The 56,480-nt window shown below is 59.9% G+C and carries 48 protein-coding genes, 3 tRNA genes and 2 riboswitches (1 of these 53 running past the window's edge); of the genes, 19 read left to right on the top strand and 32 right to left on the bottom strand.

Annotated elements, in window-relative coordinates; genetic code table 11:
* Both HMPREF2884_RS03045 and ilvD read right to left on the bottom strand, forming a co-directional pair.
* Positions 1–859: the 5' portion of a 2-oxoglutarate dehydrogenase gene (locus HMPREF2884_RS03045; RefSeq protein WP_070615528.1), read on the bottom strand. 176 nt of this gene lie to the left of the window's left edge; 859 of the gene's 1,035 nt are visible here — the first part of the coding sequence; the start codon lies at positions 857–859; the stop codon falls past the left edge of the window.
* A gap of 240 nt (positions 860–1,099) precedes the next feature.
* Positions 1,100–2,944, bottom strand: a complete 1,845-nt coding sequence (gene ilvD / locus HMPREF2884_RS03040) for a dihydroxy-acid dehydratase (RefSeq protein WP_049340243.1) — start codon at positions 2,942–2,944, stop codon at positions 1,100–1,102.
* Positions 2,945–3,346: 402 nt separating this feature from the next.
* On the opposite strand from ilvD, the gene HMPREF2884_RS03035 reads away from it, so the two are divergent.
* Positions 3,347–5,176: an alpha,alpha-phosphotrehalase gene (locus tag HMPREF2884_RS03035; protein ID WP_070615526.1), complete on the top strand. Its 1,830-nt coding sequence runs from the start codon at positions 3,347–3,349 to the stop codon at positions 5,174–5,176.
* A gap of 144 nt (positions 5,177–5,320) precedes the next feature.
* Here HMPREF2884_RS03035 and HMPREF2884_RS03030 read toward each other — a convergent pair whose 3' ends face one another.
* From HMPREF2884_RS03030 to HMPREF2884_RS03000, 7 genes are all read right to left on the bottom strand, one after another.
* Positions 5,321–6,286: an ABC transporter substrate-binding protein gene (locus HMPREF2884_RS03030; protein WP_070615678.1), complete on the bottom strand. Its 966-nt coding sequence runs from the start codon at positions 6,284–6,286 to the stop codon at positions 5,321–5,323.
* A gap of 5 nt (positions 6,287–6,291) precedes the next feature.
* The gene (locus HMPREF2884_RS03025; protein ID WP_070615523.1) at positions 6,292–6,990 is read right to left on the bottom strand and encodes an ABC transporter permease; all 699 of its coding nucleotides are present in this window, start codon (positions 6,988–6,990) and stop codon (positions 6,292–6,294) included.
* A gap of 3 nt (positions 6,991–6,993) precedes the next feature.
* Positions 6,994–7,743: an ABC transporter permease gene (locus tag HMPREF2884_RS03020; protein ID WP_070615520.1), complete on the bottom strand. Its 750-nt coding sequence runs from the start codon at positions 7,741–7,743 to the stop codon at positions 6,994–6,996.
* Complete coding sequence (locus HMPREF2884_RS03015) at positions 7,740–8,519, bottom strand: ABC transporter ATP-binding protein (RefSeq protein ID WP_305793935.1); 780 nt, start codon at positions 8,517–8,519, stop codon at positions 7,740–7,742. Before HMPREF2884_RS03015 ends, HMPREF2884_RS03020 begins: the two co-directional genes overlap by 4 nt.
* A 357-nt stretch (positions 8,520–8,876) precedes the next feature.
* A tRNA-Phe gene (locus HMPREF2884_RS03010) sits at positions 8,877–8,949 on the bottom strand.
* 73 nt (positions 8,950–9,022) lie between these two features.
* A tRNA-Asp gene (locus tag HMPREF2884_RS03005) sits at positions 9,023–9,096 on the bottom strand.
* A 68-nt stretch (positions 9,097–9,164) separates the two neighbouring features.
* Positions 9,165–9,237, bottom strand: a tRNA-Glu gene (locus HMPREF2884_RS03000).
* Between the two features lie 1,037 nt (positions 9,238–10,274).
* On the opposite strand from HMPREF2884_RS03000, the gene HMPREF2884_RS02995 reads away from it, so the two are divergent.
* Positions 10,275–10,856, top strand: coding sequence for a hypothetical protein (locus tag HMPREF2884_RS02995; protein WP_070615514.1), 582 nt, complete (start codon positions 10,275–10,277; stop codon positions 10,854–10,856).
* 356 nt (positions 10,857–11,212) lie between these two features.
* Here HMPREF2884_RS02995 and HMPREF2884_RS02990 read toward each other — a convergent pair whose 3' ends face one another.
* On the bottom strand, positions 11,213–12,616 hold the full coding sequence (locus HMPREF2884_RS02990; protein ID WP_070615509.1) for an FAD-dependent oxidoreductase: 1,404 nt from the start codon (positions 12,614–12,616) through the stop codon (positions 11,213–11,215).
* Positions 12,617–12,928: 312 nt separating this feature from the next.
* Positions 12,929–13,294, bottom strand: coding sequence for a DUF2218 domain-containing protein (locus HMPREF2884_RS02985; protein ID WP_070615506.1), 366 nt, complete (start codon positions 13,292–13,294; stop codon positions 12,929–12,931).
* Positions 13,295–13,658: 364 nt separating this feature from the next.
* On the opposite strand from HMPREF2884_RS02985, the gene HMPREF2884_RS02980 reads away from it, so the two are divergent.
* From HMPREF2884_RS02980 to HMPREF2884_RS08995, 3 genes are all read left to right on the top strand, one after another.
* Positions 13,659–15,125: an NCS2 family permease gene (locus HMPREF2884_RS02980; protein ID WP_070615504.1), complete on the top strand. Its 1,467-nt coding sequence runs from the start codon at positions 13,659–13,661 to the stop codon at positions 15,123–15,125.
* A 345-nt stretch (positions 15,126–15,470) separates the two neighbouring features.
* On the top strand, positions 15,471–16,919 hold the full coding sequence (locus tag HMPREF2884_RS02975) for an NCS2 family permease (RefSeq protein ID WP_070615500.1): 1,449 nt from the start codon (positions 15,471–15,473) through the stop codon (positions 16,917–16,919).
* Positions 16,920–17,059: 140 nt separating this feature from the next.
* Positions 17,060–17,743 (top strand): hypothetical protein, encoded by a 684-nt coding sequence (locus HMPREF2884_RS08995; RefSeq protein WP_070818976.1) that lies wholly within the window; start codon positions 17,060–17,062, stop codon positions 17,741–17,743.
* A 213-nt stretch (positions 17,744–17,956) separates the two neighbouring features.
* Here HMPREF2884_RS08995 and HMPREF2884_RS02965 read toward each other — a convergent pair whose 3' ends face one another.
* Positions 17,957–18,385, bottom strand: coding sequence for a YchJ family protein (locus HMPREF2884_RS02965; protein WP_070615495.1), 429 nt, complete (start codon positions 18,383–18,385; stop codon positions 17,957–17,959).
* Positions 18,386–18,522: 137 nt separating this feature from the next.
* Positions 18,523–19,950, bottom strand: coding sequence for an LLM class flavin-dependent oxidoreductase (locus HMPREF2884_RS02960; protein ID WP_070615492.1), 1,428 nt, complete (start codon positions 19,948–19,950; stop codon positions 18,523–18,525).
* Positions 19,951–20,064: 114 nt separating this feature from the next.
* A riboswitch (SAM riboswitch) is annotated at positions 20,065–20,173 on the bottom strand.
* Positions 20,174–20,348: 175 nt separating this feature from the next.
* A riboswitch (SAM riboswitch) is annotated at positions 20,349–20,445 on the top strand.
* A gap of 4 nt (positions 20,446–20,449) precedes the next feature.
* Here HMPREF2884_RS02960 and HMPREF2884_RS02955 point away from each other — a divergent pair.
* The 4 genes from HMPREF2884_RS02955 to HMPREF2884_RS02940 all read left to right on the top strand — a co-directional run bounded on the left by HMPREF2884_RS02955 (position 20,450) and on the right by HMPREF2884_RS02940 (position 25,808).
* On the top strand, positions 20,450–21,286 hold the full coding sequence (locus tag HMPREF2884_RS02955) for an ABC transporter ATP-binding protein (protein WP_049327389.1): 837 nt from the start codon (positions 20,450–20,452) through the stop codon (positions 21,284–21,286).
* 64 nt (positions 21,287–21,350) lie between these two features.
* Positions 21,351–22,415, top strand: a complete 1,065-nt coding sequence (locus tag HMPREF2884_RS02950) for an aliphatic sulfonate ABC transporter substrate-binding protein (protein WP_070615489.1) — start codon at positions 21,351–21,353, stop codon at positions 22,413–22,415.
* Positions 22,415–23,257, top strand: a complete 843-nt coding sequence (locus HMPREF2884_RS02945; protein ID WP_070615486.1) for an ABC transporter permease — start codon at positions 22,415–22,417, stop codon at positions 23,255–23,257. Before HMPREF2884_RS02950 ends, HMPREF2884_RS02945 begins: the two co-directional genes overlap by 1 nt.
* 427 nt (positions 23,258–23,684) lie before the next feature.
* Positions 23,685–25,808: an AMP-binding protein gene (locus tag HMPREF2884_RS02940; protein ID WP_070615484.1), complete on the top strand. Its 2,124-nt coding sequence runs from the start codon at positions 23,685–23,687 to the stop codon at positions 25,806–25,808.
* A gap of 142 nt (positions 25,809–25,950) precedes the next feature.
* Here the strand turns inward: HMPREF2884_RS02940 and HMPREF2884_RS02935 are convergent, their stop codons facing one another.
* Positions 25,951–27,036, bottom strand: coding sequence for a C4-dicarboxylate ABC transporter substrate-binding protein (locus tag HMPREF2884_RS02935; RefSeq protein WP_070615481.1), 1,086 nt, complete (start codon positions 27,034–27,036; stop codon positions 25,951–25,953).
* Positions 27,037–27,268: 232 nt separating this feature from the next.
* Between HMPREF2884_RS02935 and HMPREF2884_RS02930 the strand changes: the two genes are divergently transcribed.
* A complete protein-coding gene (locus tag HMPREF2884_RS02930; RefSeq protein WP_070615478.1) occupies positions 27,269–28,120 on the top strand; it encodes a transcriptional initiation protein Tat in 852 nt (283 codons plus the stop codon).
* A 103-nt stretch (positions 28,121–28,223) separates the two neighbouring features.
* Here the strand turns inward: HMPREF2884_RS02930 and HMPREF2884_RS02925 are convergent, their stop codons facing one another.
* The 3 genes from HMPREF2884_RS02925 to HMPREF2884_RS02915 form a co-directional block, all read right to left on the bottom strand.
* Positions 28,224–29,351, bottom strand: coding sequence for a zinc-dependent metalloprotease family protein (locus tag HMPREF2884_RS02925; protein ID WP_070615475.1), 1,128 nt, complete (start codon positions 29,349–29,351; stop codon positions 28,224–28,226).
* A 550-nt stretch (positions 29,352–29,901) separates the two neighbouring features.
* Positions 29,902–31,026, bottom strand: coding sequence for a zinc metalloprotease (locus HMPREF2884_RS02920; protein ID WP_070615472.1), 1,125 nt, complete (start codon positions 31,024–31,026; stop codon positions 29,902–29,904).
* A gap of 337 nt (positions 31,027–31,363) precedes the next feature.
* Positions 31,364–32,947 (bottom strand): DHA2 family efflux MFS transporter permease subunit, encoded by a 1,584-nt coding sequence (locus HMPREF2884_RS02915; RefSeq protein WP_070615469.1) that lies wholly within the window; start codon positions 32,945–32,947, stop codon positions 31,364–31,366.
* Positions 32,948–33,212: 265 nt separating this feature from the next.
* On the opposite strand from HMPREF2884_RS02915, the gene HMPREF2884_RS02910 reads away from it, so the two are divergent.
* On the top strand, positions 33,213–33,530 hold the full coding sequence (locus HMPREF2884_RS02910; protein ID WP_070615466.1) for an acylphosphatase: 318 nt from the start codon (positions 33,213–33,215) through the stop codon (positions 33,528–33,530).
* 65 nt (positions 33,531–33,595) lie between these two features.
* Here HMPREF2884_RS02910 and HMPREF2884_RS02905 read toward each other — a convergent pair whose 3' ends face one another.
* On the bottom strand, positions 33,596–34,228 hold the full coding sequence (locus HMPREF2884_RS02905) for a GNAT family N-acetyltransferase (protein ID WP_070615463.1): 633 nt from the start codon (positions 34,226–34,228) through the stop codon (positions 33,596–33,598).
* 226 nt (positions 34,229–34,454) lie between these two features.
* Here HMPREF2884_RS02905 and HMPREF2884_RS02900 point away from each other — a divergent pair, with 226 nt between their 5' ends.
* The 3 genes from HMPREF2884_RS02900 to HMPREF2884_RS02890 all read left to right on the top strand — a co-directional run bounded on the left by HMPREF2884_RS02900 (position 34,455) and on the right by HMPREF2884_RS02890 (position 36,170).
* A complete protein-coding gene (locus tag HMPREF2884_RS02900) occupies positions 34,455–35,036 on the top strand; it encodes a peroxiredoxin (protein WP_005509190.1) in 582 nt (193 codons plus the stop codon).
* Positions 35,037–35,039: 3 nt separating this feature from the next.
* On the top strand, positions 35,040–35,570 hold the full coding sequence (locus tag HMPREF2884_RS02895; protein WP_012904260.1) for an alkylhydroperoxidase, AhpD family: 531 nt from the start codon (positions 35,040–35,042) through the stop codon (positions 35,568–35,570).
* Positions 35,571–35,729: 159 nt separating this feature from the next.
* Complete coding sequence (locus HMPREF2884_RS02890; protein ID WP_070615460.1) at positions 35,730–36,170, top strand: GNAT family N-acetyltransferase; 441 nt, start codon at positions 35,730–35,732, stop codon at positions 36,168–36,170.
* A gap of 127 nt (positions 36,171–36,297) precedes the next feature.
* Here the strand turns inward: HMPREF2884_RS02890 and HMPREF2884_RS02885 are convergent, their stop codons facing one another.
* Entirely contained in the window at positions 36,298–36,948 is a 651-nt protein-coding gene (locus HMPREF2884_RS02885; RefSeq protein ID WP_070615457.1) for an L-alanine-DL-glutamate epimerase, read from the bottom strand.
* A 97-nt stretch (positions 36,949–37,045) separates the two neighbouring features.
* Positions 37,046–37,219 (bottom strand): hypothetical protein, encoded by a 174-nt coding sequence (locus HMPREF2884_RS09230; RefSeq protein WP_005509188.1) that lies wholly within the window; start codon positions 37,217–37,219, stop codon positions 37,046–37,048.
* A 268-nt stretch (positions 37,220–37,487) separates the two neighbouring features.
* On the opposite strand from HMPREF2884_RS09230, the gene HMPREF2884_RS02880 reads away from it, so the two are divergent.
* The gene (locus HMPREF2884_RS02880; RefSeq protein ID WP_070615454.1) at positions 37,488–38,279 is read left to right on the top strand and encodes a trimeric intracellular cation channel family protein; all 792 of its coding nucleotides are present in this window, start codon (positions 37,488–37,490) and stop codon (positions 38,277–38,279) included.
* Positions 38,280–38,379: 100 nt separating this feature from the next.
* On the opposite strand, the gene HMPREF2884_RS02875 is transcribed toward HMPREF2884_RS02880, so the two are convergent.
* The 6 genes from HMPREF2884_RS02875 to HMPREF2884_RS02850 all read right to left on the bottom strand — a co-directional run bounded on the left by HMPREF2884_RS02875 (position 38,380) and on the right by HMPREF2884_RS02850 (position 44,414).
* The gene (locus HMPREF2884_RS02875) at positions 38,380–39,129 is read right to left on the bottom strand and encodes an amino acid ABC transporter ATP-binding protein (RefSeq protein ID WP_005507268.1); all 750 of its coding nucleotides are present in this window, start codon (positions 39,127–39,129) and stop codon (positions 38,380–38,382) included.
* The gene (locus HMPREF2884_RS02870; RefSeq protein WP_049346553.1) at positions 39,122–39,796 is read right to left on the bottom strand and encodes an amino acid ABC transporter permease; all 675 of its coding nucleotides are present in this window, start codon (positions 39,794–39,796) and stop codon (positions 39,122–39,124) included. The genes HMPREF2884_RS02875 and HMPREF2884_RS02870 overlap by 8 nt, the downstream gene beginning before the upstream one ends.
* 28 nt (positions 39,797–39,824) lie before the next feature.
* Complete coding sequence (locus HMPREF2884_RS02865; protein ID WP_070615451.1) at positions 39,825–40,643, bottom strand: transporter substrate-binding domain-containing protein; 819 nt, start codon at positions 40,641–40,643, stop codon at positions 39,825–39,827.
* 485 nt (positions 40,644–41,128) lie between these two features.
* Positions 41,129–42,127: an Abi family protein gene (locus tag HMPREF2884_RS02860; RefSeq protein WP_070615447.1), complete on the bottom strand. Its 999-nt coding sequence runs from the start codon at positions 42,125–42,127 to the stop codon at positions 41,129–41,131.
* Between the two features lie 320 nt (positions 42,128–42,447).
* Positions 42,448–42,954: a CoA-binding protein gene (locus HMPREF2884_RS02855; RefSeq protein WP_005509183.1), complete on the bottom strand. Its 507-nt coding sequence runs from the start codon at positions 42,952–42,954 to the stop codon at positions 42,448–42,450.
* Positions 42,954–44,414, bottom strand: coding sequence for an O-acetylhomoserine aminocarboxypropyltransferase/cysteine synthase family protein (locus HMPREF2884_RS02850; RefSeq protein WP_005509182.1), 1,461 nt, complete (start codon positions 44,412–44,414; stop codon positions 42,954–42,956). The genes HMPREF2884_RS02855 and HMPREF2884_RS02850 overlap by 1 nt, the downstream gene beginning before the upstream one ends.
* A gap of 376 nt (positions 44,415–44,790) precedes the next feature.
* Between HMPREF2884_RS02850 and HMPREF2884_RS02845 the strand changes: the two genes are divergently transcribed.
* On the top strand, positions 44,791–46,395 hold the full coding sequence (locus HMPREF2884_RS02845) for an ATP-binding protein (protein WP_070615444.1): 1,605 nt from the start codon (positions 44,791–44,793) through the stop codon (positions 46,393–46,395).
* Between the two features lie 91 nt (positions 46,396–46,486).
* Here HMPREF2884_RS02845 and HMPREF2884_RS02840 read toward each other — a convergent pair whose 3' ends face one another.
* The 3 genes from HMPREF2884_RS02840 to HMPREF2884_RS02830 form a co-directional block, all read right to left on the bottom strand.
* The gene (locus tag HMPREF2884_RS02840; RefSeq protein ID WP_070615440.1) at positions 46,487–47,407 is read right to left on the bottom strand and encodes a YwqG family protein; all 921 of its coding nucleotides are present in this window, start codon (positions 47,405–47,407) and stop codon (positions 46,487–46,489) included.
* Positions 47,408–47,448: 41 nt separating this feature from the next.
* Complete coding sequence (locus tag HMPREF2884_RS02835) at positions 47,449–48,360, bottom strand: YwqG family protein (protein ID WP_070615437.1); 912 nt, start codon at positions 48,358–48,360, stop codon at positions 47,449–47,451.
* 279 nt (positions 48,361–48,639) lie between these two features.
* Entirely contained in the window at positions 48,640–49,662 is a 1,023-nt protein-coding gene (locus tag HMPREF2884_RS02830) for an ABC transporter substrate-binding protein (RefSeq protein WP_065423905.1), read from the bottom strand.
* A 123-nt stretch (positions 49,663–49,785) separates the two neighbouring features.
* Between HMPREF2884_RS02830 and HMPREF2884_RS02825 the strand changes: the two genes are divergently transcribed.
* The 3 genes from HMPREF2884_RS02825 to HMPREF2884_RS02815 all read left to right on the top strand — a co-directional run bounded on the left by HMPREF2884_RS02825 (position 49,786) and on the right by HMPREF2884_RS02815 (position 53,067).
* The gene (locus tag HMPREF2884_RS02825) at positions 49,786–51,057 is read left to right on the top strand and encodes a FecCD family ABC transporter permease (RefSeq protein WP_070593092.1); all 1,272 of its coding nucleotides are present in this window, start codon (positions 49,786–49,788) and stop codon (positions 51,055–51,057) included.
* A gap of 25 nt (positions 51,058–51,082) precedes the next feature.
* The gene (locus HMPREF2884_RS02820; protein WP_083309143.1) at positions 51,083–52,120 is read left to right on the top strand and encodes a FecCD family ABC transporter permease; all 1,038 of its coding nucleotides are present in this window, start codon (positions 51,083–51,085) and stop codon (positions 52,118–52,120) included.
* Positions 52,121–52,383: 263 nt separating this feature from the next.
* Entirely contained in the window at positions 52,384–53,067 is a 684-nt protein-coding gene (locus HMPREF2884_RS02815; protein ID WP_070615434.1) for an integrase, read from the top strand.
* A 37-nt stretch (positions 53,068–53,104) separates the two neighbouring features.
* Here the strand turns inward: HMPREF2884_RS02815 and HMPREF2884_RS02810 are convergent, their stop codons facing one another.
* From HMPREF2884_RS02810 to HMPREF2884_RS02800, 3 genes are all read right to left on the bottom strand, one after another.
* Positions 53,105–54,130, bottom strand: coding sequence for a magnesium and cobalt transport protein CorA (locus tag HMPREF2884_RS02810; RefSeq protein ID WP_070615431.1), 1,026 nt, complete (start codon positions 54,128–54,130; stop codon positions 53,105–53,107).
* Between the two features lie 169 nt (positions 54,131–54,299).
* Positions 54,300–55,592 carry an adenylosuccinate synthase gene (locus tag HMPREF2884_RS02805; RefSeq protein ID WP_049338292.1) on the bottom strand — a complete coding sequence of 431 codons (1,293 nt, stop codon included), beginning with the start codon at positions 55,590–55,592 and terminating at the stop codon, positions 54,300–54,302.
* A 235-nt stretch (positions 55,593–55,827) separates the two neighbouring features.
* Positions 55,828–56,292, bottom strand: coding sequence for a DUF4870 domain-containing protein (locus tag HMPREF2884_RS02800; RefSeq protein ID WP_070615428.1), 465 nt, complete (start codon positions 56,290–56,292; stop codon positions 55,828–55,830).
* Positions 56,293–56,480 lie beyond the last annotated feature (188 nt).

The following is a 56,480-nucleotide window of genomic DNA, read 5'->3' as shown; positions in this document are numbered from 1 at the left end:
GACCGACCAGGCTCACCTCGGGCGCCTGGCCCTGCACCATGTGCACGCGCTGCTGTGCCTTACCGGATGCGGAATCCCAGCCCTCCAGGGTCACGCCCACCAGCGCCTGGCAGTCCACACCTGACGGGGTCACCGAACACGCGACCTTAGAGTCCGGGCTGGTGAAACGCAGCGCCTCAACAGTCTTCGCAGAATCACCCTGACCGAAAGTGCCGCCACCGTACGCTTCAGCGAAAGTCAGCGTACCCGACAGCATGCGGGTCTGTGCCGGAATCAGCGCCAGGCGCGGCTTCTCAACGCTACCACCCTGCGTGAAGCAGGCACCCGTAATGTAGTCGCGGCCCTGCACCTTCGTAGCGCACTGGTACCACTCAACGCTCGCCGAACCGTCCTGGTTCTTGCGGCTGTTGAAGAGGCGCACCGCCTCCTGAGCCTTCGCGCAATCCGAACCGTCATACACGTAAATACCGGCGGAACCACCCAGCAGACTCGTCACGCCACAGCGAGTACCAGGATCGATAGTGCTCACGGAGCCGCTCGCCGTGGCGTATGCTGCCTCGTACTCGGCGTCAGTGCTCGGCTCATTCGTGGGGGTTGCCACCGAATCGTAGGTTGCAGGGGAATCCAAGCCGGCAGCAATCTGCACGGTATTCGGTTTCCAGGAGCCATCCGCCGCGGTGAACAGGGTCTTAGCGTCCACGGGCGCGGAAGAAGTCGCCACCTTCATCGGGGCGGTTTCAGACTCATCAGCCTGCGGCTGGGCAGAGCAAGAGCTCAAAGCGAGCGCACCGATGCAGGCAAGAGCCGCCAGGGTACGGCAAGTAAAGGCACGCTGTGCGCGTGCGGGCAGGGTAACCATGAATACGTCCTCGTGAGGGTTGCGAATTGCGTTGTGTTTGAGTGGTTGTGCTGAGTCGGTGAATCGGGTACCTAAGTACCCTCCTACACCCTACTGCAATAGCCTTGACAAGGCAATACGCCGCACCGGACTCTCAAAAACGTTAAAAAGGTCGGCACCCCGCCCCGCAGAAAAACTGCAGAACAGAGCACCGACCCTTAGGGGCAAGAATATTAAATTCTCACACGATACGTGAGGGGTTTATGCGTCCTCAGGCAGGATGCGCACGCCACCCTTATCAGCCGAAGCAGCCAACATGCCGTACACCTTCAAGGCGTTCGATACGTGACGCTCACGCGGCTTGGTCGGACGCCACGGTGCGGCGCCCTTCGCCTCGCGGCGAGCAGCCAGCTCCTCATCCGAAACGTTCACACGCAGGATGCGGTTGTTCACGTCAATCTCAATCTCGTCGCCGGTCTGCACCAGGCCGATAGCGCCGCCAGCAGCAGCCTCCGGGGAGACGTGACCAATCGAAATACCCGAAGTACCACCGGAGAAACGACCGTCAGTAATCAGTGCACACTTCTTGCCCAGGCCCAGACCCTTCAGGTAGGAGGTCGGGTACAGCATTTCCTGCATGCCGGGGCCGCCCTTCGGGCCCTCGTACTGGATGACGACAACGTCGCCTTCCTTCACGTTCTTCGACAGGATCTCGTACACAGCCTCGTCCTGAGACTCGACCACGAAGGCGCGACCCTTGAAGTGGAACAGCTCCTCATCAATACCAGCGGACTTGATGATTGCGCCGTCCTGAGCGATGTTGCCGTACAGGACCGCCAGGCCGCCGTCCTTGGTGTACGCGTGCTCCACGGCGCGGATACAGCCGTTCTCAGCGTCAGTCTCGTGGGACTCGTACTTGTTCGCGGTGGAGAACGCGTGGGTGGTGCGCACGCCGCCGGGAGCTGCGAGGAACAGATCCTTCGCCTTCTCGCTCGCCTTGCCGCCGCGGATATCCCACTCGTCCAGCCACTCGTCCAGCGAGTCAGCGTGAACAGAATGAACGTTCTTGTGCAGCAGGCCGGCACGGTTCAGCTCACCCAGCAGGGCGGGGATACCACCGGCACGGTGCACGTGCTCAATGTGGTACTTAGTGGAGTTCGGGGCGACCTTCGCCAGGCAGGGAACCTGACGCGAAATACGGTCGATATCCTTCAGGGTGAAGTCAGCACCCGCTTCGTGAGCGATCGCCAGGGTGTGCAGCACGGTGTTGGTCGAACCGCCCATCGCCACATCCAGCGCCATAGCGTTCTCGAACGCCTCCTTGGTCGCAATGGAGCGGGGCAGAACCGACTCGTCATCCTGCTCGTAGTAGCGCTTAGCCAACTCAACGATGCGGCGGCCAGCATCCAGGAACAGCTCCTTACGAGCAACCTGAGTAGCCAGGGTGGTGCCGTTACCGGGCAGCGCCAGACCAATCGCCTCATTCAGGCAGTTCATGGAGTTCGCGGTGAACATACCCGCACACGAACCGCAGGTCGGGCACGCATTCTTCTCAACCTGAGCGAGCGCAGCGTCACTGACGCTATCGTCAACAGCCATCACCATGGCATCAATCAGGTCGAGGCGGTGCTCAACAATGCCCTCAATGCCCTCGCCGGACTCCATGGGGCCGCCAGAGACAAAGATGGTGGGGATGTTCAGGCGCATAGCCGCCAGAAGCATACCGGGGGTGATCTTGTCACAGTTAGAGATGCAGACCAGCGCGTCGGCACGGTGCGCGTTGACCATGTACTCGACCGAATCAGCGATCAGATCGCGGGAAGGCAGCGAGTAGAGCATACCGTCGTGGCCCATCGCAATACCGTCATCAACAGCGATGGTGTTAAATTCCTTGGCGACGCCGCCAGCCTCACGAATCGCGCCGGCGACCAGCTCACCCATGTCCTTCAGGTGCACGTGGCCGGGCACGAACTGGGTGAAAGAGTTCGCGATAGCGATAATAGGCTTGCCGAAGTCGTCATCGCCCATGCCGGTGGCACGCCACAGGGCGCGGGCACCAGCCATGTTACGGCCGTGAGTTGAAGTACGTGAACGCAGTTCTGGCATTGTTTTACCTTCCGTAGTGATGCAAGTACTGATTTTACGCGCGGCGTCCAACGCTCTTCAGCTCAGGGTCACTTTGGTTTCATACATCGAAACGCGCACGAGCCTGCAACCGCCTATCGGTGGGAGTGTTGAGGCCACGGGGTTGTGCCGGATCTGCGGCAGAATTGCCCCCTTTGGGGTAGACGGGGGACATCCCACCATTATGCCCCCTAATCTGGAATGAGCCCAGGTTGCGGGCGTCGATATTCAGTCGGCGAACGCACCGGGAGGCGGCGGGCTGCCGTGCCTGCCGCGTACGGGCCTCGCTGCGCATACGTAGCACCACACGTAGCACCGGTGCGGTTCGTTTCCAACGCACTGATTTATATACGCTGAACCCTGCTTACGTTTCAGAAGGTTTCCATGACACAGGCACCCACCGCATCGCTCACCCTCACGCCGGCAACCAGCCCGGCAACCACCCCGGCAGGCGGCAAGGATTTCGCGTCCTCCGTCATCTACCAGGTGTACCCCAAGTCCTTCTACTCCTCGGCGGGTGGCGCCTACGGCGACCTGCGCGGCGTCATCGAGAAGGTGCCCTACATTGCTTCCCTGGGCGTGGACATGGTGTGGTTCAACCCGTTCTTCGCCTCCCCGCAGAACGACAACGGCTACGACATCTCCGACTACTACGCCATCAACCCCGACCTGGGCACCATGAAGGACGTCGAAGAGATGATTGCCGCCCTCGCCGAGCACGGTGTGGGCGTCATGTTCGACATGGTGCTCAACCATGTTTCGACCGAGCACGAGTGGTTCCAGCGTGCGCTCGCCGGTGAGCGCGAGTACTGGGATTATTTCTATATTCGCCCCGGCAAATACACCGAGGACGGTCAGCTGCGCGAACCGACCAACTGGGAGTCGAAGTTCGGCGGCTCCTGCTGGTCCCGCTTTGGCGAGTACACGGATGAGCACGGCACTCCCCTGTTCTATATGCACCTGTACGACCGCACCCAGGCGGACGTGAACTGGTACAACCCGACTGTGCGCGACGAACTGTTTAAGGTCGTGAATTTCTGGTACGAGAAGGGTGTGCGCGGTTTCCGTTTTGACGTCATTAACGTCATCGGTAAGGACGAAGAGCTGCTCGACGCCCCCGAAGGCACCGTGGACAAGGCACAATACACCGACACCCCGATTGTGCACACCCGCATTCAGCAGCTGAACCGCGCCTCGTTCGGTCAGTATGATGGCACCGTGACCGTGGGCGAAATGTCCTCGACCAGCATCGAAAACTGCGTGGGCTACTCCAACCCGGCAAACCACGAGCTAGACATGGTGTTCAGCTTCCACCATCTGAAGGTGGACTACGAGAACGGCGAGAAGTGGTCGAAGGTGCCGTTCCGTTTTGCCGAGTTGAAGCAGATTCTGAACGATTGGGCACTGGGTATGCAGGCCGGCGGCGGCTGGAACGCGCTGTTCTGGAATAACCACGACCAGCCGCGCGCGCTGAACCGTTTTGGTGACGTTGAGCGTTACCGTGCCGAGTCGGCGACCATGCTGGCGACCGTGATTCACCTGCTGCGCGGCACCCCGTACGTGTACCAGGGCGAGGAAATCGGCATGGTTGACCCGGTCTACTCCTCGATCGAGCAGTACGCGGATGTGGAGGCGCACAACGCCTACGCGATGCTGCGTGAGCGCGGTCTGAGCGAGCAGCAGGCGCTGGAGATTGTGGCGTCGAAGGCTCGCGATAATTCGCGTGTGCCGATGCAGTGGACCGCGGATCCGGCGACTGCCGGTTTCGGTTCGGAGTCGCTGTGGCTGGCTCCCGCCCCGGTGCGTGATGCGGCGACCGGTGCCGGTATTTCGGTGGAGGATGAGGAACGCGACGGCGTGATTCTGCCCTACTACCGCAACCTGATTGCCCTGCGTAAGCAGTACCCGGTCATTTCTGTGGGTTCGTATGCGCCCTACGCGCTGGATCACGAGCGGGTGTTTGCGTACCTGCGTGAGCTGCCCGCTGAGACTAGTGCTGAGAACGGTAGCCCGGCGCAGCGCCTGCTGGTGCTGACGAACTTCTACGGTGAGCCGACCGAGGTTGAGGTTCCGGCTGAGTTTGTTCGTTCCGGTCGCGTGCTGGTGTGTAATTACAAGAATTCTGCGGTCGATTCTGCTGTATCTGATTCGGCTGAGACGGTGACGCTGAGTCTGCGTCCCTACGAGGCTCTGGCGCTGCTGATTGAGGGCTAAAAGCGGTTCCGCGCCTCTCCCCTAGCCTGTGGGGCAGGATGATATAAACCGACCTGGCAATATTCTATTTCTAGAATATTCCCAGGTCGGTCTTGTTTATACCCATTCCTGTAGAGGAATTTATACGGAATTGCAGGCGGATTCTTAGAAGCCGTGCTCGTTCAGCCAGGTAGCAGCCACCTGCGCGGGCTCCTGCTTAGAGGTACCCGAAACACGGTCATTGAGAGTGCGCAAATCAGCGGTAGTGAGCTTCGCCGAGACACGGTTCAGAACCTCCGCCGCAGAGTCGGGAACTCGCGACGTATTGATAATGGGCAGCACCTGCTGAGCCAGAATCATGTTCTTTGGATCCTCCAGCACCACCAGCTGATTCTGCTCAATTGCAGGGGTGGTCGAGTAGAGGTCAACCACCTGCACGGTGTCATCCAGCAGGGCCTTGACGGTCAGCGCGCCACCACCATCCGAGAGGGGCACAAACTCGGCGGGGACGCATCCGTACTTCTCTTTCAGACCCGGGATGCCGTAGGCACGCTCGGCGAACTCCGGGGCGGCACCGAGCTTCAGGTTCGTACAGCGGGAGGCGAGGTCTTCAAGGCTTCGCAGGCCGTACTTCTGGGCGGTCTGGGCGGTAACGACGAGCGAGTCCTTATCCTCCGCCTCGGAGGCGTTCAGGGCGCGGATTTCAGCCCCGGAGCCACCCGTGGTGAGGGTGCCGAGGGCGGCGGGTAGCGCCTGCAGAATCTCCTGCGCAGTGTTAGCTGTAGCCTTCGGGTCCAGGTAGAGCAGTAGGTTTCCGGAGTAGTCCGGGATAACGTCCACCGCACCGGAGGCGAGTGCCCCCAGGTACGCCTCGCGGGCGCCGATGCTCAGCTGGGTGCGGGCATTGAATCCCGCCCGGGCGAGGGCTCCGGCGTAGATTTCGGCGAGGATTTGGGATTCGGCGAAGGCTGCTGAGCCGACGATGATTCCTTCGTGTTCGCCGCTGAAGACTTTGTCGCCGCTGAGCCCGCAGGCGCTGAGAATACCCGCCATGCCGAACGCTCCGGCGGCGGTGAGGGCAGTGCGACGAGATACGGTACGGCGTGCGAAGGTTTGAGGCGTCTGATTCATCGGGTTCATGCCTTCTTCCGGTTGATGGTGAGCCCCGCGGGGGTGAGCGCACGCTGCACAAGGCCCATGAGCGCATCCACCGCGAAGGCGAGAAGCGCCACGAGCAGGGTTGCGACGAGCATACGCGGGTAATCGCGCACGGCGAGCCCGTCGAAAAGATACCTGCCGAGGGTTCCGCCGCTCAGGTAGGCGACGATGGTCGCGGTTGCGATGACCTGCACGAGTGCGGAGCGGAGCCCGCCGAGCATCATGTTGGCGGCGAGCGGGATTTCGAGGCGGGTCAGAATCTGCCATTCGGTCAGGCCTTGGGCGCGGGCTGCGTCCACGAGGTCTTCCGGCACGGCGGCGAGGCCTTCAAGAACTCCGGCGAGCAGGGGTGCCGCCGCAATAATAATGAGCACGATGAGGGCGGGCAGGGTTGAGACGCCCAGCCAGAGCGCCAGGATGGTGAGCAGACCGAGCGCGGGTAGCGCGCGGGTGGCGGCTACAGCGCTCATGAGCAGGTTGCTGTGGCGGCGATTAGCGCCGTCGGAGGGTCGGTGGTGGCCAGCCCAGAGGCCGAGGGGCACGACGATGAGTGCCGCGCAGGCAGTGGCGAGGGCGGTGACGCTCAGGTGTTCGAGCAGGCGCACGAGGATTCCGCCGTTTCCCTGCCAGTTGGCGCCGTCCATGAGGTAGGCGAAGGTTCGTTCTATGATGTTCACGGGTTATGCCTTCCTTTCGGGGCTGCGGCGGTTCGCAACCGTAGCCGCCTGCCAGGGCGTAAGTGCCCTTGTCAGAAGGATAAGGAGCAGGTCGAGGACCAGTGCCAGCAGCAGGCTAAGGATCACGCCAGCCAGGATCTCCGAAGGGATATTGCGCGCGAGGCCGTCGGTGAAGAGCGTGCCGAGCGAGGGCACACCGATGAGGGCACCCACGGACACCATCGCAATATTTGCCACGGTTGCCACGCGGATTCCCGCCATAATGACGGGCGTAGCGAGGGGCAGGTAGAGCTCCATCAGCGCCTGTCGGGGCGTGTATCCGAGGGCGCGTGCAGATTCGTGCACGCTATCGGGTACGGAGTCGAAGGCATCCACACCGGAGCGCACCATGAGCGAGAAGGAGTAGAGGCTCAGGGCGACGAGCACGTTCAGCGGGGAAATAATGGAGGTTCCCAGAATGAGCGGCATCAGCACGAACAGTGCGATCGAGGGGATGGTGTACAGCAGCGAGGAGAGGTGCATGAGGGTTCGCGCACCGATGCGGCGTTCGGAACCGCGGTCACGGCGACGGCTCGCGTAGTAGGCGACCGGCAGCGCGACGAGAGCACCAATCGCGACGGGCACGACGCCCTGGTAGAGGTGGCTGAGGGTCAGCTCGAGGATGCGCTGGCTATTGGTGGCGACCCACTCCCAGTGCATATCGCTTACGGCGAGAGGTGGTGCCGCGAGCACACCATTTCCTAGAAGACTCATTCGCTTTTCTCGCCTTCTGCCGCACCATTCTGCGCTTCTCGGGAGGCGGCAAGTCGGCGTGCACGCGCCTGGCGCACCGTCTGCTCATCCAGCAGGCCGGCAACGGAGCGACTCACGAAGGAGCGCACAAAATCATCGGCGGGGCTGTAGAGAATCTCTTCGGGAGTACCGAACTGTGCGAGGCGACCACCCTCCGCGAAGACGGCAATTGTATCGCCGAGCAGAAGCGCCTCGTCAATGTCGTGGGTGACGAACACAATCGTCTTGGCGAGTTGCCCCTGTAGGCGCAGCAGCTCTTTCTGCAGGTCGGTGCGCACCACCGGATCCACCGCGGAGAACGGCTCGTCCATCAGCAGGACGGGCGCATCGGCGGCGAGAGCACGCGCCACACCAACGCGCTGCACCTGACCGCCCGAAAGCTGGGAGGGGTAGCGCTTGGCGTACGAAGAATCCAGACCGACCACGTTGAGCAGTTCGAGGGCGCGCGCCTGCGCCTCCTTGCGGGAGGCGCCGAGCAGGCGCGGTACGGTGGCAATATTCTGCGCGACGGTGCGGTGCGGCATGAGCCCACCCTGCTGCATCACGTAGCCGATACCGCGGCGCAGCTCGTAGGGGTTCTTCTCGTGCACGTTCACGCCGTCAATGGTGATGGTGCCGCTATTGGGCTCCACCATGCGGTTAATCATGCGTAGACTAGTGGTTTTACCGCAGCCGGAGGGTCCGACGAACACGGTAATCTGCCCGGCGGGAATATGCAGGTTCAGGTTCTGCAGCACTGTGGTGGGTTCACCGGTTCGGCTCGGGTAGCTTTTGGTGATGTTCTCGAAGCGGATTCCGCCCGCCTGCGTGCTACCAGTGGCAGCATTTTTTGCCCACGGAATTTGGGGTGAGTCCTCTAGGCGTTGGTGGGTTGAATTTTGGGCGGCTGAATTTTGGGCAGTCATGGGTGCGTTGGTGCTTTCTGCAGTGGCTATAGGGCAGGTGCCTCTGTATACAATCTATATACAAAAAGGCGGCATCTGAGGGTTTTATTCCCAAGATGCCGCCTTTTCGACGGCTTTGCAGTATCTGCAACCGCAAAGTTTTTTAAAAACAAAACCCGCCCCACTGTAGAAGCCTGGAGGCGGATTTCGTGGCTCCGACCGGCGTCGATCCGGTGACCTTACGATTTTCAGTCGTACGCTCTACCAACTGAGCTACAGAGCCTTGCGTATTTACTTTTAGATACGCAATGACCGCGTCTTCGGATGAATAATCATCTGAACTTACGCGGCCAGAGCGACCCCGACGGGACTTGAACCCGCGACCTCCGCCGTGACAGGGCGGCGCGCTAACCAACTGCGCTACGGGGCCTTGTTGGAATCAACAGAAATAAACTCTATATCATCTAACTTGGCTTTGCAAATCGTGAGATTTGCAAGTACCCCCAACGGGATTTGAACCCGTGCTACCGCCGTGAAAGGGCGGCGTCCTAGGCCGCTAGACGATGGGGGCCTAGTCGATCGAACAGGTTCCGTTTTCTTCATCCCGTCGTTCGAACCTCCACTAGTCTATGACAGATTTGCGGAGGCGTGCAAACCGTTTTGTTCGATTTTACCCGATTTTGACCCCCATTTTCGACCATTTATAGCCTGGCACATATGTGTTTAAGCTTGTCAATGACGATTCAGAAAAACTTCAAAAAATTTTAAAATTTCTTCACAACACCCCATATCAGGAGCTTTTGGAGGGGTTTTAGCGACTTTTGGGTGCCTGCAGAGGCCTCGAGGAAGCCCTATTTTCTACTCTGGCTTCTAGAAATTTTCTTCAGAATCTTCCAAAATTTTGCTCCGAAGAGGGTTGAAGAGAGTCAAATGACCTGTAAACAGCTCTTCACAAGAGTTCCGAAAATCCGTTTTCCGCTCCCTCACTCACCTCACGGCAGCCCCAAAAGCCCCACAATATCTCTAAAAAAATTTCAATACTTTCTGGCGTCCCCCATATCTACCCCCACCCTATATAAGGGGCACAGATATAAGGTGCACAAGCAAGCACAGACCGGGCCACAAAACCGCAAGGGAGTGCGCGGCAAATTCTGTAGTGAATCCTGCGATGGATTCCGCGGTGCATCTTCGGTGAACTTGGCGGCGCATCCCTTCAGCAAGACTCGCCTCAACCTTCAAGCGACCCACAAAAATCTGCCGCGCAAAGCAACTACAGACCAGAATGCACGTAGATGCAAATATTCATTCTTGGGAATACAATAAACCGGCTTGTCAGACGCTTATTTTTCTCTCAGTGCAGATATCTACTCAATTATGACGACATAGAAATATAAAGATTTGATAAACCTCTAGCGATTGACAAGGAGAGATGAAAGCCGGCTGAAAATACCCCCTGAACTGGCTTGAAGCCCCCTCTTTGAGCACCGTACTATAGAGGGCGTGAGGTCACTTCCGGACCTTGCACGGGGCCACTTCCAGAGCCCCAGACGTAAAGTCACCGCACATTACAGCACCGATAAACCGCATAGAGATCCGAAGGGGGATCCAGTGTCCGCAACGATGAATCGCCGCACGGCATTCCGTACACTCGGCGTAGGCACCGCAACCATCGCTCTCGGTTGTGCAGCTGCACCCGCAGCGCAGGCGCAGCAGATGGCGCATCCGCAGAAGGCAATGACTGCCGACCAGCAGCTCAAGCTGATTCTGCGCCGCCTTGAGCAGGTACCTGCCCGTTTGAAGTATGCGAAGCCTGGATCCTCCAACCGCGTTAACAGCGGCATTGAGAGCGCACTGGGCAACCTGACCACCGTCCAGGGCACTGACGCAGGCCGTCAGATTGCAAGCGCTAAGGCCGCTGTTCGTAAGTCTGATGGACGCGCCCACGCAGCTCTCTCCCCCGTTGGTGTTATTGCCTGCGTTGTCAGTATTGCAAAGTTTGTCATTCAGCTGGGCATCGCCATTTACAAGCTTATTAAGGCACTCGTTAACGCCTTCAAGCAGTGGAAGACCTTCAAGAACATCGTGAAGGCCGTCATTTCTGGTGAAGCCCGCAAGAAGCTGGGTACTGAAACTGAAACCGTACTCAAGGCCATTTTGGGCATTGAAGACGTCCTCAAAAAGTGTGCATAGTCTACACACCGTACGGCTATGCGCTTGTTTAGAGAGCTAATCTTGGTGTTTCTTTAGCTTTCTAGACCCCGTTAAGGGATGCGCCGCACGTGGAGTCACTGCATGGGCTCGCTGCGCGTCCGGGTAGCCGGAGGGTATGTCCTCGAGTGTCTTCGGCACCTACCCAACCCACCCCGCATGACCTCATGGTGCGGGGTGGGTTTCTTTAACCGCTCTTTCGATAACTCTTCCGGGCGAGCACTTTCGGGGAGCCCTCCCCGTTACTCCCCCGCCTCTTTATATATAGACAAAAATCGACCCCGCACCGGTTCACGGTACGGGGTCGATTTCTATGCTCTACGTGCTCAACGTACGGATTACTCGCCGCGGGAGATGTTGATCATCGCGTCGCGGTCCACAACCTTCACGCGGGCGCGAGGCTCACCGGCTGCATCCTTGGATGCGGCGCCCAGTGCCTTCTCGTGGTCGTCCAGGCGGTGCCAGCCTTCCCAGGTGGTGTACTTGATGCCCTTGGAGTCCAGGTATGCGCTGAACGCCTCTGCCTCCGGCTCGGGTGCGGTGTAGAGGTTCTCGCGGTCCTCGAGCAGGTGGGTGATGGTTTCGAGTGCGTCAGACTTGGTGGAGCCGATCAGGCCGACGGGGCCGCGCTTAATCCAACCGGATGCGTACAGGCCGGGAACGACCTCGCCGTTCTCGTCCACGACGCGACCCTCAACGTTGGTGATGACGCCGCGCTTGTCGTCGTAACCGATTTCGGGCAGTTCGGAACCGAAGTAGCCGATTGCGCGGTAGACAGCCTGTACGGGGTAGTCCACGTACTCGCCGGTGCCGATGATGCCGCCGTTGCCGTCGAGCTTGTTGCGTTCCATGCGCAGGCCCACGACCTTGCCGTCTTCGCCGAGGATCTCGTGCGGGGACTGCAGGAAGTGCAGGTGCAGGCGGCGGGATGCGGTCTGCTCGTTGGTCTTCTGGTCTTCCAGCCAGCCGCGCAGGGTCTTCATCATGACCTTGGTCTGCGCGTTCTTCTCCATGGCTTCCTCCGAAGCCTCGTCGAACTGGAAGTCCTCTTCGTACAGGACGATGTCCACGTCGCGGGAGTGCGCGAGTTCGCGCAGCTCGAGCGGGGTGAACTTCATCTGTGCGGGGCCGCGGCGACCGAAGACGTGCACATCGGTCACGGGGGAAGCCTTCAGGCCCTCGTAGACGTTGTCGGGGATTTCGGTGACGAGCAGGTCGTCAGCGTGCTTGGAGAGGATGCGGGAGACGTCCAGGGCGACGTTGCCGTTACCGAGCACTGCAACCTGCTCAGCTTCGAGCGGCCAGGTGCGGGGGTAGTCGGGGTGGCCGTCGTACCAGGAGACGAAGTCTGCTGCGCCGTAGGAGCCGTCCAGGTCGATGCCCTTAATGTTCAGGGGTGCATCAAAAATCGCGCCGGTTGCGAAGATGATGGCGTCGTAGTGTTCGCGCAGGTCGGCGAGGGTCAGGTCCTTGCCGTATTCGACGTTGCCGAAGAAACGGATGTCGCCGCGGTCCAGGACCTTGTGCAGCGCGGTGATGATGCCCTTGATGCGGGGGTGATCCGGTGCCACACCGTAGCGGATCAGACCGAAGGGGGCGGGGTAGCGGTCGAAGATGTCGATGGCGACCTCGACGGCGCCGGTGCGGACCTCTTCAGACTTGGTGAGGATGTCGGCGGTGTAAATACCGGCGGGACCTGCACCAATAACGGCGACGCGCAGGGGGCGTGCTGCTTCAGACACGAAAATCTTCCTTTCGAAGTTCACCGTCCGGCGCCCGGTGCGGCGCGAACAGGCGGTGAGCTTAGTGTTCACTTCTTGCCTATTTTACCGGGGATTGACGGGTGTTCGGTGGCTTATATGTCTTCGCCCACTAAATAGGATAATTTTCTGTCACCTAATCCGGGCGGGGTCACCTAATTCAGGAGGGGTCGCCTAATCCGGGCAGGGCGGCGCATCCGACCCCGGGCACCTCCGCACGCAGCGGGCATAGAACTGCCCCGCCCTCCGAGGTGCAGGAGGGCGGGGCAGGGTAACGAAGACTAGGGGTCGGTTTTAGGCGGCGGGTACCGCCTCAAAGGTGACGACCAGTTCCTCGCGTTCACCGAAGCGGACCAGGTGGCGGTCCAGCACATCCGCCAGACCAGCAGCCAACTCGTCGCTTTCGGCGCGTACCTCCATGATGAGTGCACCGTCGGCTTCGCGCAGGTCACCGTAGCCGCGGAAAATGCCGTCCCGGTTGAAGGTGAGGCGCAGCCCGTCAGGCAGTTCTGCAGTGCCGAGCTTGCGGCCCATGTGCGAGCCGAGCTGCTTGATGTATCGGGCGGGGCGGTCGGTTGCTACGACGGCGCGCTGGCGTACCGGCAGGGATTCCGCGGCGGGGTAATTCTCAGCGGTGTTTTCTTGGGGAGTTTCAGTCACGGTGGGCTCCTTCTCATCTATGCCGAATTCTCATCTATGCCGAAAAAGGCTCACCACACGGAACCTGGCATCCGGCGACGCATGTTTCACCTCGAATATAGCAGAAACTTAGGGTCTACTAACCTAACAAACTATCATTGTTCGCGCAGGGGCGAGAGATAGTTACCGCTATTACGCCTCCCACAAAAGATCTCTGAACGAAAGCTGGGAATTTCCTGGATTAACGCTTAGAGAAACTTTAACCGTAGAATATTTCGGTAACAACAGTGTCACCTCCCCAACACACCGGGAAGTGACACTATTTTTATGCGGGCTCGGAACCCCGAGTCACGCCCCGACTATGAGTATCTACGGATTTTCACGAATGTCTTCTGAGAACACCGCGGCTCCCCAGAGCCCCAAGGCAGAGGCCAAGGGCGCACTGGACCGTTACTTCAAGATCACTGAGCGAGGCTCCACCATCGCCGCAGAATTCCGCGGCGGCCTCGCCACCTTCTTCGCGATGAGCTACATCGTCGTGCTGAACCCCCTCATCATCGGCCTCGGCAAGGACGCATCCGGCAACGCGCTCGGCGTACCGCAGGTCGCAGCAATGACCGCACTGGTCGCAGGCGTCATGACCATCCTCATGGGTGTCATCGCCAAGCAGCCTTTCGCCATGGCGGCAGGCCTCGGCGTGAACGCGCTGCTGGCAACCACCATCGCCTCCACCCCCGGACTGACCTGGCCCGCCATCATGGGCCTCGTCGTATGGGCTGGTGTGCTGATGACCATCCTCGTGCTGACCGGTTTCCGCACCGCAGTGTTCAACGCGGTCCCCGAATCGCTCAAGGTCGCAATCGTCGTCGGTATCGGCTTCTTCATTGCCTTCATCGGCCTCGTCAACGCGGGTATCATCCGCCGCATGCCCGACGCAGCAGGCACCACCGTGCCCGTCTCCTTCGGTGTCAGCGGTCACCTGCTCGGCTGGCCCACCCTCGTCTTCCTCTTCGGCCTGTTCCTCACCATTGCGCTGTTCATCCGCAACGTGAAGGGTGCAATCCTCTACGGCGTGCTCGCCTCCACTGCCCTCTCCATCATCCTGGAGAAGGTCGTGCCCTCCGGCAGCTCGCAGGCATCCCCCACCGGCTGGTCCCTGAACGTCCCCGTCTGGGACTCCAACACCAGCAAGCTGCCCAACTTCTCCCTGTTCGGCTCCGCTGACCTGTTCGGTGCCTTCGGCACCCTCGGCGGCATGGCAGCTGTTCTGCTGATCTTCACCATCCTCATCTCCGCGTTCTTCGACGCAATGGGCACCTCCGTCGGTCTCGCAACCGAAGCAGGCACCATCAAGGACGGCCAGATCGAGAACGTCGACAAGGTCCTGCTCGTGGACGCCCTCGGCTCCGTAGCCGGCGGTGGCACCTCCTCCTCCGCAAGCCAGATCTTCGTGGAGTCCGCAACCGGTATCGGCGCGGGCGCACGCACCGGCTTCGCGAACGTCGTCACCGGCGCACTGTTCCTCGTCGCGATCTTCCTGTCCCCGCTGGTCACCATTGTGCCCTTCGAAGCTGTTGCACCCGCAATGGTGTTCGTTGGCTTCCTGATGATTCGCCAGGCAGTGAACATCGACTGGAACGACTGGGGTCTGGGTATCCCCGCGTTCATGACCATCATCTTCATGCCGCTGGCATACTCCATCGCGGACGGTATCGGCGCAGGCTTCCTGTCCTACGTCTTCATCCGCCTGGTGCAGGGTCGCGGCAAGGAAGTTCACTGGCTCATGTACGTGGTTTCCGCAGTGTTCCTCATCTTCTTCGCTAACGGCCTGATTACCGGCTGGATGCACTAAATACATCAGGTGCCTCACCCTCCACATGTGGAGGCGCGGGCGCCATCAGGGCGGGGTATCGGCACCTTCGGGTTGCCGGTACCCCGCCCTGCGCTATTCTTCCCTCTGCCCCAACCACCGATTCTGGGTGCAGGGGTCGGGGAAACACCACAGCACCGACTGAACCGCCGCACACAACGCGTTTCAACGGCACAAGCTAGGAGGCGGCGCCTACAATGGTTGAACCATCGTGGCGCCCAACCCGGGATTTACCCGCGAGCCTAGCCCGTGAAATTTACCCGCGAGCTTCACCCGCGAAACCGGCGGCGCAACAGTACACACCGAACAACATCAACGGATCCTCACATGTCTGAACCCCAGAAGGCGGCAGCGCCCACCAGCGCACTCGACCGCTACTTCAAGATTTCCGAACGCGGCTCCTCCATCGCCGCAGAATTCCGCGGCGGCCTCGCCGCATTCTTCGCCATGAGCTACATCGTGGTGCTGAACCCCCTCGTCATCGGCCTCGGCAAGGACGCATCCGAACGCACCCTCGGTATCGCACCCGTCGCGGCTGTGACCGCGCTGGTTGCCGGCGTGATGACCATCCTCATGGGTGTTATCGCCAAGCAGCCCTTCGCCATGGCGGCTGGCCTGGGCGTGAATGCGCTGCTCGCCTCCACCATTGCCACCACCCCGAACCTGACCTGGGCAGACATCATGGGCCTGGTCGTTCTTGCCGGTCTGATCATGACCGTTCTGGTGCTCACCGGCTTCCGTACCGCGGTGTTTGAGGCGGTCCCCGAGTCGCTCAAGACCGCGATTGTGGTCGGTATCGGCTTCTTTATTTCCTTTATCGGTCTGGTCGACTCCGGCATTATCCGCCGCATGCCTGACGCAGCTGGCACCACCGTTCCGGTGAGCCTCGGCGCGGGCGGTCACCTGCTCGGCTGGCCCACCCTCGTCTTCCTCTTCGGCCTGTTCTTCACCATCGCCCTGTTCATCCGTAACGTGAAGGGTGCGATCCTGTGGGGCGTGCTCGCCTCCACCGCACTGTCCCTGATTCTGGAGGCGGTTGTCCCCTCCGGTTCCGTGAAGGAGTCGGCAACCGGCTGGTCGCTGAACGTGCCTTCCCTGGCGGACATGAAGTTCACCACCCCGAACTTCTCCCTCATCGGTTCCGCTGACCTGTTCGGCGCATTCACCCACATCGGTCCGCTGGCTGCTTCGCTGCTGGTGTTCACCATTCTGCTGTCCGTGTTCTTCGACGCGATGGGCGTTTCGGTTGGTCTTGCCGCTGAGGCTGGCACCATGAAGGACGGCAAGGTTGAGGACATCGACAAGGTCCTGCTCGTGGACGCTTTCGGTTCCGTTATCGGTGGTGGCGCGTCCGGTTCGGCGAACCAGATTTTCGTGGAATCCGCTACCGGTATTGGTGCGGGTGCACGCACCGGCTTTGCGAACATTGTGACCGGTGTGCTGTTCCTGCTGGCGATTTTCATTTCGCCGCTGGTCACCATCGTTCCTTTCGAGGCGGTTGCTCCGGCGCTGGTCGTGGTCGGCTTCCTGATGATTCGCCAGGCCGTGAATATTGACTGGACCGACTGGGGTCTGGGTATTCCGGCGTTCTTGACCATTATTTTCATGCCGCTGTCGTACTCGATTGCGAACGGTATTGGTGCAGGCTTCGTGGCGTACACTTTCATTCGCCTGGTGCAGGGCCGCGGTAAGGACGTGCACTGGCTGATGTACCTGGTCTCCGCGGTGTTCGTGATCTACTTCGGTATGGGCATCATTAACGGCTGGACTAGCTAAGTCCAACAGTCTACATATTTGCTGAGGGCAGGTTCCTGATGCGGCTGAGAATGTAAGTTTTCAAGCTGCCGAGGGGCCTGCCTTTGGCGTATCTGGTTCGCTCGTGTAGGTTCCTTATCGCTTCCGGGTGCGAGAGAATCATGGCAGAATCATTCCGTTTTCGGTATGATTCTGCCATGATGTCCGTTCAAGAGTATGCTCAAGAAGCTAAGGTTTCAGAGCGAAGCGTGCGTGCCCGCTTGGAACGTGGAATGCTCCAAGGTCGTAAATTGGGAAGCCGTTGGGTTGTCGACGCTCTTCCCGCTGCGCACCGCAGTAATGCTGGCCGCCCTATTTCCTTCGATGCATTCAACGCTTTGGCGCGTTACTGCGATGGCCAGTCATCTGTTCTATCTGCTGAGGAACGCCGCAGGGCAAAAGAACGCGCCTCAGCAATTCAGGTGCAAGGACCTGCGTCTGTTGAGCGATACCGAGCCCGCCGCGGTCTGAAAGTACATCATCTGCAGGCTCCTCCCGCTGAGATTCCTGCGATTTTGGAAGACTCTGCATTGTCGCTTACCGGCATTAGTAGCGATATTTCTCAGGTGTACGGCTCAATGGTTGATGCATATGTTTCAAGCCAGGATTTAGAGAACATTATTTTTCTGTACAATCTGCTTCCGGCGTCTGTAGATTCGGCGAACATTATCTTGCGTGAATGCGATGAGCCGCCCCATATTCTGCCCTTGCATGTGGCGGTAGATCTTCTAGATTTGGGGGATCCGCGAAGCTCCGCTGAGGCAGAGCGCATTCTTCAAGATTCTGTTTTCAAGAAAGTGTCTTAGTCATGACCGCATCCCCTATTTTGATTCCTGCTATCGGGGCAGAGCGTGCCTCTTGGCTTGGTCTGGCTGATATCTCAGACTGACTTTGAAAATCTTCTAAAAGACAGAAGCTAACTAAAACAAGGAATGGCAGAATCGTTCCGGTTTCGGAATGATTCTGCCATTTCTTCTATGCCCGCACTCTGCACGAGACAGGGGCGGCGAGAGCTAGAGTTAGCGGACGTCGCCGTCCACGTAGAACCAGGCACCGCCCACCTTCTCAAAGCGCGACAGCTCATGCATGCTGCCCTTCACCCGATCCTCCGCAGGAACGCCCGGCACCGAACGGTAATACGCAACGAACTCCACCGTACCGGACGCATCAAACGGGCCACCCGAAGCACCCAGAATATCCAGGCGATACCAGCGGATATCATCCTCCAACTCCAAGGCGGCCGGGCGAGTACTCGGATGCCAGCTCGCCAGCAGGTACGCCGCATCCCCGGTCGCAAACGCGGTAAAACGCGAGCGCATCAGCTGCTCCGGCGCGGGAGCAGTCAGCGTGCCGGAGGCGGCAAACTCGCCCAGGAACCTGCCGCAGCAGGCGCCGTACACCTCGCCGCTCGAGCAGGGGCAGCGGTCATCATGGTTAAGTTCAGTCATGCCACCCAGTATAGAGAAAGCACAGCGCAAAGAAACGCCCGCTCTGCCGGGGGTACAAATCCTCCAGCAGAACGGGCGTTCTTGTTTTCAATCGTTAAGTTTGAGCGAACCTACACGGCACGCTTCAGCGGCAACGCTTATTCAGCGATTGCGCGAGCCGGGGTGTCAGCAGCCGAAGGCTTGCCCACGTATGCGCCGCGGTACTTAGCAGCCGGGTGGCTGTCAGCAACCTTGGTGTGGCCCTTACCGAAGATGTTCTCACGCAGGGTGTTGCCCTCGTACTCGGTGCGGTAGCGGCCGCGCTTCTGCAGCTCGGGAACAACGTACTCGATGAAGTCCTCGAAGGAACCCGGGGTGACGTGGTACGCCAGGTTGATGCCGTCCAGGCCGCCCTCATCGATCCAACGCTCCAGCTCGTCAGCAACCTGAACCGGGTCACCAACAATGACCTCACCCATGCCGCCGAGGGTGGTGTGCTCAGCGATGTCCTTGCGGGTCCACTTCTTGTCCTTCGCCTGCAGGGTGAAGGGGGTCAGGAAGGACTGAATCGACTCGGTCTGCACGTAGTTCAGGACCTCGTCCTCGTCGAACTGGGACAGGTCAACACCGGACCAGCCGCCGACAATAGCCTGTGCAGAGTCGAGGTTGATGTACTTCTTGTAATCCTCGTACTTTGCCTTTGCCTTCTCTTCGGTCTCATCCACGATGACGGAGAGCATTGCGAGGATCTTGACGTCGTCGCGGCTACGGCCCTGCTCCTCTGCAGCGGCGCGAATACGGTCGGTCACAACGCGGGTCAGGTCCGGGCGCAGGGCGCTGATGAACACAGCCTCAGCGTGCTTGCCGGAGAACTGCTGGCCGCGGCTGGATGCGCCAGCCTGGAAGATCACGGGGGTGCGCTGCGGGCTCGGCTCAGTCAGGGAGATACCGGGCACGGAGAAGTACTTGCCCTTGTGGCCAATCGGGTGGACCTTGGAGGGGTCAGCGTAGATGCCGCGCTCGCGGTCCTTGATGACTGCGCCGTCTTCCCAGGAGCCTTCCCACAGCTTGTAGCAGACGTCCAGGAACTCGTCGGCGATTTCGTAGCGCTCGTCGTGCGGAATCTGGGTGGGCAGGCCCTGGTTCTCAGCAGCCGAAGGCAGGTAAGAGGTCACAACGTTGAAGCCGACGCGGCCCTCGGTGAGGTGGTCGAGGGAGGCGTAGCGGCGAGCCAGAGTGTAGGGCTGCTCGAAAGTAGCGGCAGCAGTCACGCCGAAGCCGAGGTGCTCGGTCACTGCAGCCATTGCAGAAATCTGGGTTGCGGGATCGTTCACGGGAACCTGAGCGGCACCCTCAATGGCGGGAGCGGCAGAGTTCTTGTACACGTCGTAGATGCCGACCACGTCAGCGATGAACACGGCGTCAAACAGGCCGCGCTCAAGGGTCTTAGCCAGGTCAGTCCAGTACTTGATGGTGTTGTACTCGGTTGCACGGGAACTCGGGTGACGCCAGAGGTCGAAGCTCTGGTGACCAATGCAGGTCATTTCGAATGCGTTAACTACGATGCGCTTCTTCTGCTCAGCCATCGATTTTCCTTTCGCGAATAATCGGGGACGATTGGGTTAGTGCCCTGCACCCCGCGCGCCGCCCCCTTCTTGCCTTCTGCGTTCGGTGGTGGCCTTCGTGCAGGTGGCGCGTTCGCGCCGTACTTGCCTCTTTCCGTTGAGGCCAGATCATCATCTGGGGCACCCCGCTACGGGAGAGGGTTGCCGCCCGGCTAGCCAGAGCTTAGCGCCGGGACTCATGATCTCGTGGTTTGAGTGTACGGGGCGCGCGGGAGGGAGGTCACGTTTGTGACGAAAAAATCTTTTTGTGACGTAGAACCGAAATATTTCGTGATAAATGCGAAATATACGGTCATAGAAATTCATACGCGCCCGTCGGGTTGATTGAGGCACGCCACAGCCCATAGGGTGGGAGAAGCAAACCATCCAGAGCGACTGAGAGACCTGGCTCCACGACGTCGCAGCAACCGACACGGATTCTTCCGCCCCCGGTGCTAACGCCAGGAACGATGGAAGTGACATGACACTCAACAGTGCAGTAACTGACGTACCCACCAGTGAAAAGAACGGCCGCCGTGCCGTATCCACCGCCGCCGTCCCCTTGAGCTTTGAAGACGTCGGACAGTCTTTCCCCGTGCCCGGCGGAACCCACGAAGTTCTTCGCGGAGTCTCCTTCACCGCAGCCCCCGGCGAGATTATCTCCGTCATCGGCTCCTCCGGATGCGGCAAATCCACTCTCCTGCGTGCAGCAGCAGGCCTGAACCGCATCACCGCAGGTACCGTGCGTATCGGCGAGAAGGCAGTGACCGGCCTCGACCCCCGCGTAGCTATCGGCTTTCAGGAACCGCGCCTGCTCCCCTGGCGCACCGTCGCCGACAACGTGGCTCTCGGACTACCGCAGGGCACCAAAAAATCTGAAGGCGCAGCATCCGTAGCGCGCCTGCTCGACCTGGTCGGACTGGGCGAATACGCAACCCACCGTCCCAAGGAAATTTCAGGCGGTATGGCTCAGCGCGTGTCCCTGGCGCGAGCGCTCGCACGCAACCCCGGCGTGCTACTGCTCGACGAGCCCTTCGGTGCTCTGGACGCGCTGACCCGCATCAACATGCAGGATTTGCTGTTGGACGTGCACCGTCAAGACCCGACCACGATTCTGCTGGTCACCCACGATGTGGAAGAGGCGCTGTACCTCTCTGACCGGGTGATTGTCCTCGGTAAGGACACCCCGGAGGCGCCCGCCACCATCCAGCGCATTGTGACCGTTGACCGTTCTCACCCGCGTGACCGCGCCGATGCAGAGATCACGGCGCTGCGTAGCGAACTGTTGGCTGAGCTCGGCGTGGAAGATAACGCCTAAAGCCGCCACGAAACGCATTTCTTACACATCACATCATCATCTTCAGAAGCGAAAAGATTTCATCATGACTTACTCCCCGTCTCGTCGTACCGCCCTCAAGTCCCTTGCCGCAGCCGCCGCTTTTGCTACTCTGCTCAGCGCCTGCGCTGGCGAAGGTTCCGGTTCCGCTAACGCCTCCGGTGCTGCCGGTGGTGGCAATCAGAACACCGTGACCATTGACTACGCGACCTACAACCCGCTGTCCCTGATTATCCGCAAGAAGGGTTGGCTTGAGACCGCCCTTGCCGCGGAGGGTAAGAAGGTTGAGTGGGTCAAGTCGGCTGGTTCGAACAAGGCGAATGAGGCGCTGCGTAGCGGCAATATTGATGTTGGCTCGACCGCCGGTTCGGCGGCACTGCTGGCACGCGCTAATGGCTCCCCCATCAAGGTCATTAGCCTCTACTCGCAGCCGGAATGGTCGGCTCTGGTGACCCGCAAGGATTCGGGCATCACCAAGGTTGCGGATCTGAAGGGTAAGACCGTTGCCGTGACCAAGGGTACCGACCCGTACTTCCTGCTGCTGCAGGCACTCAAGCAGGAGGGTATTTCCGCTTCGGATCTGACCATTCAGAACCTGCAGCACGCCGACGGCCGCACCGCCCTGGATAACGGTCAGGTCAACGCGTGGAGCGGCCTGGACCCGATCATGGCTGCCGCCGAGGTGGAAAGCGGCGACGTGCTCTTCTACCGCAACCTGAACTTCAACACCTACGGTTTCCTGAACGCGACCGAGAAGTTCATTCAGTCCAACCCGACCGCCGCACAGGCCATCGTGGACGTGTACGAGTACGCTCGCGCCTGGGCTAAGAAGAACCCCGAAGAGGCTGTGAAGATTGTCGAGGAGGAGTCCGGCATTAAGCACGAGACCGCCCAGGTCGTCATGGAGCGCACCCACCTGGATATCGACCCGGTTCCGGGCGCTAAGCAGGTTGAGGTTCTCAAGGGCGTCGGCCCGATCCTGGTGGAGTCCGGCGACGTTCCCTCCCAGTCCGACGTGGACAAGGCCCTGAACAGCATCGTGGACGACCAGTTCGCGAAGAAGGCTGACAGCGCCGCAGTCGAGAAGATTGCCAAGGCGGTGGAGAAGTAATGACCGCCGCAACGATTACCGCCGCCTCCAGCGCTCACGCTGAGCGTGCCGAGAAGCGTGCCTCTTCCGTGAAGTTGCCGTCGAACCCGTTCGCCGGTAAGCAGTACCTGGGCCTGATTCTTCCCCTGGCGCTGATTGCGCTCTGGTATATTCTGAGCACCAACGGCGTGTTCACGCAGGTCCAGCTGCCCTCCCCCGACCGTGTGGTGGGCGCCGGTATCGAGCTGGCGCAGCGCGGTGAGCTGGCCAAGCACGTCGCGATTTCGACCCAGCGCGTGCTGATTGGCTTCGGCATCGGCGCGGTACTCGGCCTGGTGCTGGGATCGCTGATTGGCTTGTCGGCCCCGGTGCGCGTGTTCGTCGCCCCGACCATCGGCGCTCTGCGCGCAGTCCCCTCACTCGCGTGGGTCCCGCTGCTTCTGCTGTGGATTGGCATCGGCGAGAACTCGAAGGTGACCCTCGTGGCCATCGGCGCGTTCTTCCCCGTGTACACCACGGTTTCCGCAGCCCTCGCCCACGTGGACCCCAAGCTCGTGGAGATGGCCCGCGCCTTCGGCCTGAAGGGTCTGCGCCTGTTCACCACGGTTCAGCTTCCCGCGGTTCTGCCGTCGGTTGTTTCGGGTCTGCGTCTGGCGCTGGCTCAGGCGTGGCTGTTCCTGGTCGCCGCTGAGTTGCTGGGTGCGTCCATGGGTCTGGGTTATCTGCTGACCGACTCGCAGAACAACGGCCGCACCGACCGCCTGCTGCTGGCTATTGTGGCGCTGGCGGTGCTCGGTAAGATTACCGACGCGCTGGTGGGCGTGTTCGAGCGCTGGGTGAAGGCGAAGTACCCCAGCAACTAGCACCACAGCTAAACGTAACACTCAGCACGCGCTGAGTTTTAGGAGAGATGTCCGCCGCGTGGCTGCTCCCCAAAGGTGAGCTAATCATCGCTACGCGCCGGAGAAAGAAGTCGGCGGGGAAACCTGTCGCCTACTGAATGATGATGATGAATCCCGCCCCGCGCCCCACAGCAGTGAGCGCGGGGCGGGGTCTTTAAATATTTCGGAATATTACGAACCGATACACAGCATGCCGAATATGACGGGCTCCTTTGCTTCCTGGCCCCGAGCGCGCTTTACTAAGAAGGCAAACCATCCAGAGCGACCGAGAGACCTGGCTCCGTGACGTCGCAGCAACCCCCTCGCCAACGCACACACAGACCCCACGGTCACACAGACAGCGGCACGGCGAGCAAGGGTGCTAATGCCAGCAACCGATGGGAGAATAATGGGACTGCCCACCCCCTACTCGTTCACCGACCCGCTGAACCCCACCCCGAACCCCGCCCACGAATCCGACGAGGCGCGCGTCGCGTTCTGGGAGAAGCAGGCGCAGCGACTCACCTGGGCTGAGCCCTGGCACACTGCGCACCGCTTCGAGAAGCCGAAGTCCCTCGGCTTCGATGAGGAAGGCATCGAACAGTTCACGATCCCCGAAATTAAGTGGTTCGAGGGCGGCAAGCTGAACGTCGCCTACAACTGCGTAGACCGCCACGTGGAGGCGGGCCGCGGCGACAAGGTAGCCCTCTACTTTGAAGGTGAACCCGGCGACCGTGAAGCCATCACCTACGCCGAACTGCAGCGCCGCATCGCGAAGGCAGCGAACGGCCTGCTGTCCCTGGGCGTGCGCAAGGGTGACCGTGTGGTCATCTACCTGCCCGTCATCCCCGAAACCATTATTTTCACCCTCGCCTGCGCGCGTATTGGCGCGATCCATTCCCTCGTCTTCGGTGGTTTCTCCGCCGAGGCGCTGAAGTTCCGTGTGGAAGACACCGGCGCGAAGGTTCTCATCACCACTGACGGCCAAAACCGCCGCGGCAAAGTCGTTCCCGTCAAGGTGAACGCCGATGAAGCATGCTCCGGTGAGAACAACATTGAGCACGTCATCGTGGTGGACCGCACCAGTGCCTCCGACCCGGTTGCGCACGCCGCTGTGCCGTGGACTGAGGGCCGCGACGTCTGGTACCACGACCTGGTGGACGACCAGCCGGACACCCACGCCTACGAACTGCACGACGCAGAAGATCCGCTGTTCATTATTTACACCTCCGGCACGACCGGTAAGCCCAAGGGTCTGGTGCACACCATGGCTGGATACCTGGTGCAGACCGCGTACACTCACGCGCTGCTCTACGATCTGCTGCCGGATTACGTGGATGAGAACGGCGTGCTGCGCCCCGACGAGCTGTCGGCTGTTAACGACCCGGAAAAGGTTGAGTCCACCGTTCACTGGTGCACCGCCGACCTGGCGTGGGTTACCGCGCACACCTACGAAATCTACGGCCCGCTGGTTAACGGTGTCTCCGAGGTGATTTACGAGGGTACCCCGAACACCCCGCACTTCGGCCGCCACTTTGAGGTCATCGAACGCTACGGCGTGACCAACTACTACACCGCGCCGACCCTGATTCGCTCCCTCATGGGTGCGTTCCCGAACGGCCCGGAGCCCGGCAAGTACGACTTCTCGACCGTGCGCCTGCTCGGTTCGGTGGGTGAATCCATTAACCCGGAGGCGTGGCGTTGGCTGCGTCAGCACGTGGGCGGCGGCACCGCGGCGTTCATCGACACCTGGTGGCAGTCTGAAACCGGTTCGACCGTGTGCTCCCCGCGCCCGCACGACCCCGCATTCGCACCCGAGGGCACCTACCCGGAGGGCACCCCGCACTGCACTCCCCTGCCCGGTTGCGCTACCCGCGCCGTTCCCGGCGTGTCCACCCGCGTGGTGGATGAGCACGGCGACCCGGTCGAACCCGGCAAGCAGGGCTTCATCGTGGTCGATAAGATTGGCCCCTCGATGGCTCGTACCGTGTGGCAGAACCCGCAGCGTTTCCTGGATTCCTACTGGCGTCACTACGGCGAGCGCGGCTGGTTCCTCGCTGGCGACGGCGCGAAGGAAGACGAAGAGGGTAACGTGTACATCCTCGGCCGTATTGATGACGTGATTAACATTTCGGGTCACCGTCTGTCCACGATTGAGATTGAGTCGGCTCTGGTGACTCACCCGGCTGTGGTTGAGGCTGGTGTCTGCCCCGTGGAGGATGACCTGACCGGTCACCAGGCGGTCGCCTACGTGACGCTCACCGATGAGGGTAAGGACCTGACTGAGGATGAGCTGAAGGCGGCGCTGACCGCGCACGTGCGTGAGCACATTGGCCCGATTGCTAAGCCGAAGGATGTTGTGGCGGTTGCCGATATCCCGAAGACCCGTTCGGGTAAGATTACTCGCCGCCTGCTCGGTGAGCTGTACCAGGGTCGTTCGCTGGGCGATGTTTCTTCGCTGCAGAATGAGGAGGCGCTGGGCCACATTGCGCAGGTGCTGGTGGATACCGGCCGCGTGAGCGAGGCTGTCTAGGCTCTGTTGCTGAGCTGAGCACTGTGCTGAGCTAAAAGCCACATAGAGTAAAGGTGCGGATACCGAATGATGATTCGGTATCCGCACCTTTTGCTATGCCATTTTACTGAGCTGACAGGGCTCTTTGTTGGTGTTGCGCCGCTTAAATCAGGCCCAGCGAACGAGCGTGTTCGGCGGTAATGCCGCTCGGCTCAATGTGCTCGGGGCCCTTGTCCTTCTCGGGGTGCTCGGTCGCCTGGAAGCGGATCATCTTCACATCGCTTGCCGCGCCCAGGTTCGTGATCATGCCGTCACCGTTCAGGTCCACGGACACCGGCTCGGTGTCGATCTTGCCGTTGCCGTTGAAGTCAATCGGCTGGTCGGCGGGCTTGCCCTTGTACAGGAAGCCAGCCGCGCGGGGACCGAAGCCGCGCGCCTCGTACAGCTTCGCCTCGTTGAGCATGCGGTACTCGGCGGTGGAGTAGCCGAAGTAGCGGCTACCGTCAGCCATGGGCACACCGGTGAGGGTGTACTGGTAGTTCATGACGCTGTAGTAGTTGGGCTTGTAGTTGATTTCGTCCCAGCCGCCGTGGCTCAGCGCGAGGTTGTGGCCGAGCTCGTGCACGAACACTGCCACGCGGATGTTGCTGCTTGCCTTGCCCCAGAAGTGCGGGCCGACGGTGACCATAAAGTTACGACCGCCAAAGTTAGCGATACCGGAGGAGTAGCTGTTGTCGTAGTAGTCGCCCCAGATCATGTAGTGGAAGGTGCCTTCACGGGCGGGGTTGAACTTACCTTCGGTCGCCTTGATGCGGTGGAGCGCCTTGAATTCGCTGTCAAGTGCCTGGTAGCTGATTTCGTTGCCGCCGCCGAGGTTGTACTTGGCACTGCGGGCGCTACCTGCGTCCAGGTGGATGTTCACGCCGGTGGTGCCATCGGGGTTGCGCATGGGCAGGTCGGCGTAAATCTTGGTGATGCGGTCCAGTTCGTCTTCGCTGGGCAGCAGGCCCGCCATGTAGTCCATCTCGACGAAGATGTCCTTGTGGTTGGGGTTTGCGCCCATTGCGGGGAAGTCGACGTCGATTTTGCCGTCGCCGTCGGCGTCATAGCCCTTCAGCTCCCAGGTGTTGGGGATGCCGTCGCCGTCGATGTCGGGGCTGTAGGCGTTTGCTGCGGGGGCTGCGATAGTGCCCAGGCAGAGCACTGCGAGGGAGGCAAGCGTGACGCGTGCGCTCTTCAGAAATGCCATGTTGTGTTCCTTAGTGTGTGGTGACCGGTGGTGTTTCTGTGGAGTTTTCCGGGAGGACGTTCTCCTCGGTTTCCATGATGCTCCCGTTTCACGTGTTAGGTGAGCTGGGTGCCGTAACATTCATACTTTAAGGTAAAAGTTGAGATAATTTTGAAGATGAGCTGAATTACATTAGAGTATCAGTAATTCAACTCACATGCATCACCACATTCTTAATGACAAGAGAGATCCCATGACTTCTTCCTCGAACACCACTAATGGCCTGAACCGCCGCGCACTCATCAAGGGTGCCGCGTGGAGCACCCCCGTCATCGCAACCGCAGCGGCGGTACCCGCCTACGCGGCGTCCACCGATGCGCTGGAAACCCCGACCTTGAAGTTCGGTGTCTTCACCCAGGCATTCAACTCGAACCCCTCCAACGACTTTAATACCCGCTACGGCCTGGACTCCTACACCGTGCAGGTACCCAACATCACCGCAACCTCCACCACCCCGCAGAGCCTCGGCGGCGGCACCTTCACCCCCGGCGGTAGCGTCGGCGCTGGCCTGTACGGTGGTGCGGGTCTGTGGATTTCCGCACCCGTTAACTCCAAGGGCGAGTTCCAGGGTAGCTCCTGGCTGTACCCTCAGGCGCACCTGCAGGTGACCTTCGAGTTCACTTTCCCCACCGCCGAGGATGTCACCGACCCGCTGCTGTGGGACCCCGAGAACGACGTTGAGATCCCGGCACTCGCTAAGAGCGAGGGCGGCGCGAAGACCAACAACCCCGCTGTGGCGGCATTCAATGGCATCGCATACACCGCGAAGTTCTACGAGCCGGTCATCGAGGACAACGTCTGGACCGGCGTACTGGACATCCGCACCTCCGACTACCTGGAAGCCACCGCGAAGGACGGCGTGAGCTACGCACAGGTGCTGGCTTCGCTGGTTCCGGTGTACTTCACCGAGGTGACCTCCAGCTACACTCTGACCACCACCGCTCAGATCACCAGCGGTAGCGTCGCAATGCAGCTGACCGAGGGCGGCGAGTACACCTTCAAGGATCTGGCTGGTTTGCGCGCTTCGGCAACCATCACCCGCTAAAGTACCGAGCATAAACAAGGGGGCCCGGCATCCATAACGGATGCCGGGCCCCTCGCCGTGTTTAAGGCTTATCCTACTGGGCACCGCCGGTGACTGCTACCGCTTAGTCCTTCGCGGGAACCAGACCCTCGGCACGCGCACGGTCGGCGGTCATCTCGTTCTCTTCAATCTCTCCAGAGAACTTCTGCTCGGAAGAATTCGCACCGTCCTCGTTATAATCCACATCAGTAGCCGGCAGCTTTATATTCTTCATGTCATTCGGTGCGGTCAGGATGGTTTTCTCACCATCACGGTTAAGGTCGACCGACACCGGCTCGTCATCAATCTTGCCGTTGCGATTGAAGTCGATAGCCTCCCAGGCGGGAGCTCCCCTATAGTACAGGCCGTAGGCATTGCGACCAAAGCCGGTCTTCTCGTCCAGCTTGTTCTCGTCCAGGTCCTTGTAGACGCGGGTCGAGTAGCCGAAGTACTTCGTGCCGTCCGGGCGTTCTATGCCCCTAAGCTGGTAACGGTAGTTCATGATGCTCATGTAGTTCGGCTTGTAGTTCACATCCTCGGTACCACCGTGACGCAAGCCGAGGTTGTGGCCAAGCTCGTGCACGAAGGTCGCCACGCGAACATCGGAAGTTGCGGACTTGCCCCAGAAGCGCGGACCCACAGTCACGACGAACCCTAGACCGCCTATGTAACCCAGTCCTGAGGACCCGTATTCATCGTGGGCGTCACCCCAAATCATGTAGTGGAAGGCAGGTCCACGGTCCGGGTCCATATTAGCCCTTCGGATCTCGTACCACTTCTCCATGGTGCTATCCAGTTGCTGGTAGGGGACTTCGTTACCACCGCCGAGGTTGTACTTGGCGCTGCGGGCGTTACCGGCATCCAGGTGAAGGTTGATACCGGTGGTTCCGTTGGGGTTGCGAATCGGCATATTCGCGAAGATTTCGGTGATGCGGTCGAGCTCTTCTTCGCTAGCAAGCAGACCGGGCATGTAGTCCATCTCGACAAAGAGGTCCTTCTTCAAGGGGTTGGCGCCCATGCCTGGGTAGTCAATCTCCAGTTTGCCGTCACGGTTGCCGTCATACCCCCTCATCTCCAAAATATTACCGATTCCGTCGCCATCAATATCGGGGTTATACGCCTGCGCTGCGGGGACAGCAACCAAGCTGAGCACAAGCATCGCCGCCGAGGCGAGCGCGGTACGTGCCGCGCGGGTAGAAAATGAGAAAGCCATTTGTATCTCTTCTCGTATTCGTTCGCATAAATGCGCGCGAAGACCCTTGTGATTATATGTTTGCCGGAGGCAGCGTTGAGTGAATTATTGGATCATTGGGCACAGTCTATGCGGAGAGTGTATATATGTGCGCTGCGGTGAGGCATCCCGAACACATACGGTGGCGCGGGATGCCGCTTAAAGAACAGCGGATCATTGCGCCCTCACGAGGTTTTGACACCTCAGAGCAACAATAATCCGCTTCATCATACACAGAGTGCATCTAGATTTTCCCGGTATAACACCATTTTTCAGGTTTATGCACCAAATATGACGTAAAACCGTTCTGATAAGCCTTCTATTTGGTGCTTTCTGCTTCAGCGTTCTGTGCGGCGCCCTTCGCCTCCGAAGCCTTCCGGGAGGCGTAGAACAGGCACACCACGGCACCCACCACCTCGGCAACCATTAGCCGCTAAAGGAGCGAGCATGAGCAAGGGGCCCGGCATCCGTAATGGATGCCGGGCCCCTCATTGCGTTATAGGCTAAGCCTCTTAGTCACCGCCGCTAGGAACTAGTCCTGCGCGGGAACCAGGCCCTCAGCGCGAGCGTACTCAGCGGTCATCTCATTGTCCTCAATCTCTCCGGAGAGTTCCGCCTCGGACGAGTACGCACCGTTCTGGACTTCCTTACCCTTAGCCTGCAGCTTCAGGGTCTTCAGGTCGTTCGGTGCGGTCAACACGGTCTTCTTACCGTCACCGTTGATGTCGGCTTCAACCGGCTCATCGTCAATCTTGCCGTTGCCGTTGAAATCGATAGCCTCCCACGCGGGCTTACCGTTGTAGTACAGGCCGTAGGCGTTACGACCGAAGCCGGTCTTCTCATCCAGCTTGGTTTCGTCCAGGTCCTTGTAGGCGCGGGTCGAGTAACCGAAGTACTTCGTGCCGTCTGCACGATCCAGGCCACGCAGCTGGTAGCGGTAGTTCATGATGCTCATGTAATTCGGCTTATAGTTCACGCCGTCGGTGCCACCGTGATCCATGCCGAGGTTGTGGCCCAGCTCGTGCACGAAGGTCGCCACGCGAACATCAGGGGTTGCGGACTTGCCCCAGAAGCGCGGACCAACGGTCACGATGAAGCCGCGGCCACCTACCCAACCCTGACCGGAGGAGCCACGGTCACCGTAAGAATCGCCCCAAATCATGTAGTGGAAGACGCTTTCACGGTTGGGGTCCATGTTCTTGGTGCGGATTTCACGCCAGCGCTGTAGGCCACTATCCAGCTGCTCGTGTGCTACCTCGTTGCCACCACCCAGGTTGTACTTGGCGCTGCGGGCGCTACCGGCGTCCAGGTGAATGTTAATACCGGTGGTGCCGTTGGGGTTGCGGATGGGCAGCTTCGCGAAGATTTCGGTGATGCGGTCGAGCTCTTCTTCGCTGGCGAGCAGGCCGGGCATGTAGTCCATCTCCACGAAGAGGTCCTTCTTCAGCGGATTGGCGCCCATTGCGGGGTAGTTGACGTCAATCTTGCCGTCGCCGTCCGCGTCGTAGCCCTTCATTTCCCAGGTGTTGGGGATGCCGTCGCCGTCAATGTCCGGGTTGTATGCGTTAGCGGCAGGTGCGGCTACAGTACCGAGCACCAGCAGAGCCGCCGAGGCGAGCGCAGTGCGTGCCGCACGAGTAGAAAAGGAGAAAGCCATCTGTATCTCTTCTTGTGTTCGTTTGCATGGATGCGCGCGAAGACCCTCGTGATGATGCGAGTAGCCGTGGGTGGCGTTGAGTGAATCGTTGGGTCATCAGGCGTAGCCGATGCGTTGAGTGATTATGTATGCGCTGTGGTGCGGCACCCCGAACAAGTATGGTGGCGCGGGATGCCGCTTAAAAGAACAGCGGGTCATTGTTTTTCGTGAGGTTTTGACACCTCAGAGCAACAATGACCCGCTTCATCATACACAGCGCTTATATGCCTTGTCCCGGTGTACGCACCGTATTCGCGTTGACATGGCGAACATTACGTAAAAGCGCTCTGATAAGCCTCTATTTAGTGTTTTCTGCCTCAGACTCTGCCCCAGCGTTCTGCGCGGCACCCTTCGCCTCGGAGGCCTTCTTGGAGGCGTAGAACAGGCACACGACTGCGCCCACTGCCGCAGCAACCAGCGGAAGCATCATGGAATCCGCCATTGCCGCCGCGTAGGGTTCACGCAGAATCTGCGGAAGTACGCCGCCTCCAGCACCGCCGTGAGAGCTACCGCCCGCTGCAACGGCCGGGCCCAACGCGGACAGGTGCGAGGTAATTGCAGAAGCCATAATCGTGGTAATCGCAGCCGAACCGAGCACCGACGCCATCTGGCGGGTCTCGTTGTACACGCCCGAACCGGCACCGGCACGCTGCGGCGGCAGGTTACGGGTCGCCGACACCGACAGCGGACCCCAAATGCAGGCATTCGCCGCACCCAGAATAATCATCGGGCCAACCATCAGCCACAGGTTGCCGTCCGCAACCATCGTTGGGCGGAGCAGAGCAAAACCAACAACCATCAGCGTAAAACCAATTACCGCAATCCACTTCGGGTCGTTACGGTTCAGACGCGCACCCACCACCGGCGCCAACGCGCCCGAGAACAACGCCATCGGGGCGGTCATCAGCGCAGCCTGGGTCGGGTCCAGGCCCTCCACCTGCTGCAGGTACAGGGTCAGCGGGAACGCCATACTGATAGCAACCACACCCATAGCGGAAATAGCCACATTCGACACGGAGAAGTTACGGTCACTGAACAGGCTCAGCGGAACCAGCGGCTCACGCGGGTTAATGGCCTGCCACCCGATGAACAGGCCCAGCACCAGAATGCCGGCAATAATCAGACCCCACACGCTCACCGCAATACCGGTGCCCATAAACGAGTCAGTGATGGTGCCCCAGTCGTAGGTGGCGCCTTCCTGAATACCGAAAACCAGCAGGAACAGACCGACCGCCGACAGCACCACGCCCAACCAGTCGAAGCTGTGCTTCTTCTGCTCAAACACCGGCACATTACGCCACGCCAAGAACAGGCCGACCAGGCCAACCGGAATATTGATGAAGAAGATCCAGCCCCAGCTGAGGGTATCCACCAGCACGCCGCCCAGAATCGGGCCTACCAGCGAGGCGACACCCGCAGTCGCACCCCAAATGCTCATGGCGACACCGCGCGCATTCGGCGGGAACATGAGCGTAATCAGAGACATGGTCTGCGGGGTCATCAGCGACGCGCCCAGGCCCTGCACCACGCGGGCGGCGATGAGCGATTCAACGTCCGCCGCCAGACCACACCACAGGGAGGCGAGCGTAAAAATACCCATACCAATCATGTATAGGTTCTTCTGACCGAAGCGGTCACCCATACGACCGGTAATGAGCAGCGGCACCGCATACGCCAGCAGGTAGGCGCTCGTCACCCACATACCCGCCGACAGGGACGCTTCCAGATCCTGCAGCATGTGCGGCAGGGCGATGGTGACGATATTGCCATCCACCAGGATCATGAAGAATCCAACAACCAGGGACCAGAGAGCAGGCCAGGGCTTGTAGGGTGTCTTCGCCGGGTTACCGACGAGAGGCGCTTTTTTAGGGCGTGAACTCAATGATCCTCCAGGGGATGGGTTGTATGCGGGTAGATGTCCGTGTGTTCAGCGTTGCCGCTGATAAATATCACCCCATCTTACTCCCCTTATGGGTGCAGCTCCGGTTGCTTTACCCTTATTCAACTCTTCACGGCGCGTACGCGCGGCAACCAAGCAGAAGGCACCCCGCACCCTCTAGACTGAAGCTATAGAAGCTAATCCGGACGCCGCCACCGACGCTCACCCCCATCAGACCACCCTCAACGAGATGACCCCGGGAGGACCCATGGGTTTCTTTGATTTCTTCACCAATCGCACCCCGGCAGAACCCGCCGAAATCCGCCTCGTCGCTTTCGTCAGCGGCAAAGTGCAGGGTGTCGGTTTCCGTTGGTGGTGCGCCGGAACCGCCAAGCCCATGGGCCTAACCGGCTACGCCGAGAACCTCGACGACGGGCGCGTGAAGGTCGTTGCGGAAGGTACTGCCGCCTCCTGCGCACGCCTGGTGGATGTGCTGCGCGGTGACGACACCGCCGGGCGCGTGGATGAGGTTCTCGTCGAGTGGGAGGAGCCGAACGGCTCGTTCCGCGGCTTCGGCATCAGGTAGCTAGATTGCGGGGCTTTCTCATGGGCTCCCGCTCAACCCCGTGCACGTTACGTCCAGAGCGCAGTTTAGTTAGCCCAGAGCGCCGCAAATTGCGCGCGGGTCATATCGGCGCGGCGCACCCGATGCTGCACCGGGTGACCGTTCTCATCGGGGCGACCGGAGTTCGGGTCAATATCGTCGTAGATGCCGGTGAAACCCGCTTTAACCGCCACACGTTCGGAGGCCTCGTTACCCGCCAGGGTGGTCCAGCGGACAGTCTCGAGACCCAGCCCGAGCGGGTCGAAAGCGTAGCCGAGGACGGCTCGCAGCGCCTCGGTCATATAGCCCTTGCCGCGCGCCTTCGGGGCGGTGTAATAGCCCAGTTCGGCGCGGGTTCCGGGGCTTTCGGGGGTGCCGTCAGGTAGGCGCAGCTCGATACTCCCCGCGAACACACCGGAGGCGTCAATCGCCCAGCGCTGGATTTGCCCGGCGGCAATTTGACGGGCGGTGGTGAGTAGGGAGTCCTCAGCGTCGGCGCGCGTGTAGTTTAGCGGTACGCGGGTGTAGCGAATCATTTGCGGGTCGCGGCAGGCTTCTACGATGTCGGGGATATCCGCCTCGCGCAGGTGGCGCAGGGTGAGGCGTTCGGTAATGAGTTCGGGCTGGTTGGGCTCTACGTGTTCGCTGTGCTCAGAAAAGTCGCTGTGTTCGGGGGTCATGGTTCGAGCTTAAACCCTCGGGTTTGTGCGTCGGAAAAGCTTTTGTGAACATCCCAGAATATTCAGTGACGCAAATCACGACTTAATACTCGCATTTTCACCCGTCATCACTTGATTATTATGAATTATTCATAATAAAATAGTCATCGAGCCCGCCCATTGGGCACCACTTAGAACAAGCGCCGCGCAACGAATCCGCGCGGCACGAAGCAGAAAGAAGAACACTATGGCAGTTCTGACCATCGGCGACCAGTTCCCCGCATACGAGCTCACCGGCGTTGTCCCCGGTAAGCTGGCTGACATCGAAGCAACCAAGCCCGAAGACTACTTCACCACCGTCTCCTCCGAGGGTCTGGACGAAGACACCTGGCGCGTCGTCTTCTTCTGGCCGAAGGACTTCACCTTCGTTTGCCCCACCGAGATTGCTGCATTCGGCAAGCTCGCTGACGAGTTCGAGGCACGCGACACCCAGGTGATCGGTGTTTCCGTTGACAACGAGTACACCCACTACGCATGGCGCCGCTCCCACGAAGAGCTCGTGGACCTGCCCATCGTCATGGCATCCGACCTCAAGCGCGAACTGACCGCAGCACTGGGCATCCTGAACAAGGACGGCGTTGCAGACCGCGCAACCTTCATCATCGACCCCCACAACACCATCCAGTCGGTCTCCATTACCGCTGACTCCGTCGGCCGTAACACCGACGAGGTGCTCCGCCAGCTGGACGCACTGCAGTCCGACGAGCTGTGCGCATGCAACTGGAAGAAGGGTGCAGCAACCATCGACGCATTCAAGGAGATGAAGTAATCCATGAGCATCGATAACCTGCGTTCGGCTCTGCCTTCCTACGCGAAGGACATGAGCCTCAACCTGTCCTCCCTGCCCCGCATCACCTCCCTGTCCGAGCAGCAGCTCTGGGGCGCAATCCTCGCAACCGCAGCAGCAACCAAGGTTGACTCTGTTGTTGTTGAGATTGCTGCAGAGGCTAAGGAGCACCTGAGCGACACCGCTTACGAGGCTGCTCTGGGTGCTGCATCCATCATGGGCATGAACAACATCTTCTACCGCACCCGTGGCTTCCTGAACGGTGCATACGATGACCAGCGCGCAAACCTGCGCATGCAGATCATCGGCAAGAACGGTGGCATTGAGAAGCTGGACTTCGAGATGTTCGCTCTGGCAGTGTCCGCAGTCAACGGCTGCTCCCACTGCGTTGAGGCTCACGAGCACACCCTGCGCGAAGAGGGCGCAACCAAGGAGCAGGTCAACGACCTGATCCGTATTGCTGCAACCCTCGGTGGCGTGGCACAGGGCATTCAGCTGGCTGAGGCACTGGGCTAAACCCACTAAGCGTTAGAGCTTACACAGAAGCGGCGCATCCACCCCTTTACGGGTCGGATGCGCCGCTTACTTTATGCCCAGATTATACCCTGCACTAGCTAAAAACGTGTTGGACGGTAGTTCCCTAAATCCCCCGATTTGGCGCTATACAATGCCTGTATGCGGTACTGTATTTTGGACTCCACCAGCCCCCTTCCCAGCGTGGAAGAACTTACTGAGCTTTACGATTCTGTGGGCTGGAGTGCCTATACCAAAACACCCGAACGTCTCATCCCAATGCTGGAAGGATCGCGGTATCTCTACACCGCACGAAAGGCAACCACGGACGGAACGGGACGGCTCGTCGGGCTAGTCCGCGCCGTTGGGGACGGACACTCTATCGCCTACATTCAGGACCTCCTAGTGCATCCACACGCCCAACGACAGGGCATTGGTTCTGCGCTTCTAAAGCGTGTCATTGAGGACTTTGACCGAGAAGACATTCGACAGCGACTCATTACTACCGACACCGCTAGTGAACACGCCGTTGCACTCTACAAACGCTACGGTTACGCCCCCGTAGAGGCAGCAGGATGCATCACCCTTGCATGCTATCGATAAGGCAATATCTCATACGGCTCGACCCGTTCAGACTAGCTGAGGCACTGGGCTAAACCACTAAACGTTAGAGCTTACAAGAAGCGGCGCGTCCACCCCTTTGCGGGTCGGATGCGCCGCTCTGTTTTAACTACTTTTGACTGTCCGCAGAGACAGCGCGCAGGGCGGCATCCCAGCCGCTCGCCAGGCGCGTCGCCGCGGCCACCAGAGCCACCAGATCCTCGGCGTACACCGGGGTCGAGCGCACCCCCGCACACCAGTCAATCATGCCCAAACCCAGCCAGGGCTTACCGGGGAAGAACTCGCGCCGCAGCGCCACACGGCGCTTACCCAGGGCGCGGCGGCCGGGCACGTACCCGCCGCGGCTGATGAACAGCGCCTCGCGACCCTCGGACTCCACCAGCGCCTCCAGGGCCCTCAGCGAAGGAACCCAGCTCGGCTCCCCCACGCTCGCCAGGTCGGCCAGTTCGGGGTACTCGCTCTCGTGCTCCGCCACGCTCACGCCCAGGATGTACTGGTAGCGCACCTGCCCGAGCTCCTGCGGCAGGCCGCGGTCGGCGGTCTGAATCGTGCCGCACAGGTGCCGGGCGACCGGCTCACCCTTGGCGTTCACGCCGGCCAGGGGCTCGCCGTCCCGGTAGATTGCGGGGCCGTCCAGGTAGAGCCCCACCGCGCCGGTACCCGTGATGTTGGGGCGCACCGACCAGCCGGGAAGCGCCTCCTCCAGGCGGGGCACCACGCCCCGCAGGATTTCGAAAACTTCGTCACGCGATACCGTCACGGCGGCTCCTTTCACCTTACGCAGATAACGATTTGCGATGTGGCCCGGTCTATCAAACGACCGGGCCACATGCCTCTAGTATTCGTCTAGCTCCAGCTTAGCGAGCGCTCAGCTTACGGGAGGGTAGCCACACCATGAGCGCCGACAGCGCCGCACCGGCAAACATCATGACCGCCATGGACTCCACCGCATTCAGGGGGCTCAACGCCAACAGTAGCGAAGAAATGATGCCGCTACCGTACTGGAAAGAACCCAGCGCAAAAACAATCATGACAGAGCATTGGGGGTGGAGATTCACTCATTCTACGCCCATCTTTTAGCGCGCCCACAAGCTTCTCCGTTACGTCTCAGAGCTCGTCATGAGCACCTTTCAACTAGGAGCAGAGGCGGCGGCGGGTCTACAATAAATCGGTGCCAATTCAGGTACGCGCACAGGCAAACAGAGCCGGATGCGGTGATAACGTCGTCACCCGACCTCCCCCCCCCGTTGCGCACACTTCCCCTACCGGCACACGCATCACGTACGCAGGAGAACGCCCATGCACGAGCTCTTTGACCCAGATCAGGTATTCCGCATCGTCGACATTGCCGCCGTTGTCGCTAACGGCCTGCTCGGCGGTGCTGTGGCGCGCGCCTTCCGATTCGACATTGTGGGCTTCCTGCTGCTCGCGGTCGCCTGCGGCATGGGCGGCGGTATGATCCGTGACATCCTACTGAACTCCGGACTGCCCGTGGCACTCACTGACGGCGGCTACTGGGTGGGTGCTATCGGCTCCTCGATTCTGGCGTACAGCATCGACTTGAGTGCCCGCTGGGCGACCCGAACCATGCTCATCATTGACTTCATCGGTATGGGTGCGTGGGCGGCAACCGGCACCATTAAGTCCCTGAACTTGGGCCTGCACTGGCTGCCCGCTATTGCACTGGGTGTGACCACCGCGGTCGGTGGCGGCGTTATCCGTGACATTATGGTCAACCGCATTCCGGCGATTTTTGGCGGTAACTCCCTGTATGCGACAGTCGCGTTTGTGGGTGCCACCGAGACCGCCCTCGTGACGGGCCTGCTCCACCGCCCGAACCTTGCGATGGCACTGTCTATTTTCTTGTGTCTGGTGTTTGGTGTGCTCTCCCATATGAAGAATTGGCAGCTGCCGACTACCCCGGCTGAGCTGCGTGTGCCTCGCCCGCGTCTCTTCACTTTTGGTAAGCAGGAGGACCGTGCCGTTGCTAATGAGGGCTGGGCCCCTGGTGCTCCGCTCACTGAACAGCTTGAGGTGATTAATGCTGAGCAACTGGAGGAGTACCGCCGCTCTAAGGGTCTTTCAGAGTAAAAACCAATATATGCTGAATATAGAATATGGGATGGTTTCCGCTCGTCAGATGATTATCTGACCGGCAGAAGCCAGCCCATATTTACTATGTGCAGTACGGCTAAATCGTGTACTCGGTGCTGTCGTACACCGTCAAGAACTTACGGATACGCTCATCATCCGAAGCAAAGAAACCGGTCGGCTCCCCGTTATAACGCAGGGTACCGTTCTCCAGGAACACGATACGATCCGCAACCTTCTTCGCAAACGCCATATTGTGCGTCACGATGACCAGGGAGCGGCCCTCCTTCGCCAGCTGCATGAGCACGCGGATCACCTCCGCCTCCAGCTCGGGATCCAGCGCACTCGTCGGCTCATCAAAGAGCAGGTAGGAGGGTTCCAACGCCAAGGCGCGGGCAATCGCCACACGCTGCTGCTGACCACCAGAGAGAGCGTCCGGGTAGGAATCTACCTTGTCGGCAAGACCCACCTTCGCCAGCAGCTCGCGGGCACGCTCCTGCGCTTGCTGAGCGTTCAGGGTGCCGTTGAGGGTCGGGGCGAGCGCCACGTTCTTCAACGCCGTGTAGTTCGGAAACAGGTTGAACTGCTGGAACACCATCGCCGAACGGGAACGAATATCACGCACCTGCGCGTCGGTGAGCTTCTGACTGTAGTCCACCTGCGCGTCGTCAATGGTGAGCGTGCCGGACTGCGGGGTTTCCAGCAGGTTCAGGCAGCGCAGCAGAGTGGACTTACCGCTACCGGACGGGCCCAGAATAACCGTGGTCTCGCCGTCGGGGATGTCCAGGCTGATGTTCTTGAGCACCTGCGTATCGCCGAAGCTCTTCGACAGGGAATCAACGCTAAGCATTGTTGCTCCTTACGTAACGGTTGCTGTACTTCTCCAGCGCAGACTGCGCGGCGGTCAGCAGAGTGAAAATCACCAGGTAAATGATGGCGACCTCGGAGTACATTGCCAGCGGCTCGAAGGTGCGTGAAGCAATCTGCTTACCGGTCTGGAACAGGTCAACCATTGAAATAACCGACACCAGCGAGGTGCCCTTAATCAGGTCGATGAAGTTGTTACCCAGGTTCGGCAGCGCGATGCGCACCGCCTGCGGAATGACCACGTGGCGCAGGGTCTGCATGCGGGTGAAGTTCAGGGTTGCCGCCGCCTCAAACTGGCCGCGCGGAATGGCCGCCACCGCGGAGCGGAACGTCTCCGCCACGTACGCGCCGGTGTGCAGGCTCATCGTGATGATTGCGGCACTCCACACATCCAGAGCGATACCGACCTTCGGCAGGCCGTAGAAGACGATGAACAGCTGAACCAGCAGCGGGGTGCCGCGGAAGACCCAGATATACAGCCAGGCCAGCCAGTTCACCGGTGCAAAGCGGCTCGTGCGCGCGCCGGCGGAGATGATGCCCACCAGCAGCGCCAGCGCGAAGGAGATGAGCGATAGCGGAATGGTCACTGCCACCGTCGAGGTCAGCAGCTGCGGCAGTGATTCTGCCCAGAGGTTGAGGTAGCGTTCCATGCGCGGAACTCAGCTCCTTATGAGAGTGTTAGTTCTTCGGGGAGAGGTCTTCGCCCACGTACTTCTCGTAAATCGCCTTGATGTCACCGTTCTGCAGGTGCTTCTTCAGCGACTCGTCGATAGCGTTACGCAGGGCGTCCTGGCCCTTAGGCAGCAGGATGGAGGAGTTGCTACCGGTGCCCAGGTCACCGGAGAGCAGGCGCAGGTTGGCGTCCGGGTGCTCCTTGAAGTACTCAGCGAAGGACACGGAGTCGTTCGCGGTCATCTCTGCACGGCCCGAGAGGACCTGCTCGATAGCCTCATCGAAACCGGAAACAACCACGATCGAGGCACCCTTCGCCTCCACCATCTTGCGGAAGTTCGAGGTTTCGGACTGCGCCGAGGAGTGGCCGGAAATCTCGCTCACGTTCTGCAGGGAGGAGTCCTTCTTCACGGCAACCTTCGGCTCGGAGTACAGGTAGGGTACGGAGAAGTCGTACTTCTGCTTGCGCTCGTCGGTTGCGGAAACGTTGTTGATGACGATGTCGTAGCGGTCAGCGTCCACACCGGCGATCAGGGAATCCCAGGGGGTTTCGGTGAACTCTGCAGTCACGCCCAGGTCCTTAGCGACCAGGTCGATGATTTCTTTCTCGAAACCGACCAGGGTGCCGTTCGAGTCGTGGAAGGAGAAGGGGCGGTAGGTGCCCTCCAAGCCCACACGGATCTTGCCGGCAGACTTGATAGCCTCCAGCTTGTTGGTGCTGGATGCGGTGCTGCTGCTGGACGAACCGCACGCTGCGAGCAGTGCAGCCAGGCCGGTGAATGCGGAGCCTGCGAGGACGGTGCGGCGGTTAATCATTGCGGACATAGTGTTCTTCTTTCGTGTGGTGGTTGATGCTCTTGTAGTTGCGGGTTGTCACCCTGCGGTAACCCGGGGGCATCGTGCGGTGTGCCCCTTACTCTGCGGGTACAACGCTGGCTATCGTACAGCTATTCCCGGTGGGAAAGAATTCAACGTAATATTCCGTCACAATCTGCAAGAGAGGAAAACCCGGCGGTCGGTACGCGTGTGTGCTGAGTACCGGCCGCCGGGCTCCACACTAGGATACCGGCTCAGCACCCCAGAACATAAGGGTAGGTTTACCTTAAAGCTGAACTGCCCTCCACTAGGGGCGATGCTGCGCCCTCAATCTCGCCCAAACACGCCGGATGCCCTGCCGGGCACTACACCCGGCACTACACCGGGCATTACACCGGGCATAGAAGGAGGGGCGTACCCGGGAATCACCCCGGGTACGCCCCTCTCTTAGTCCCACGAGAACGCCAGCATCATAATGCAAGGTAGCTGCAGGACTATCGCTGTTTTTCGAAGATTTTCTGCGAACCTACGCCAACGCAGTAGCTTTGATTCTGCTCCACTAGAGCCTTTATCGCGTCCCAAGCTTCCCGCTGACGACGAGCGTTTCCCTGCAGGAGAGCAACGTTAGCGAAGCTGACCAGCATACCCTTCCGGTCCGCCTCGCGGAGGTCCTTCTTAAAAATTTTTGGCTTCGCAGAGGTGTCAGTCGTTGGCATCATCCAGAGACGAGAACCATGAGCTACCCGGTTTCTCAGAGTGGTTAGAGACTTAAGACGGCCCTCAAAGTGCTTATGGTTTATCCCCATATATTCCGCAGTCTTTTTATAGAGCATCATCTTTTCAATGTCTACAGATTCCTCTGCAGCGACTAAGATGCTCTGACTAACTGCACGAGAAAGAACCCCCATAGAGAACGAATCCACAACTGACCATAGAGGGAGTTCTCTCTGCATCTTTTTTCGAAGCTCTTCGATATCTCCCCAGTCTTCCAAATGTTCCAACCGTGTGTGGGGATCTCTAGAGCAAGATTTCCACCATTTTTCAATCCGCTCACGAACATAGGGTTCACGGTATCGCAGGATATGCCGCATCATATCCCTTGTGAGTGTTTCCCCCGTCTTGTTCTGATTCGTAGAGTAATAAGCATCTGGATTGAGATACTCGAAGGGGCTACGTTCATCACAAAAAACATGCACCCATGCGGTACGTAGCGCCTGCTCAGCCTGCCTTAAGTAGTTATAGATTAATGATGAAACTTGTGTATCCATACGGACTATATCCAAGACTTCTGAAAGGGCTGGCTTACCTGGTATAGCCCCTTCTTTCTTGAGTTTATGGTAATTACGGCAGTACCCCAACAAATAGTGGAAATTTGTATATTCCAACATGTCACTGTCGCCGCTAGCCAATACAGGTTCCTCAGAAAAATATCCTTTAGACACCATATATTCCAGCCTTTTCTTAATTGAAGGCAGAAATACTTGCGTTTCCATACGCACAGTCTTGATGCTCCTTGCTTTTAGTTCGCCGTAGAACCAAGTACGTAAAAAAGGACCCCCTCGAGATGCGCTTAGGTAAACCCAGAGGCGGAGGGGGGGCTGTTACTACAACAATAACACTGAGCCGCTCTCTCCTCAAGGAGACTCGGCATTTTATCCTGTTACCTTCTGGTTACTTATGTCACTGTACCACTATCAAAGAAGGAGGGGCGCACCCGGGATGGTCCCCGGGTACGCCCCCTTCCGTTCAAACGCTAACGAGCGCCTGATTTTTTGTAATTACAAGCCGCAGCGGCTTACACAGCACAGGCTGCTTACTTCGACAGCACCTGACGCTTCGAAGAAATCACGCCCGTATTGAAACCAGCCAGGTGCAGGCCACCGTGGAAACGCGCATGCTCAATCTTCACGCACTTATCCATCACCACGTTCAGGCCAGCAGCCTCACCAATCGCGGCAGCCTCCTCACTCCAGGAGCCCAACTGCATCCACACGGTCTTCGCGCCCAGATCCACAGCCTCCTGAACCACGCCCGGCAGGTCCTCGTTACGGCGGAAAATCTCCACCAGATCCGGGACCTCCGGCAGGTCCTGCAGCGACGGGTACACCGGCTGACCCAGCACAAGCTTGCCCTTCGCCGCCAGAATCGGGTTCACAAAATACAGCTTGTACGGCGACGCCGACTGCAGGTACGTTGCCACAAAGTACGAGGCACGCGAAATCTTATCGCTCATACCCACAATCGCGATCGTGCGGGTATTACGCAGAATGTTCAGACGCTCAGGGGCGGAAGGACCCACCCAGGTACGCTTCTCAGTCATTACTTCTCCTCCTGAGTGGTAGTAGGCAGGGAGCAGGATGCGCCAGCAGCAGCCTCAGCGGCGGCAGCGTCCTCGGCGGCCTTAGCGGCGGCAACCGCCTCCTCAGCCTCCACAACCTTGTCTGCGCTGGACTCGCCCACACGTTCACCGGCGTGGTTCAGGCCGGTCGCGTAGGTCAGCGCCTGATCCAGGTCCCAAATGATATCTTCAACGTCTTCCAGACCCACGGAAATGCGGATCAGGTCCTCACCGACACCGCCAGCAGCCAGCTGCTCAGCGGTCAACTGCTGGTGCGTGGTCGAACCCGGGTGCAGCACGAGGGTGCGTGCGTCACCAATGTTCGCCAGGTGGCTTGCCAGCTGCAGGGCGCCGATGAACTCGCCACCGACCAGGCGGCCGGAAGCCTTCTCGGTCGCCTTCACGCCGAAGGAGAACACGGAACCGACACCCAGCGGCAGCAGCTTCTTCGCACGCTCGTGGTGCGGGTGGTCTTCCAGACCGGCGTAGTTCACGTAGGCGATACGCTGATCCTCAACCAGCCAGGCGACAACCTGCTTAGCGTTCGCCAGGTGCGCGTCCATGCGCTGCGGCAGGGTCTCAACACCCTGCAGCAGGTTGAACGCGGACTGCGGGCTCAGCGACGGACCGAAGTCACGCAGCTGCTCAGAACGCAGCTTAGTCAGGAAACCGAACTCACCGAAGTTACCCCACCAGGACACGCCGTTGTAGGAGGGAACCGGCTCGGTCATGGACGGGAAGTTGCCGTTACCCCAGTTGAAACGACCGGACTCGACGACGATACCGCCGAGGGTGGTGCCGTGACCGCCCAGGAACTTGGTGACCGAGTGAATGACGATGTCCGCGCCGTGCTCGATGGGGCGGATCAGGTAGGGGGTGGACAGGGTTGCGTCCACGACCAGGGGAATGCCCGCCTCGTGGGCGACCTCTGCGAGGCCTTCCAGGTCGGCAACCTCACCAGAGGGGTTCGCAACAATCTCGGTGTAGATCGCCTTGGTGTTCTCGGTCAGTGCCGCTTTGTAGTCGGCGGGGTCGGTGCCGGGCACGAAGGTGGTCTCAATGCCGAAGCGGCGCAGGGACACGTCCAGCTGGGTGACGGTGCCGCCGTACAGCTGCGAAGAAGCCACAATGTGGTCGCCCTGCTGGCACAGAGCCGCGAAGGTGATGAACTCGGCAGCCATGCCGGAGGCGGTCGCTACCGCACCGATACCGCCTTCGAGGGAGGCGATGCGCTCCTCCAGCGCGGCTACGGTCGGGTTGGACAGGCGCGAGTAGATGTTGCCGTACTTCTGCAGAGAGAAGAGGTTCGCGGCGTCGTCAGCGTCTTTGAAGACGAAGGAGGAAGTCTGGTAGATGGGGACCGCGCGGGCACCGTGTTCAGCGTCGGGGGTGCCGCCCGCGTGTAGTGCGCGGGTGCGGAAGCCGAAAGTGTGTTCAGCCATTGGTTTGCTCCTGGTGTATCTGCCCGCCTGTGTGCGGGGAGTCGATAGTGGCTCGACTTTATACTGTGCCACCGGCGGCGGGGTGCACCAAGTGCGGGTACCTATATGTCGTTTATTGCGGATTATGACGGGGCATCATATCAGCTGTCATAACAGAAGTTGTTATGACGGCTGTTATGATGCACGCTCAATCAGCGCCGGCAAAATACCCGGTTTTAGCCTGTAATTTCGGGGTTTTCAAGGTTCAAGACGCGAGGAAAATATCCCATCATAACAACATCATCGCAGGATGATAACAACTTCATAACAGAAATTGTTATGATGCTGTTATGACGTTGCTATAACGTTCACCAAGAAGTAGCCATCGGGAGCATGCATGGAAACAAACACCGCCGAACTCATCGAAAACCTACGCCGTAGCCAGGCTGAAAACGGGCGAGTAGAAGTCAAAGCTGCAGCTGGCGGGTTCCCCAAGTCCGTTCTTGAAACCGTTAGCGCCTTCGCTAACGGCGACGGTGGCACCATTCTTCTTGGCCTGACCGACCCGGCAGAAGGTCTGCAACCGGTTGAAGGTTTCAACGCACAGGCAGTCCACGACGCATCCGTTGAGGCAATCCGTTCCAAGATCACGCCTCGACCCCCGGTAGATATTCAAATTGAGGCGGCAGACGAGCAGCACCGTATCGTGCGCATCGACGTACTCCCCGGCGACCCGACGCAGAAGCCCTACTACATCGAAGCACACGGCATGTACAACGGCTCCTACCAGCGTGTTGGTGAGGCGGATATTCGCCTCACCAAGTACGAGATTGACCGCATCCTAGAGAACCGCAGCCAGCCCCGCTACGACGAAGAACTTGTCAGCGAGGCAAGCTTCAAGGACCTCTCCCCCACCCTCGTCAGCGCCTACGTCGCGCGCCTCCGCGAGGAACAGCCTCGCGTTTTTGCCGCGCTTTCTGACCGTGAGGTTCTTCTGCAGGCGCGCATTCTCCGCATCGATTCTGAGGGTCGAGAAGTGCCCACTCTTGGGGCGCTTCTCGCCATGGGCTCATACCCGCAGGCGTTCTTCCCGCAGCTGATGATGAGCGTTGTTGTTCTTCCGGGTGAAGAACTGGGTGAGGTCACCGAGGATGGTCGACGTTTTCTAGACAATCACAGCTGTACCGGGCCTATCCCCTCCATGCTGGATGAAGCGATGGGCGTTTTGGTTCGCAATATGCGCAAAACGTCCACGATGGAGGGTCTCAACAGCAGCGGTATCGGGCGGGTTGAGCGCTACGAGTATCCGCTGGAGGCTATCCGTGAGCTCTTGGTTAACGCCCTCATGCACCGCGATTACTCGCCGGGTGCGCGCGGCTCGCAGGTGCAGGTTGAGCTCTACACCAACCGCTTGGTGGTGCGTAGCCCGGGCGGTATTTACGGTGCCGTGACTATCCGAGATTTTGGTCAGCCCGGTGTTTCTTCAACCCGCAACAGCTACTTGGCGAGCATTCTGACTGACCTACCCGACCCGGGGACGGGGCGCTTGATTGCAGAGAATAGGGCTTCCGGTATTCCCACGGTTCTGCGCGCATTGAAGGAGGCGGGCCTGCCCGCTCCCCAGTTTGCTGACCGTTTGCTTTACGTGCAGGTCACTCTGATGCAGCCTCCGCAGGGTGTGTCTTTCAAGGAGCAGAAGACCGCACCTGAAGATCAGCCCCAGCGAGTTGCCCGCTCCAAGGGCACACATTCAGACGGCACCACCACCAAACCTTCGGGCACCGACGCGTCGCTTGACGGCCTCAGCGAACGCCAGGCCGGTATTGTGCGCGGCCTGCGTGCGCAGGGCGAGGCGGCTTCCATCGCGTACATCCAGGAACATTGGGGTCGGGGCGCTTCACGTACGTCCATTACGAATGACCTGCGCCGTCTTGTGGAGGCAAAGCTGATTGTCGCTACAGCTCCGCCACGTAGCAAAAACCGTAAGTATCGCGCTGCCTAAGCATCGCCGTAGTACGGGCACGCAAAAGGGGAGGGAAATAGAGCGGTTATTCTCTATTTCCCTCCCCTGCGGCTATTCAGCTAAGACCTTCTTAGCCGCAAGCCCATTCAAAGACGACCTGCGAGAAGTCGCGGGCAGCAAGCGCCTCCGGAGTAATCAGCCAGTTTCCAGAACCGGCGTCACCCCACATGATTTCAATCTCCTCGTCTTCGTTCTCCTCATTCTCCGACTCAGAGACGATAGTCAGCAGATTCACCGTGTGGCCGCGCAGCTCCTTAAACTCATCGCGCGGGTCGTTCTGCACGAAGTACGGGTATCCGCCCATGTGGGAGTACTCTTCATCCGATTCGAAAGGCTCCGTCAGCTCGTAGATGGCCTCGCGGCGCGGCTGGTTCCTGTACGGGTTCTCGTGCGCCTCGGGTAGCTTCTCCTCCGGGTAGGTTTCATCCCACTTCGCGCCAAAAACGTCGTAGTAGTCGTAGCCGGAGGCGGTTACACCCTGCTCGCGCACCTCAAAGGTCATGCCGTACTCAATCTCGAGCGGGCCGCTCTCACAGTCGAAACCGCCGATGGGCCAGCCGCCCTCGTCCCAATCCACGTTCGGGAACGGTGCATCCGGGTTCGGCTCACCCAGCGTCTCGTAGTACACAATGCGGTGGTTCTTCTGCGAGAGCGGGTTCTCGTAGTCGTAACCCCACATGCACTCTTCGTCGTTGGGGTTAATCCAGAACTGCAACATACCGGTTGCCGGGTAAATGTCATTCTCGGGCAGGTCAGCGCAGTTAATCTGCGCAATCATGCCCAGCGGTTCGCCCGCCTCATTGGTCGGTGCGGACTCGCCGGCGGGCAGGTACGGGCGGCCGCCAAACTTGGATGCGGTCTGCGGCAGCGGCTCATCGGGTACGAAGGGCTTCAGAGCGATAGCCTTCTTGCGAGCTCCCTCCTGGTTGAGCAGGTCGATAACGTGCTTCACCTGCTTTTCAATGTCCTTGAACGGTTTGTTGTCGAGCATCTTAGAATCTCCTCATTGATGATGTGAAAGTAGCGCAGTCTTTAGCCGCAAGCCCACTCAAAGACGACCTGCGAGAAATCGCGGGCGGCAAGCGCCTCCGGGGTAATCAGCCAGTTCGCCGCACCAGCGTCACCCCACATCACGTACACGCCCTCCTCAGCGTCCTCACCCCACTCCGATTCGATAGTCAGCAGGTTCACGGTGTGGCCGCTCAACTCCTCGAACTCGTCACGCGGGTCCTCCTGCACGAACGAGGGGTAGCCGCCAATATGCGAGTAATCCCTCTCCTCCGATTCGAAGGGCTCCAGCAGATTGTAGGAGGCGTCACCGCGTGCGTTCGGTTCCTCGGGCAGCTTCTGATCCGGGTACATTTCATCCCAGGTGTCAGCGAACTGGTCGTAGATTTCGAAGCCGCCATCCAGGAAGCCCTGCTCCCAGGTCTCGAAGGCAAGTGCGTACTCGGTGGTTGCCTCAGAAACATCCATGCCCTCAAGTCCCAAAGGCCAGCCGTAATCACCCCAGTCGATGATCGGGAATGGAACCGGGAACTGCACATCCGGGTTCGGTTCATCCAGCGTCTCGTAGTAGACAACACGGTGATTCTTCTGCGAAAGCGGGTTCTCGTAGTCGTACCCCCACATGCATTCTTCGTCGTTCGGGTCGATCCAGAACTGCAGCATGCCGGTCGCCGGGTAAATATCGTTTTCGGGCAGGTCGGCGCAGTTAATCTGCGCGATCATGCCCAGCGGTTCGCCCTTCTCATTGGTCGGCGCAGACTCGCCAGCGGGCAAGTACGGGCGGCCACCAAACTTGGAGGCGGTCTGCGGCAGCGGCGCGTCCGGGCTGCTTACCTTCAGTCGAATCGCCTGCTTACGCGCGCCACGCTCGTTGAGCGCGTCAATGACGCTGCGTGCCTGCGCCAGGGTCTCTTCGGAGGGGTTATTCATCGGCATGATGTACTCGTTTCGTCGGTGAATTAATCGGTGTGAAATGTTCCGTGTGAAGGCGTGAGGCAACGGTACCGCGGCGCCTTCTACCCCCATTAGACCCTATTTCCGGCGGGCGCGCACCAATTCCGGTCACGAGTGCATCCGGCGGCGACAATCAGGTGCGAAAGCAGGTGCCAAGCGTGCAGAAAGCCCCGCCTCCTCACCCTCATGCGCAGGCATGAGAGGTAAGAACGCGGGGCTTCCCGGCGAATCTCTACGAATCTCTACGAGAGGCTAGAACCTTTAGAGCGCCTTCTCGATGGTCTCCAGAACACCAAGCGCGGCAGCCGGGCCAGCGTTCAGGAAGAACATGTCAGCATCCACGCTGTGCGCGTGCTTCTCGGTAACAGCCTTGAGGGTGCTCCACAGTGCCTCACCGGTCAGCTTGGACTCGTCGCCGCCCTGCACACCGTAGAACAGGTAGTCGCCATCAGCCTGGTCAAGCTGCTCGGAGCTCAGGTCGATGGAGGTCTTCTCAACCTGCGCAGCTGCGGGACGTGCCAGGGACGCATCCGCGCAGATGGAGCCCACAAACGAGGACTTCGCGAAGATGCGGGTGCGGTCAGCGGAAGCGTACAGGAAGGAGAAAGTCTTCTCGCTGCCGGTCTTCTGACCGACCGACTTCGCCTTGGTGTTGTACTCCTCCATGAGCTTCTCAGCCTTCTCGGTGGTGCCCAGCGCGGCGGCAATCAGCAGGAAGTCCTGCTTCCAGTTGACGCCGGTGCCCTCGGTGACCACGGTCGGCGCGATCTTGGCGAGGGACTCGTACAGCTCGTCCTTCTTGTTGGTGTTGTTGATGAGGATCAGGTCGGGCTTGAGGTTTGCGATGGCCTCAACGTCCGGGTCGGTGCGCTTACCGACCTTGGCAATCTTGTCGAGCTCTGCGGACTTATCGGAGAACTTGGTCTTCAGGTAGGCGGGGACCAGGTCGGCGTCACCGGCAGTTGCCGCGCCGACGGGCACGATGCCCAGGGAAAGCACGCCGTCGAGCTGACCGGTGGAGAGAATCACGACCTTGGAGGGTGCGGATTTGATGGTGGTTTCACCGCGGAAGTGCTTGACGGTGCGGGGGAATTCGCCGTCAACGGTGGTGGTGCCCATGCCGGAGGGCAGGGCGGAGGGTGCAACCTTCTTACCGGTCGCAGAAGCAGACGCGGAGGAGGAAGAGCCGGAAGTGTTGGAGGAACCGCAAGCTGCCAGGGCGAGGGCACCGAAGGAACCGAGTGCGAGTGCACCGAAGGAGCGGCGGGTGATCTTGTTCGTCATATTTGCCATATTATTAGGATAACCTCATATATGCATATGCGATACTTAATACTCATCTATTGATACGTTAAGCATCCTCCGTCCGCACGGGAGCACACCGCTCCCCCACCACCTCCAAAGCCTATGACACCACAGACCTCCCCCTCTTCCGGACCCGCCGTTAGCGCTGCTTCCCTGGCGAAAATTCGTGCCCTCTCCGCTTCTTCGGACGCCGTATCTGGCGCCTCCTCTGGCGGTCAGGGTGGCAAGTCTATCTCGCGTCTGGCGGTTGCGCTCATTATTGGCGGCGTTCTGCTAGTGCTGCTTTGCGCCCTGTCGTTTACGGTGGGTTCGCGCCTGTTCACCCTGGACCGCTCCATTGACGGTTTCCTCCACCCGGAGGCGAACACCATCGAGTCGAAGCTGATTTGGGCGAAGCGTGCCCCGCGTACCGCCGCGGCGTTGCTGGTGGGTGCCGCGTTGGCGGTGTCGGGTGTGCTCATGCAGGCGTTGAGCCGTAACCCGCTGGCTGAGCCGGGTCTGCTGGGTGTGAACTCGGGTGCTGCCGCCTCCGTGGTGGTCGGTGTGGGCGTTTTTGGGGTGTCGTCCCCGTTCGTTCAGCTCTGGCTGGCGCTGGCCGGTTCGGGTCTGGCGGCGGCGCTGGTGTTCGTCATGGGCCTGGTGGATTCTAAACCGAACCTGGATTCGACGGCGCGTCTGGTGCTGACGGGTGTGGCGGTGAATGCCTGCCTGGGCACGATTACCGGCATTATCACGATGTTTAATTCGAAGGCTTTTGATTCGCACCGTTTCTGGGTGGTGGGTTCGCTGGAGAACCGCACCTTTGAGCAGGTGCTGTCTGCGCTGCCCTTTGTGGCGTTGGGTTTGGTGCTGTCGTTCATGCTGATTGGTCCTCTGCGTGCCCTGGCACTTGGAGAGGATGCGGCAGCCGGCCTGGGTGTGCCGGTGACAATGGTGCGTGGCGCGACGATTATTGCGATCATGGCACTGTGTGGTGCGGCGACTGCGGTTGCGGGCCCGATTGGTTTTGTGGGCCTGGTCGTGCCGCATGTGGTGCGTCTGCTGGTGGGTTCCGATATTGCGCGTGTGCTGCCGCTGTCGCTGGTGTACGGCCCGGTGTTGGTACTTGCCTCCGATATTTTGGGTCGCGTTCTGGTGATGCCGAGTGAGCTTGAGGTGGGTATTGTGACCGCCTTTATTGGTGCCCCGGTGCTAATGGTTCTGGTGCTGCGATTGAGTACGGGTGCGCGCGGTGCGAAGAAGGGCCGCATGGGTGCGAAGGCGCAGGCGCACGATGAATCGGGTCCAGCTCATGTGTCGGAGCACGGTCCGCATCGTGCTCAGCGCCCTGTTGCGCGTGGTTCGTCTGGTTCATCTGGCGCGTTTGGTTCGTAGGTCCCGGTTTCTGAGAGGTTTTATTGTGAGCGTTGTGTCTCGTTCTGTAGCCGGGTCTGTGCGTATCCCGGGGCGTTACCGCACCCCTATTCCGCGTACCCTGCTGGTGGTGGCGGTGCTTATGGTGGCGGCGGTCGCCTCCCTGGTGTTTGGTAGTTATCAGATGAGCCCTGATCAGGTGTTTCGCCTAATTTTTCAGGGTGAGGGCACGGAGATTGAGCGCCAGCTGGTGTTGAATCAGCGCCTGCCGCGTATGCTTGCCGCCGTGGTGGTAGGTGCGGCTTTGGGCTTGTCGGGCGCTATTTTTCAGTCGGTTTCCCGTAATGCTCTGGGCTCGCCGGATATTATCGGCTTCACGGTGGGTTCGGCGACCGGTGCCCTGTCTGTGGTGCTGATTGGGTCGTTGAGTTCTACCGGCGTGGGTATGGGCATGGGCGCTATTATTGGCGGTTTTGCGACGGCGGCTGTGGTGATGCTTCTGGCGGGTGCGCGCGGTGGCGCGACGATGGGTCAGAAGATGGTGCTGATTGGTATTGCGGTGAGTGCGATGCTCAGTTCCGTGAATGATTACCTGATTACGCGCGGTGATTTGGAGAAGGCGGAGGCGGCGAAGACCTGGCAGCACGGTTCGCTGAATGCCATCTCGTGGAATCAGATGTCGGTGCAGGCGGTGCTGTTGCTGGTGGCTATTCCGCTGGTGCTGATGCTGACGCGCCGCTTGCGCACCTTGGAGCTCGGCGACGATTTGGCGGCGGGTTTGGGTCTGCCTGTGAAGAAGACCGTGAACCTGCTGGTCGCAGCCGCCGTGTTGCTGGTGGCTGTGGCGATTTCTGTTGCGGGCCCGATTGGTTTCTTGGCGCTGGTTGCCCCGCAGATTGCGCGCCGCCTGTGGAACACTCCGGGTACGGCGATGTGGCATTCGGCGTTGCTGGGTTCGGTGATTTTGGTGCTGGCTGATTTTGTGTCGGCTCGTGCGTTGGCGCCGTTCCAGATTCCGGTGGGCCTGGTGACGGGCGCGTTGGGTGGCATGTATATGCTGTGGTTGCTGTACCGTCAGCGCTAGTTGCGCCGTCTATTCCGTATGAGTGACCGGGTGCTCCCGACTGTGGGGGCACCCGGTTTTCTCTGTTTCACGGGGTTTCACGGGTGGTTTCAGAATTTTTCAGAATTTTCCCAGTTTTACCCCGGGGTAGATTAAAAACTGCTTATCGTGTCAGGGGTCGCTCATAGAGTGTAGGTGTTGGAAGGGACGATCCTTCCGACCGGGCACGCCGTCTCCTGCGGTGTTGCCGCTAGGTTGATTCAGCATCTACGGAAGGAACGGTCATGGAAAACACCACTCACGAGAGCCAGTACGCAAACGCAGAGATTTCCTGCACCGCCGATGAGCAGCTGTGCCGTGATGCAGAGTTCAACCTGCTGATGCAGGCGGGCACCATCGTCCGTATGGAGCGTTTCAACGTGGAGGAGCTCCGCGGCGTTCTGGAGCAGCTGGTGGCTGACGGTTCGTGCTTCCGCACCGCGCCGGCGTCTTCGACGATGGGCCGCGTGATGCGTCACCTGACTCAGGGTGCTTCCGGTTATGAGGCGAACCTGGCTGAGCTGCGTGCGGCGGCGCAGAACGCTCTGCTGTTCGTGTTCCCCCTGGAAAAGGACTTGGAGATGTGCCTGCGCTTTGAGCGTGTGCAGGGTACCGGCCTGGCGTTGACTCGCCTGGGCGTGAGCCCGGTCAATGGTGACCTGTGGACTCAGCACTGGGCAATGCGTGCGCTGGAGTGCACCGGCGGCGTGTTTGCGGTGGAGTCCGCTCCGGGTGCCTGCAATTTTGAGCTGCGCCGCGAGATGTTCTACGCGATGCTGTCGCTGGTTGAGCTGTCGACTTTGGGCCTGTCGGCTGAGCCGGAGGACTTCTACATGTTTGCTGATTCGGAGGCTGTGTGTAAGAAGTTCAAGCGTGAGCGTCGTGATTGCCGCCGCGCGATGCGTGCCCAGTACGACCGCGCCGCATAAGGTATATCGTGTATGCCTTATGCGGCATACACGCATATCAGAGCCATTTGTTCTTCTTGAAGAACCAGTAGAGAAGCAGGCAGGAACCCACCATGAGTAGCAGTGCGGCGGGGTAGCCGAACTCCCACTTGAGCTCGGGCATGACCTCAAAGTTCATGCCGTACACCGAGCCAACAATGGTGGGCACCATGAGTAGCGCCGCATAGGCGGAAATTTTCTTGGTGTCGTCGTTCTGTTGCTGACCGAGCAGGGTGTCGTGCACGCGCAGGGCGTTTTCGAGGGAGCTACGAAGATCCTCAAGGCGTTCCTTCGTGTGCACCACGTGGTCGAGCACATTACGGAACTGGCGGGCAAGTTCCACGGCCTCGTCTTCAACCTCGCCCTGGCTCGCGCCCGGGTAGGGGGACGGGTCGAGCGCGCCGGTGCGTAGGCCTTCAATGATGCGACCCATCATCGGTTCGAGGGGTCGGCAGGCTCGCTGAAAGTCAATCACCTGGTTGAGTAGCTCGTATATGCGCTGCGCCAGGGAGTTGGCGTCTTGGCGGTCGTGCGCGGAGAACAGGATGTCTTCAATCTCGTCGTTGTCGTTCTCGAGTCCCTCGAGCACGGGGGCGTACCTGTCGACGGTGCTGTCGAGGATGCGGTGCAGCAGTCGGGCGGGGGATGCATCGGGGGTGGCGTAGAGCAGGTTGAACTTGTCGTTGATGCGCTGTTCGTCGCGAACGAGTGCGAGGGTGTAGCGGGGGCCGGTGAAGAGGTGCAGTTCGCTGAGGCGCACTTCTTCTTTTTTGTCGAGGTAGATGGCGGGGCGGATGACGGTGAAGAGGGAGTCGCCGTATCGTTCTAGTTTGGCGCGCTGGTGGCCTCGTCCGGCGTCTTCGATGGCGAGTTCGTGCAGGTTGAAGGTTTTTTGCAGGGCGTGTAGTTCGTGGATGTCGGGGTTGGCGTATCCGAGGGCTACGGCGGTGTTCTCGTCCGCGTAGGCGCGGAGGGTTTCTTCCTCGGTGGCACCCAGCTGAGGGCGGTCCGAGCTCGGGTAGATAGCTCCGGTGATATAGGACATCGTTTTTCTCCTCTGAACGCTTTGGCGCCACGTGTGTGGGCGCTCTTTCCAGCATACGGCACACGCCCCGCCTGGTCATGTGCACCGCGTGTGCACCTGGCATGGGAAAGCCCCCGGAAGACACCTGTAAGGTAGCCTCCGGGGGCTTTCACGTATTGAGCTATTGCGCTTAGTCTTCGTTGATGAGGTCGCGAACCACAATGGTCTGGTCGCGGTCCGGGCCCACACCAATCGCGGAGATACGGCAACCGGAAATCTCTTCCAGCTTCAGCACGTACTTGCGGGCGTTCTCGGGCAGCTCATCCAGGCTCTTCGCATCCGAAATGTTCTCGGTCCAGCCGTCGTAGTACTCGAAAATCGGCTTAGCGTGGTGGAACTCAGTCTGAGTCATCGGCATCTCGTCGTGGCGCACACCGTCAACGTCGTAAGCCACGCAGACCGGGATCTTATCCAGGCCGGTCAGCACGTCCAGCTTGGTGATGAACAGGTCGGTGAAACCATTGATGCGCACAGCCTGACGCGCCAGCACGGCGTCGTACCAGCCGCAACGACGCGGGCGGCCAGTGTTCACGCCGAACTCGCCGCCGGTGGTGCGCAGGAACTCGCCCATCTCATCGAACAGCTCAGTCGGGAAGGGGCCAGCACCCACGCGAGTAGTGTACGCCTTCTGAATACCAATCACACGGGAGATGCGGGTCGGGCCCACCCCCGAACCGACGCACGCGCCGCCGGAGGTCGGGTTGGAGGAGGTCACGAACGGGTAGGTGCCGTGGTCAACGTCCAGGAAGGTTGCCTGGCCGCCCTCCATCAGCAGGGTCTTACCCTCGTCCAGTGCCTTGTTCAGCAGCTGGGTGGTGTCCACAATCATCGGCTTCAGACGCTCGGCGTAAGACATGAAGTACTCGACGATCTCGTCAACCTCAACGTGGCGGCGGTTGTAGACCTTCACCAGCAGTTCGTTCTTCTGGCGCAGTGCGCCTTCAACCTTCTGACGCAGGATCGACTCGTCCAGGATGTCCTGAACACGCACGCCGAGGCGGCCAACCTTATCCATGTAGGCGGGGCCGATACCGCGGCCGGTGGTGCCGATAGCGCGCTTGCCGAGGAAACGCTCGGTCACCTTGTCCATGGTCTGGTGGTAGGGTGCGACCAGGTGTGCGTTAGCGGAAATCTTCAGGCGGGAGGTGTCAGCGCCGCGGGCCTCAAGGCCGTCAATCTCAGCGAAAAGAGCCTCGGGGTTAACAACCACGCCGTTACCAATCACGGGGACGGCGTTATCACTCAGAATACCCGCGGGCAGCAGCTTCAGCTCAAACTTCTGGCCGTTCACCACCACGGTGTGACCGGCGTTGTTACCGCCGTTGGGCTTGACCACGTAGTCTACGCGGGGGCCGAGCAGGTCGGTTGCCTTACCCTTACCCTCATCGCCCCACTGGGCGCCCACAATCACGACAGCTGACATTTTGTGCTCCTTGAAAGCCTTGAAGATACGCACCGGATTTCACGGCGCGGCGGCGACCTACCGCCTCATGATCCGGGTAGGCACACCTCTTCTAATGATACCGTGCCCGTCCCTTTAAGTCCCGTGTTACGGGGCGGTAGGCGTTCCGGATCCGGTGCCGGTGAGCCTCACCGGGCACAGTAGCGCCCCCATCCGATATTCGGACGGGGGCGCTACCGGTATGAGCTTATGAAGACTACTTGATGATCTCGATGAAGGTCATCGGGTAGGTGTACTGCTCACCGCGGTTTGCGGCCAGAGCAGCCAGGCTGTGGAAGATAACCATCAGGATAGCCACAACCAGCGGGACAACCCACAGGATGATGCCCAGGATGCCGAAGGTCAGAATAATCAGCAGCCAGGAAGCCATGCTGATGACCCACAGGGAGAAGTTGAAGTTGAACGCGCGGCGTGCCGATTCCTTAGTGAAGCCGTAGCCGGGCTTGTCCTTGTAGATGAACCACATCACCAGCGGCGCGAGAATACTTGCGGATGCGAAGGACAGCAGAGACAGAATTGCAGAAGCCAGGTGCGCGAGCATCGCCATGTTCTGGTCGTCCTTGGAGGAGACTACGTAACCGTTGGACGGCTGACCCGGCGCCTGCGAGTAGGAGGGTGCCTGCTGGGAGTACTGGTTGTACTGTTCAGGGTTCTGGGACATCGTTCTTTTCCTTAATCTATCGATGAGTGGATACAGCTAATCGTTGAGGTGCGGCGGCAGGCTAACTCGCCGTTCTCGGAGGGTGCCCGCCTCGCTCTGCTTAGTCGCAACGCTCGTGATGGTTTCACCCTATCAAGGCAAAGTAAATGGAATATTAACGGCTCTTCAGAGTTGAGTGTGGTTGGAGG

The organism is Rothia sp. HMSC073B08, from assembly GCF_001812975.1.
Taxonomy (GTDB): Bacteria; Actinomycetota; Actinomycetes; order Actinomycetales; family Micrococcaceae; genus Rothia; species Rothia mucilaginosa.
The sequence above is the reverse complement of the archived record's forward strand: the minus strand, read 5'-3'. Positions and strand labels throughout refer to the sequence as shown.

Coding starts and splice junctions, on each gene's coding strand:
- HMPREF2884_RS09230 (WP_005509188.1), bottom strand. CDS start 37,219: ATGATTGTTTTTGCGCTGGGTTCTTTCCAGTACGGTAGCGGCATCATT.
- HMPREF2884_RS02955 (WP_049327389.1), top strand. CDS start 20,450: ATGACACTCAACAGTGCAGTAACTGACGTACCCACCAGTGAAAAGAAC.
- HMPREF2884_RS03030 (WP_070615678.1), bottom strand. CDS start 6,286: ATGAATCAGACGCCTCAAACCTTCGCACGCCGTACCGTATCTCGTCGC.
- HMPREF2884_RS02910 (WP_070615466.1), top strand. CDS start 33,213: ATGGGTTTCTTTGATTTCTTCACCAATCGCACCCCGGCAGAACCCGCC.
- HMPREF2884_RS02890 (WP_070615460.1), top strand. CDS start 35,730: ATGCGGTACTGTATTTTGGACTCCACCAGCCCCCTTCCCAGCGTGGAA.
- HMPREF2884_RS02975 (WP_070615500.1), top strand. CDS start 15,471: ATGTCTGAACCCCAGAAGGCGGCAGCGCCCACCAGCGCACTCGACCGC.
- HMPREF2884_RS02880 (WP_070615454.1), top strand. CDS start 37,488: ATGCACGAGCTCTTTGACCCAGATCAGGTATTCCGCATCGTCGACATT.
- HMPREF2884_RS03020 (WP_070615520.1), bottom strand. CDS start 7,743: ATGAGTCTTCTAGGAAATGGTGTGCTCGCGGCACCACCTCTCGCCGTA.
- HMPREF2884_RS02965 (WP_070615495.1), bottom strand. CDS start 18,385: ATGACTGAACTTAACCATGATGACCGCTGCCCCTGCTCGAGCGGCGAG.
- HMPREF2884_RS02875 (WP_005507268.1), bottom strand. CDS start 39,129: ATGCTTAGCGTTGATTCCCTGTCGAAGAGCTTCGGCGATACGCAGGTG.
- HMPREF2884_RS02930 (WP_070615478.1), top strand. CDS start 27,269: ATGACTTCTTCCTCGAACACCACTAATGGCCTGAACCGCCGCGCACTC.
- HMPREF2884_RS02825 (WP_070593092.1), top strand. CDS start 49,786: ATGACACCACAGACCTCCCCCTCTTCCGGACCCGCCGTTAGCGCTGCT.
- HMPREF2884_RS02980 (WP_070615504.1), top strand. CDS start 13,659: ATGTCTTCTGAGAACACCGCGGCTCCCCAGAGCCCCAAGGCAGAGGCC.
- HMPREF2884_RS02905 (WP_070615463.1), bottom strand. CDS start 34,228: ATGACCCCCGAACACAGCGACTTTTCTGAGCACAGCGAACACGTAGAG.
- HMPREF2884_RS02855 (WP_005509183.1), bottom strand. CDS start 42,954: ATGACTGAGAAGCGTACCTGGGTGGGTCCTTCCGCCCCTGAGCGTCTG.
- HMPREF2884_RS02805 (WP_049338292.1), bottom strand. CDS start 55,592: ATGTCAGCTGTCGTGATTGTGGGCGCCCAGTGGGGCGATGAGGGTAAG.
- HMPREF2884_RS02830 (WP_065423905.1), bottom strand. CDS start 49,662: ATGACGAACAAGATCACCCGCCGCTCCTTCGGTGCACTCGCACTCGGT.
- HMPREF2884_RS02800 (WP_070615428.1), bottom strand. CDS start 56,292: ATGTCCCAGAACCCTGAACAGTACAACCAGTACTCCCAGCAGGCACCC.
- HMPREF2884_RS02935 (WP_070615481.1), bottom strand. CDS start 27,036: ATGGCATTTCTGAAGAGCGCACGCGTCACGCTTGCCTCCCTCGCAGTG.
- HMPREF2884_RS08995 (WP_070818976.1), top strand. CDS start 17,060: ATGGCAGAATCATTCCGTTTTCGGTATGATTCTGCCATGATGTCCGTT.
- HMPREF2884_RS02960 (WP_070615492.1), bottom strand. CDS start 19,950: ATGGCTGAGCAGAAGAAGCGCATCGTAGTTAACGCATTCGAAATGACC.
- HMPREF2884_RS02810 (WP_070615431.1), bottom strand. CDS start 54,130: ATGTCCTATATCACCGGAGCTATCTACCCGAGCTCGGACCGCCCTCAG.
- HMPREF2884_RS02835 (WP_070615437.1), bottom strand. CDS start 48,360: ATGCCGATGAATAACCCCTCCGAAGAGACCCTGGCGCAGGCACGCAGC.
- HMPREF2884_RS02895 (WP_012904260.1), top strand. CDS start 35,040: ATGAGCATCGATAACCTGCGTTCGGCTCTGCCTTCCTACGCGAAGGAC.
- HMPREF2884_RS02840 (WP_070615440.1), bottom strand. CDS start 47,407: ATGCTCGACAACAAACCGTTCAAGGACATTGAAAAGCAGGTGAAGCAC.
- HMPREF2884_RS02945 (WP_070615486.1), top strand. CDS start 22,415: ATGACCGCCGCAACGATTACCGCCGCCTCCAGCGCTCACGCTGAGCGT.
- HMPREF2884_RS02865 (WP_070615451.1), bottom strand. CDS start 40,643: ATGTCCGCAATGATTAACCGCCGCACCGTCCTCGCAGGCTCCGCATTC.
- HMPREF2884_RS02815 (WP_070615434.1), top strand. CDS start 52,384: ATGGAAAACACCACTCACGAGAGCCAGTACGCAAACGCAGAGATTTCC.
- ilvD (WP_049340243.1), bottom strand. CDS start 2,944: ATGCCAGAACTGCGTTCACGTACTTCAACTCACGGCCGTAACATGGCT.
- HMPREF2884_RS02845 (WP_070615444.1), top strand. CDS start 44,791: ATGGAAACAAACACCGCCGAACTCATCGAAAACCTACGCCGTAGCCAG.
- HMPREF2884_RS02940 (WP_070615484.1), top strand. CDS start 23,685: ATGGGACTGCCCACCCCCTACTCGTTCACCGACCCGCTGAACCCCACC.
- HMPREF2884_RS02850 (WP_005509182.1), bottom strand. CDS start 44,414: ATGGCTGAACACACTTTCGGCTTCCGCACCCGCGCACTACACGCGGGC.
- HMPREF2884_RS02920 (WP_070615472.1), bottom strand. CDS start 31,026: ATGGCTTTCTCCTTTTCTACTCGTGCGGCACGCACTGCGCTCGCCTCG.
- HMPREF2884_RS02870 (WP_049346553.1), bottom strand. CDS start 39,796: ATGGAACGCTACCTCAACCTCTGGGCAGAATCACTGCCGCAGCTGCTG.
- HMPREF2884_RS02950 (WP_070615489.1), top strand. CDS start 21,351: ATGACTTACTCCCCGTCTCGTCGTACCGCCCTCAAGTCCCTTGCCGCA.
- HMPREF2884_RS02900 (WP_005509190.1), top strand. CDS start 34,455: ATGGCAGTTCTGACCATCGGCGACCAGTTCCCCGCATACGAGCTCACC.
- HMPREF2884_RS02925 (WP_070615475.1), bottom strand. CDS start 29,351: ATGGCTTTCTCATTTTCTACCCGCGCGGCACGTACCGCGCTCGCCTCG.
- HMPREF2884_RS02860 (WP_070615447.1), bottom strand. CDS start 42,127: ATGGAAACGCAAGTATTTCTGCCTTCAATTAAGAAAAGGCTGGAATAT.
- HMPREF2884_RS03035 (WP_070615526.1), top strand. CDS start 3,347: ATGACACAGGCACCCACCGCATCGCTCACCCTCACGCCGGCAACCAGC.